This is a genomic window from Pseudomonas sp. GM33 (assembly GCF_000282295.1).
GTDB lineage: Bacteria > Pseudomonadota > Gammaproteobacteria > Pseudomonadales > Pseudomonadaceae > Aquipseudomonas > Aquipseudomonas laurylsulfatiphila.
On record NZ_AKJO01000073.1, the window covers coordinates 57,672 to 112,408 of the forward strand.

Below are 54,737 nucleotides of genomic sequence, written 5' to 3' on the forward strand. Positions count from 1 at the left end.
CTCGCAAGGTGCCATCGCCGCCACCGGCAATGATCTGTCGATAACCGGCCGCCAACGCTTCGCCCACCAGTCTCTGCGCATCACCGGCTTCCCAGGTCAATCGAACAGCCAGTTCCCAGCCTTGCTCACGCCGGCTTTCGACAGCGGCGCGAACCGCCTCGTTGAGTGCCTGTTTGCCATGCAGAATCAACAGTGCCTTGCGATCGCTCATTGCTTCACTCCCCGGTTTGGATGGCATCTGGGAGATGTTGACCGCGCAGGCGCCGTTAAAGGTCGCCGGAAAACCAATTATTTCCAGTCAGGCAACTTTATTCCCCCAACGCAGGATTTTTCTTACAAAACATGAGGAATCTGCTCAATTGACCGGAAATCCGAATTGGTAGACCTTGGGGCTTGCGCAGGACACCACTGGGACGTGCCATGCAAGGCCAAACCCTGGATTACCGGCCAGCACAAAAGCCACGGGAGAAAATGATATGGAACCTCGCGTCACCGAGCTGGAAACACACCTCAAGCACATACGCAGGGACCTGGACGACATCCGCGGTGACGTCAAATCCATCAAGCACAGGCTCGCCTACTCCGCCTGCGGAACGGTCGTGATCCTCGGTCTCCTTGGCTGGATCGCCAATAGCCGTTTCGAGCAGGTCATTTCATTGTTCCTGGCACATTGAATGGCCATCAAGCAAAAACCCGGTTCAATCAACCGGGCTCTTGTTTGGCTAATCCGCCGAAGCGGTCAGCTCAGGACTTCGCTCAACGGAATGAAGAAAACGCTATCGCCCTGAACCAGCGTGCGACCTTCCAGGACTTCTACCAGTCCATCAGCCCAGGCAGCGCTGCGCAGTACGCCGGAGCTCTGGTTTTTGTAAATCGTCGCCCTGCCGTTTTCCAGCCGTCCACGCAAATACTCCCGCCGATTGCCAGGTTGTGGCCAGTCAAACCCTGCCGGCACCTGCACCTTCAGCGGCTCGACTTCCTTTACACCCTGACGACGCAGGAGATAGGGCCTGGTCAACAAGGCAAAGGTCACCAGGGTCGATGCCGGATTGCCCGGCAAGCCAATCACGGGTACACCGCGGAAATGCCCGAACGTCAGCGGTTTACCGGGCTTGATGGCGAGTTTCCACAGCGTCAACTCGCCCTCTTCGCGCAAGGCGATACCCAGAAAATCGGCTTCTCCCACCGATACGCCACCGGTCGAGAGGATCAGGTCGACATCCTTCAACTCACCCAATCGGGAACGAGTGGTTTGCAGATCGTCCGGAAGAATGCCCGCGTCGACAACCTCACAGCCCAGACGCTGCAACCAGCCGCACAACAACACCCGGTTACTGTTGTAGATCTGTCCCGGACCCAGTGGCTGGCCCGGCTCAATCAATTCGTCGCCGGTCGACAGCACCGCCACACGGACCTTGCGAACCACCTCCAGCCCGGCGCAGCCCAATGAGGCAGCCAATCCCTGCTCGATCGGCCCCAGCCGCGTGCCTGCCGGCAGAACCAGCTCGCCGACGGTCGTTTCCTGGCCTTGCGGACGAATGTTCTGGCCCTGGGTCAAGGCTTGCGTGAAAGACACTCGCTCATCCGCCTGGACCTCGGCGTTTTCCTGCATCTCGACGCAATCGGCACCCGCGGGAACTGGCGCTCCGGTGAAAATGCGCGCACAGGTGCCTGGCTGCAACGGATCGGGAGCCTGGCCGGCAAACACCTTCTGGCTGACCACCAACGGCTCTCCCGTCCAGTCAGCCAGGCGCAAGGCATACCCGTCCATGGCACTGTTGGGCCAGGGCGGCAGATCAAGGGTCGACAGCAGATCTTCAGCCAGTACACGCCCCTGCACCTGCGCCAACGGCAAGCGTTCACGCTCGACAATCCTCGAGGCCTCGGCCATTTCAAGCAAGCGTGCCAACGCCTCCTCGACAGGCATCAGGCTGCCGGTCTTGCCCGGCTTACCCACGGGATTCACAAGGCGCTGCCTGTTTCAGGTGAGGCACGAAATTGCACGGGCGATGCCGCGAATCCAGCTGCTCGGCCAGAATGCCATCCCAACCCGTGCGCACGGCATTGGTCGAACCCGGCAAACAGCAAACCAGCGTGCCATTGGCCAGACCGGCCAACGTCCGGGACTGAACGGTCGAGGTACCGATATCGGCAACCGAGATCTGGCGGAACAGCTCACCGAACCCATCGACCTGCTTGTCCAGCAGGCAGCTGACAGCTTCCGGTGTGCTGTCACGCCCGGTAAAACCGGTTCCGCCGGTGATCAGCACCACCTGCACGACATCGTCGGCAATCCAGTTGGCGACTTGCGCACGAATTTTGTAGAGGTCATCTTTGAGCAACACCCGGGCTGCCAGGTAATGACCGGCAGCGGTCAAACGGTCGACAAAGAGCTGGCCCGAGGTGTCGGTGTCCAGCGTGCGGGTATCACTGACTGTCAGCACTGCAATGTTCAGCGGTGCGAAAGGTACATCAGCCTTGGCTTTCATAGGCTCGTCCAGTTGTAGGAGAAACAGCCCGGTGTTATATCACAGCGCTCCGTTTTTTCGCCGCTCCCATGGAGACCTGCCATGACCATGAATTCACAATTGCCACCCTGCTCCATTCTGCTCCTGGCGGGCGGTCGCGGCCAACGCATGGGGGGGCGGGACAAAGGGTTGCTGGACTGGCGCGGCGAACCGCTGATTGCTCACTTGCATCGCAAGACCCGCCCGCTGACCGATGACCTGATCATCTCCTGCAACCGCAACCTTGAGAAGTATGCGCCCTACGCCGACCAGTTGGTCCACGACGATGAAGGTGACTTCCCCGGCCCCCTGGCGGGAATTCGGGCGGGCCTGGAAGCCGCTCGCCATACTCATATGCTGGTCCTGCCCTGTGACGTTCCGGGCATCGATGCGGCGCTGATCGGCACCATGCGCGAGACCGCCAACCTGAATCCGGACAAGCCGCTGATGGTGCGGCACGATGACCACTGGGAGCCGTTGTTGTGTGTGATTCCGGTGCTGCACCGGGCAGCCTTTGAAAAGGCCTGGAACGAGGGTGAGCGCAGCCCTGGCCGGTTGATGCGCAAGCTCGGCGCGACCGCGCTGCAATGCCCCGACAAGGACCCTCGGCTGGCCAACCTCAATACGCCGGAACTATTAAGCGGTCATGTAAGCGGTCATGACACTGTGTCAGACTGACATTGATCAGGAACTTGCGCGGACGGTTCACGTCTCAAGTTCACTAACCAAAGAATTCTTATTCGGAGACACACTCATGATGCAACGGACCCTCGCCACTTTCATGCTCGCACTGGGCCTCGCCACCCTCGCCGGTTGCGCGTCGCCTACGGTGATCACCTTGAATGACGGTCGCGAAATCCAGGCCGTCGACACGCCAGAGTTCGACAAGGATTCCGGCTTCTACGAATTCGAACAGCTCGATGGCAAACAGACCCGCATCAACAAAGATCAGGTGCGTACCGTCAAGGAGCTGTAATCGGGTGCCGCCGGATACAGAAAAGCCCGCTTGATGCGGGCTTTTTCATGCCTGAAGAACAGCACTTCAGGGGCGCCGTTCAGGATCACCATTGCAGGGTGATTTCACTCTCGAACTCACGCGCCTGGCCCGTGACCGGGTCGATGAACCTCAACCCCTGAGCCAGCAGTTTCAAAGGATTGGCGTAGTCATCCTGCGCATCCTTGAGCACCTCGGGGTAAAACGGGTCGTTGCAGATAGCGGCGCCCAACGCCGCCATGTGTACCCGCAGCTGATGTTTCTTGCCCGTCACCGGGTAAAGAGCATACCGCCAGAGCTTCTCCTGCTTCTCCCTGACTTCGATCGCCGTCTCGGTGTTGCAGGCCCCAGGCCCTTCCTGCATGCGGAAGAACGGCTCGCCATCAACCAGCCGGCTTTTATGAACCCGCGGGAAAGCAAGTTCAGGCAATGCCGCTGCGATGGCCTCGTAGCGCTTTTCAATCTGCCGGGTTGGAAACAACGACTGATAAGCCGAACGACTCTGCGGATTGGCGGAAAACAGTACCAGCCCTGCGGTATGCCGGTCGATGCGATGCAATGGCACCAGATGCGGATTGTCCAGGCGACGGATCAAGCGCCTGAGCAGCGTCTGTTCGACGTATTCGCCAGCCGGCGTCACCGGCAGAAAGTGCGGTTTGTCGGCCACCACCAGATGCTCGTCCGCGTACAGAATCGACTCGATCACCGGGATCGGCTTTTCATCCGGCACTTCGCGAAAATAATGAATCCGCAAACCTTCCCGGTAGGCCAGATCGAGAGCAATCGGCTTGCCCTGCCCATCGAGGACCCGTCCACGGGCGATTCTGTCCAGCCATTGTTCACGACTGATGGCGCTGAAATGCTCGCACAGGCAATCGACAACGGTCTGCCACGGGCCAGGTGGCAAGTACAGCGTACTGGCCTGGCTGTGTGCCGCGGAAAAAGAAGAAGTGGACATACGAAAGCTCTTACCCTCAGTGCAGGGCGGCATTATCCAACAGCAGAGGGAATGAACCTAGGGGGCGTTCTCAATTAGTTTTCCCGTCGCGTTGTCGCCTTAAAGCGGGCCAGGCAAGGCGCAGGCCGCTGGAAATGGTTGTTCCCTTTCCAAGGCCTGCAACGCAGCCTGGCCCGTTTTAAGGCACAACCCGAAGGGCCGGGCCTGCTGTTGTGCAGGGCTGCGTTGCTCGAAGCTTATTTGGAATGACCAAACCACGCTTCTCGCGCCTTGCCCTGCACAACAGCAGGCCCGGCGCGGCGTGAAAACTAATTGAGAACGCCCCCTAAGATTCCTCAAGCCGGGATCTGCGTGCGCGCCGCCGCTTCGGTGTATTCCTTGAGCCAGCGCAATACATCGACCGCCTCCCAGCGAGCGGGGTCATAGAGGGCGTACAACAACCCCTGATAACCCACGACATCGAGTTGCCGGTGATACCCCGCGCGTTGAAACAAGGCTTCGATTTCTGCGAAACAGGTATTGAAATGCGTTTTGTTGAAGGGTGTCTTGCCCTCGGTCACCAGTCCATCCAGACGCAACTCAAGAACGGCTTCACTCACGACGTCTGCAGACATCCGGTTCACGCTGTTCTTCAACTGTTCGACATTGACCACGATTCATCCCTCTCACGCCCGGGCTTGTCTGCTCGCTGCCGAAAATCAGCAGCGGCAATGCAGGCACCACGAATAACTGTATGCGCATACAGTATCCGATCGGTACCGGATAAGCCAAGGGGATCAATCGCAAAGTTCGACAGGCGGGAAGCAACATCGGCGCAAAAGCCACTTAACGCAAGAACGCCACCACCTCATCGGCACTGAACGGCCAGCCCAGTTCAGCGCCGGTGTCGACCCGCCGCAACACCGGAATACGCAGGCTGTAGGCGGCGAACCAGGTTTCATCGTCGGCGATATCCACCAGTTCCACCAGCAGACCGCGCTCGACAAACTCCATCAACATGGCTTCGGCTACTTCACAGAGATGGCATCCAAGGGTGCCGAACAGCTGACATTCGGGAAGCATGAGCGCTCAACCAGAAAATGAAGTGACCATTCTAGGCCTGCTCCGAAAAACCGTCGAGCCATTGAGTCTCCTGCCTGATGCCACCGACGATGATGAGACCTGTGTCAGTCCTGGCTCACGGCGCCGATCTTGTGGATCGACAGGTCTGCGCCGTAATACTCCTGCTCCTGACTCAGGCGCAATCCATGCAGAGCCTTGATCACGCCATACACGGCGAACCCGCCGGCCAGTGCCACGGTGACGCCCAGTGCCGTGCCGATCAACTGGCTGATCAGGCTGACCCCACCCAGCCCGCCCAAAGCGCTCTGGCCGAAAATGCCGCAGGCAATACCGCCCCACACGCCGCACAAGCCGTGCAGCGGCCAGACACCCAATACATCATCGATTCGCCATTTGACCTGAGCGGCGGTAAAGCACCAGACAAACAACGCCCCCGCGACGGCGCCGGTCACCAGCGCCCCTACCGGGTGCATCAGGTCGGAACCGGCGCAGATCGCCACCAGTCCTGCCAACGGGCCGTTGTGCAGAAAGCCGGGGTCGTTGCGCCCGACGATCAGCGCGGCCACCGTACCGCCCACCATGGCCATCAATGAGTTCACCGCCACCAGTCCACTGACACCTTGCAGGGTTTGCGCACTCATGACGTTGAAGCCGAACCAGCCAACAATCAGGATCCACGAGCCCAACGCCAGAAAAGGGATGCTCGAAGGCGCGAACGCCACCAGCCGACCTTCGCGATAGCGGCCATTTCGCGGCCCGAGCAACAGCACCGCCGCCAGTGCCAGCCAACCGCCCATGGCATGCACCACCACCGAACCTGCGAAATCATGGAAACCGGCGCCAAAGCGTTCCAGCAGCCAGGCTTGCAAACCCAGGTTGCCATTCCAGACCATGCCTTCGAAGAACGGATAGATGAACGCGACAATCAACGCGGTTGCACACAGCTGCGGGACAAACCGGGCGCGTTCGGCGATTCCTCCGGAAATGATCGCGGGGATAGCCGCGGCAAAGGTCAGCAGGAAGAAAAACTTCACCAGTCCATAACCATGGTCGGCATTGAGCACGGCCGCCGGTTGCATGAACGTCACGCCATAAGAAATCCAATAGCCTATAAAGAAGTAGGCCAGTGTCGATACGGCGAAGTCGCTGAGGATTTTCGACAAGGCGTTGACCTGGTTTTTCTGTCGCACGGTTCCGACTTCGAGAAAGGCAAAACCGGCGTGCATGGCCAGTACCATGACCGCACCGATCAGAATGAACAGCGTGTTGGAGCTATGGACCAGGGTGTCCACGGCGCTTTGCAGATTTTCCATGGGATGGGCAGACCTTATGGCAGAAAAAAGCACCAAAGCAGTTCGCGATCACCACCCACGCACCAAGTTGCAGCTTCGAAGCATCAGAGAACTGATCTCGTTGAACCGCCTTGGTGCACAGGCACCGTCCGGGAAAAACGTGACCCGGACGTTTGCGCGAGTTTTTGATTGTTGGTCCTACGGTTTTACTGAAATCATGCCCGGCTATAGCGCAATGGTGCGGACCGGCGCACCACGACACAGCAAAAGTTGTACCAGTCATTTGTACTGAACCTTCACCGAAGGCTCATACTCGAACGCATCAGAAAGCCACTTATGGAGATCCACCATGGCCCGCATCCAGGCAAAGACTGCTCAAGAAATCCTGATGAACGATTTTCAGACACTGGTCAGTGACACCGAACGGTTGCTGGAGCACACCGCGACCCTGGCCGGCGACCAGGCCGACGAGTTGCGCGAGCAGATTCACGACAGTCTCCTGCGTGCCCGTGAAACCCTGAAGCTGACCGAAGACTCCCTGCGCGAACGCGGCAAGGCTGCTGTCACCGCCACCGAAGACTATGTCCAGGCCAACCCTTGGCAATCGGTCGGGATCGCGGCCGGCGTGGGTTTCCTGATCGGCCTGCTGGCCAGCCGGCGCTGATATGTCGATCGGTGAATCCGACCCGTCTGCGACGGGAACAAGCTCCTCATCGCGGCGCCTGGGTGCTGCGTTCCTGGGGTTGCTGCACAGCCATGTCGAACTGTTCGGCATCGAGTTGCAGGAACAGAAAGCCCGCACCGTCAGCCTGTTGCTGTTTGCCGGTCTGGCGCTGGTGTTTGCGTTGCTGCTGCTGGTAGGGCTGTCGACGCTGGTGCTGATCGTGTTCTGGGACACCTATCGCCTGACCGCCATCATCGGGCTCTGCGTGTTCTACACCCTCGCCGCCCTATTCTGCGCGATGCGTTTGAGGGCAGCGATTTTCGATGAGTCCTCGCCCTTCCACGGTACGCTGGAAGAGCTGGCCAACGATCGGGAGCGCCTGCTGCCATGAACCTGCCTGAATTGCCACACAACAGCTCACGCACGGAAATGCGCAAGGCCCTGATTCGCCTGCGCATGGAAATGCACCGCCAGGAAATCCGCCACGAATCCGCGCAACTGCTGCAACCGTTGCGGCGCGTGCGCGGAATGACGCAGAACCTGCAGGACGGTTTCGGCATCAAACACGCTCCACTCTGGGGCGTGGCCGCCGTCACCTTGCTGGGCTTTCTGACTGGCAAGGGCGCAAAGAACGGTGGCGGCCTTAGCAGCTTGACCCGGCTGATCCGTCTCGGCACCACACTGGGGCCGCTGATCAAACTGATCATGCAGGGCTCTTCGCGCAAAGACTGATCAGTTTCCTTCTGGCTACGCTCTGCAGTGTCGACGGGATGCCCCCTCTCTATCGAGGGGGCGCGCGATCCTGTGCGCCAGCCCGGTCAATTGCCCCCTGCGAAAAAAGTTCTTGCAAGGTGACCTCGATATCGACGCCGCCGGGTTGTAGTTCCGCTTGCAGGTCATGACGCGAAACGGGAAGCTAGGCCATCAGTCACCTGACGGAGAGTCCCGCCTTGGATTGGCACACCCTGCTTACCCGCGAACGCCTCGGAAAGCCTCTGCACAGCCCTGAAGAACTCGGCCGCAGCCCTTTTCACAAAGACCACGACCGCATCATTTTCTCGGGGGCTTTCCGCCGCCTCGGGCGCAAGACCCAGGTCCATCCGGTGTCCAGCAATGATCACATTCATACGCGCCTGACCCACTCGCTGGAAGTCAGTTGCGTGGGGCGCTCGCTGGGCATGCGGGTCGGCGAAACCATCCGCAACGCCCTACCCGACTGGTGCGAACCCAGCGACCTGGGAATGGTGGTGCAATCGGCCTGCCTGGCACACGACATCGGCAACCCGCCTTTCGGCCATTCCGGTGAAGATGCGATCCGGCACTGGTTCCAGCAAGCCGCCGGCCGCGGCTGGCTGGATGCGATGAGTGAAGCCGAGCGCAATGACTTCCTGAATTTCGAAGGCAACGCCCAGGGCTTTCGGGTACTCACGCAACTGGAATATCACCAGTTCGACGGCGGCACCCGACTGACCTATGCAACCTTGGGCACCTACCTGAAGTATCCATGGACGGCCAGGCACGCCGATTCGCTGGGCTACAAGAAACACAAGTTCGGCTGTTATCAGAGCGAGCTGTCACTATTGGAGCAGATCGCCCATAAACTCGGCCTGCCGCAACTTGAAGAACAACGCTGGGCGCGGCATCCGCTGGTGTACCTGATGGAGGCCGCCGACGACATCTGCTATGCGCTGATCGACCTGGAAGACGGCCTGGAAATGGAGTTGCTGGAATACGCCGAAGTCGAGTCCCTGCTGCTGGACCTGGTGGGCGACGACTTGCCGGAAACCTACCGCCAGCTCGGTCCCGGCGATTCGCGCCGTCGCAAACTGGCGATCCTGCGCGGCAAGGCCATCGAACACTTGACCAATGCCGCGGCCCGCGCCTTCGTCGAACAACAGGACGCACTGCTGGCCGGCACATTGCCCGGTGACCTGGTGGAGCACATGCACGGGCCCGCCAAGCGTTGCGTGCTGAACGCCAAGGACATGGCCCGCAAGAAAATCTTCCAGGACAAGCGCAAGACCCTGCACGAGATCGGCGCCTACACCACGCTGGAAATCCTCCTCAACGCCTTTTGCGGCGCAGCACTGGAGCAGCACAACGGTCGGACCCCGTCATTCAAAAGCCGCCGCATCCTTGATCTGCTGGGTAACAATGCACCCGATCCTCAGGGCCCGTTGCACACGTCGTTTTTGCGCATGATTGATTTTATCGCCGGCATGACGGACAGCTATGCCAGTGACATGGCCCTGGAAATGACCGGCCGTGCCAGCCACTGAGATGCTTCGTTTGATCAGCCATTACGGCGTTCGTTTTGGCTGATCCCCCTTCAACCTCCAACAGCACTCAAGTCTCGTCGAATCGCCCTACAACACATGGCGAGCGAACTGATCGCCTGCCCGACACTCTCGCGAAACAATCGCCCTCCCTCTGTTCGACAGATGAAGTACGCACCATGGCCGAAGACGATCTACGAATCCTCGTGGTGGAGGACCACCCCTTCCAACTGATAGCCACTCAATGCCTGCTGGAAAGTTATGGCTTCACCCGACTGACTACCGCCGACAGCGCCAGAAGCGCCATGCAGCAGATGCTCGGGGTCGAACAGCCATTCGATATCCTTTTATGCGATCAATGCCTGCCCGATCTCACAGGACTCGATCTGGTCCGGTTCGCCAGTCAGCGAGGGCTGATCAGGCAGGCGATCATACTGAGCAGCCTGACGACGTCTGAACTGGATGAACTTGTAAAAACGGCCTACGAACACGGGCTGCCATTATTGGGTTACTTGATAAAACCGTTGAAACAATCTGAATTTATAGACCTGTTGAGCCTGGCACCAACATAAACAAAAAGCACATATAAAAAACCGACAAATGCACAGCGTAAAACCTACAAACAACCTCCTTGAAAAGTGCACAAAACCGCCGGACCTCCCCGGACTTCCTAACAAGAAACCTAGTTAATACGTAGTCCCATTCCTCTTAATTTGTAGGATTTCTCCTATATTGCTGCTACAGCCCGGTCCGTTCATGCGTCCCTTCAAGTAACTGAGCTAAGGTGCGCGCTTTATTTGAGCTCGCATGGGACTTGATTATGAACTCCGTTTTTATTGTCGACGATCACCCGGTTATCCGCCTTGCCGTTCGAATGTTGCTGGAACACGAAGGTTACAAAGTCGTCGGCGAAACTGACAATGGGGTCGACGCCATGCAAATGGTTCGCGAATGCATGCCGGACCTGGTCATTCTCGATATCAGCATTCCAAAACTGGATGGCCTGGAAGTGCTGTCCCGGTTCAACGCAATGAGCAATCCTCCTAAAACACTGGTACTGACCGCACAATGCCCGACACTCTTCGGTATTCGTTGCATGCAATCCGGAGCCTCGGGTTATGTCTGCAAACAAGAGGACATCAGTGAACTGGTGAGTTCTATAAAAGCGGTATTTTCAGGTTACAACTATTTCCCGAGTGAGGCCTTGAATCCCATCCACGGAGATGAAACACGTTGTATCGAATTGGAACTGTTCAAGTCCGTAAACGATCGGGAACTAATGGTCCTTCAACTTTTTGCCCAAGGTCGCACAAACAAGGAAATCGCCAAGGGCATGTTTCTGAGCAACAAGACCGTGAGCACCTACAAAAAGCGCCTCATGCAGAAACTCAAAGCCAAATCCCTGGTTGAATTGATCGAGATGGCAAAACGTAACGCACTCGTGTGAGAACCTGGATGCCCAGCCGTTTGAAGGTCTATCTGATTCAAGTGACCGCAGGTCTATGTGTGAGCACCTCGTTGTTCGGAGCACCGGGCAATGAACTCTACACGCTGCTCAGTCGCTCGAAGATCGGCGCGTTGGAGATTCGACTGGATGAATCCCAGCAACAATGGATAAACAACAAAAATCAACTGACGCTCGGCACGTCGGCCCCGGACTACCCCCCTTTCGACCTGACCACCAGTGGTCAGGACTATGAAGGCTTTACCGCCGACTACGCTGGTCTTCTGGAAAAAGCAACCGGGTTGCCGGTCAAGGTTCAGCGCTTCGAATCCCGAGGGGCAGCGATTGCTGCGCTGCAGAACGGCGATGTCGATCTGCTTGGAACCGCCAATGGATTCGAGGCTGGCATTGCCGGGATTGCGCTGTCCATACCCTATGCCGTCGACCAACCCGTATTGGTGACCCGCGAAGGGGAAACCCGATCTCTGACCGATGGCCTGGCCGGACTGCGCCTGAGCATGGTGTATCACTATTTGCCGCTGGCGGAAGTCAAGGCGTTGTACCCAAAGGCGATCATCACGTCCTATCCGTCCTACCAGAATGCGATCAATGCCGTTGCCTTCGATCAGGCGGATGTGTTTCTCGGTGACACGATTTCAACTCACTACATGATCAACAAGGGGTACTTGAACAACATCCGGATGGCCAACTTCGGCAAACATGAAGCCCATGGTTTCAGCTTTGCCGTCAACAGGAACACCCCCGAACTGCTCGGCATCATCAACAGGATGATCAAGGCCATCCCCTCCAGTGAGCGAGAAAACATCGCCAAACGCTGGAGCGCCGGCAGCGACATTCTGCTGACCGATCAAAAGCTGCAACTCACTGACAGGGAAGAACGCTGGCTGGCAAATCACCCGATAGTGCGCGTCGTCGTCAACGAAGCCTTTGCGCCACTGACGTTTTTCGATAGCAATGGCAACTTTCGCGGGGTCAGCGCGGATTTGCTTGAGCTGATCAGGCTGCGCACCGGCTTGCGCTTTGACATCCAGCGCAGTCGAAACGATGACGAGATGATCAAACAGATCAAAAACAACCAGGCCGATGTGATCGCCGCGTTGCTCCCCAGCGCCAAACGTCAGTCCCAGCTGAACTTTACCCGCCCCTTTCTGGAAAATTCCTACGTCCTGCTGACCCGTAAAGCCGCCGACAGTCCGACCAACCTCGAGCAGTTGCAGGACAAGCGCCTGGCCATTGCCCGCGGCAATCCACTCAGGGATTACCTGCGCAGAGAGTTTCCCCGGATCAAGCTGATCGAAACCCCGGACACTTTCAGCGCCGTAGAGATGCTCGCCGAAGGTCAGGCCGAAGGCGTGGTGAACTCACTGGTCATTGCCAACTACTTCATTTCGTCGCGGTTGTTCGAACACACATTGCAAATCAGCACCACCATCGGCACCGAGCAGGCAGCGTTCTCCCTTGCCACTGCACGGGACGCCAAAGAGCTGAACGCCATTCTGAACAAGGCGCTGCTGAGCATCTCGCCGGAGGAACTGGGCATCATCAACAGTCGATGGCGCGGTTATTCGGCGTCCTCGCAAAGCACCTGGCGCAACTATCAAAGACTGTTCTACCAAATCGCCATCGGTGCCGGTGCGCTATTGCTGATTTCCATTGCGTGGAACGACTACATGCGACGCCAGATCAAGCAGCGCAAGGCCGCCGAGCGCGCATTGAACGATCAGTTCGAGTTCATGCGATCGCTGGTCAATGGCACGCCCCATCCGATCTATGTACGTGATCGCCAGGGGCTACTGCAAAGTTGCAACGACAGTTACCTGCAAGCGTTCTGCGCCAGGCGTGAAGATGTCATCGGCAAAAGCGTCATGCAGGGGTCGATGAGCAATGTGTTCGAAGCCCGGGAGTACCAGGCTGACTACCAGCGCGTGGTGACCGAGGGCAGACCGTTGATCGTCGATCGCGAACTGCACATTGGTGGCCGGCGGCTGACGATCTATCACTGGATTCTCCCCTACCGCGATTCCAGCGCGAAAGTGCAAGGCATTATCGGTGGCTGGATCGACATCAGCGAACGTCGGCAACTGCTCGATGATCTGCGCTGCGCGAAAGAACACGCCGATAACGCCAACCGGGCCAAAAGCACGTTTCTGGCCACGATGAGCCATGAGATCCGCACGCCGATGAATGCAATCATCGGCATGCTTGAACTGACACTCAAGCGTCTTGAGCATCGGCACCCGGAACGTCCGGCCATCGATGTCGCGTACAACTCGGCGAAAGGGTTGCTGGAACTGATTGGCGACATCCTCGACATTGCCAGAATCGAATCCGGGCGCTTGAGCCTTAGCCCGGAGCGCGTTAATCCGGGTGAACTGGTGGCCTCGGTCGTACGGATTTTCGATGGTCTTGCCCGCCAGAAGGAACTCGAACTGAAGCTGGAGTTTTCTTCGGCCAACCCGACTTTCGATGTGTTGCTGGACCCTTTGCGCTTCAAGCAGGTGCTGTCCAACCTGATCAGCAATGCCATCAAGTTTACCGAGCAAGGCCAGGTCCGGGTCTTTGTCGACCTGCAGCCAGCAATGCAGCCTGATCGTGTGCAAATGCGGGTGCAGGTTCACGACAGTGGCATCGGGATCAGCGAACAGGATCAATACCGGCTGTTCGAACCCTTCGCCCAGGCCGACAACGCCATTCAATCGGCCAGGGGGGGCGCAGGGCTGGGGCTGGTCATCAGCCGCAATCTCTGCGAGATGATGGGCGGAAGTCTGCAATTGCGCAGCGAGCCGGGGGTCGGCACTCAAGTGGAGGTATTGCTGCACCTGGAAGCGTTGCCGCTGCAACAATCTGCCCAGCTGGCCGAGACGCAAATTGTCGTCGCCACAACCCCATTGAATGTTCTGGTGGTCGACGATCACTCGGCCAATCGTTTGCTCACCTGCCAGCAACTGGAATTTCTAGGCCATCGATTTACTGTCGCGGCCGATGGCCAGGAGGGATTGGAGGCATGGAAAGACCAACCGTTTGATCTGGTGATCGCCGATTGCAACATGCCGGTCATGAACGGTTACGAACTGGCCCGTGCCATTCGCCGGCATGAAGGTCAAAATCATCGCCCTCCCTGCACCGTGCTCGGGTTCACCGCCAACGCCCAACCGGAAGAAATACAACGCTGCAAACAGGCCGGAATGGATGACTGTCTGTTCAAACCCCTTAGCCTCGGAGCCTTGAGCCAGTGGATGGAAAACATTGAGCCCACCCATGCAGCCCCGGCGTTCAGCCTGCACGGGCTGAAACTGCTGACCGGGGGCAACCCCATATTGAACCGCAGATTGCTCAACGAGTTGGTCAACAGCAACCGCCAGGATCTGCAAACGCTGATATCGCTATCCAGCTCCGGGGATACGCAGGCGCTGCAGGACATTGCCCACAAAATCAAAGGCGCAGCCCGAATAGTGCAAGCTTCACCTCTGATCGACCGCTGCGTGGCGCTTGAAGCCGCCTGCCATGAGGATTTCGATCGCGAAAAAGTGGCCGGATGCTGCCAATCCATGGAGCGCACCATGCTTGAGCTGGAGGACGCGTTACTACGTCAGATCAAGCATTACGACGAAGGCAAAATGACAGAGCCTTAACTATGCTTGGACCCTCGGCAGTGTGTTGACCCTCATGGAGAAACCCGCAATGCCTGACCCACTGCGCACGGATCCACGCCGGTTTCCACTGCATGTCCATATCAGTGTGATGTTCACCTTTCTGTTGTTGCTGACCGGAGTGCTGCTGGGTCTTTTCAACTACCGGCAAACGACCCAGATCATACTGTCCAGCAGTGAAAAACTCTTCAACCGTATCGAGCAGGATGTCCGGCTGGACCTGCACGCCACCTATGAACCCATTCGCCACCTGTTGAGCCTGCTGGCACTCAATCCGGCGGGCCAGTCCGCTGATCTGGAACACCGCCTGGCACTGCTCGAACCGTTCAGCCAGTCACTCGAGGACAACCCCAATCTGGCGTCGCTGTACCTGGGCTACGACAACGGCGACTTTTTCATGGTCCGCCCGCTGCATACCCCAGAAATCAAAGCCCTGGTCAAGGCTCCGGACATGGCGGCTTTCCAGGTCTGGAGCATTGAGCACGACAGCAGCGGCCAGGCTCGTTCCCAGTCTTTGTTTTTCGACCGTAACCTGGCCCTCGTCAGTCGCCAGGACAACCTGAACGACACCTACGACCCTCGCAGCCGTGCCTGGTTTACCAGCGCCCGTAGCGACAATGAACAGATTACGACCGAACCCTACATCTTTTTTTCCACCCATGACATTGGCACGACGCTGGCACGACGCAGTGGCGACAAGGCAATCCTGGCCGCCGACCTGACCCTGGCCGAACTCAGCGCGACCCTGGCCAAGCACGTCGTGACCCCTCATACCGAAATCGTGCTGTTCGATGCCGAAGGCAATGCCATTGCCTACCCCGACAGCCGCAGACTGATCATCGATGATCAGACATCCCGGCTGATCAAGGCCGCGGACCTGAGCCCCAGTCTGGGTGCGTTGCTCAACAACTCCTCTGAAGGCAATCGCCTGGATGCCAACGGCCGGCAGTGGATCGTGGCCCGCAGCAGCATGCAGGAAGGCGGCCCCCAAGGCCTGCAACTGGCGCTGCTGGTTCCGGAAGACGAGCTGCTCGTCGATGCTTACCGGATGCGCTGGCAAGGTGCGCTCATTACCCTGGCAACGCTGCTGTTATGCGTGCCGCTGGGTTGGCTGACCTCCAGAGTGCTGGTCAAACCCTTGCGCGCCCTGGTGCAGGAGGCCGATGCGATTCGCAGTTTCGATTTCAATTTTCCGCTTTCCCGTCGCTCGCCGGTGCTCGAAGTCGACCAACTGAGCGTGTCGATGGCACGGATGAAAGAGACGCTGGCGAGCTTCTTCCAGATCACTGACAGCCTCAGCGCCGAAACCCGTTTCGCCCCCCTGCTGGAACGCGTGTTGTTTGAAACCGTGAAAATCGGTCAGGCCCAGGCCGGCCTGATCTATCTGCGCGAAGGTGATGGCGGGCATATGGGACCCCACGGACTGGTCATCAATGACACCACCGAAAACCTGCAATCCTTCGACATCCGCGGACATTCACTGGAAAACCCGCTAAGCCCCCCATGGCTGCAGCAGCTGGCAAACGTCGACAACGTCGTCAGTAACCTGGGGTTCGAGCAAGCGGGCGATCTACAGAAAGTCTTGCTCGCGCTGGAAAGTCCCCGGGTCCATCTGATCGGAATCCGCCTGCATAATCGTCACAACGAAACCGTGGGCCTGCTGGTGTTGCTATTGGCCGACAGCGGCGAGCAAAGCGATCTGGACAAACTGCGGCCGGACCGCATTGCGTTTCTCCAGGCGGTGTCCGGCGCGGCGGCCGTGTGCATCGAAAGCCAGCGTCTGCAAGCCCGACAAAAACAGCTGCTGGACGCCTTCATTCAACTGCTGGCCGGTGCCATCGACGCCAAAAGTCCCTATACCGGCGGCCATTGCCAGCGCGTGCCGGAACTGACCCTGATGCTTGCCCGGGCGGCAGCGGCCAGCCAGGACCCCGCCTTCAGCGCCTATCGGCCGACCGAAGATGAATGGGAGGCACTGCACATCGCTGCCTGGCTGCACGATTGCGGCAAGATCACCACCCCGGAATACGTCGTCGACAAAGCCACGAAGCTGGAAACCCTGACCGATCGCATCCACGAAATCCGCACTCGCTTCGAGGTACTCAAGCGCGATGCCTGGATCAGCTACTGGCAGGCCATTGCCCTGGGCGGTGACGAGCAAGCGCTGGCAGAACTGCGTGATGCCAGCCTCGCCGGGCTGGATGATGATTTCGCCTTCATTGCCCGTTGCAATCTGGGTGGCGAAGCCATGGCCGACGCTGATCTGCAACGCCTGCGCAGCGTGGCTGAACGCACCTGGACCCGGACTCTGGATGACCGGCTGGGCGTGTCTTGGGAAGAGAACCGGCGTCAGGCCCGAACGCCCGCCCCCACCCTGCCCGTCAGCGAACCCTTACTGGCGGACAAACCCGAGCACCTGTTCGAACGCAGCGAAAACGAAGTGATACCGCACGACAACCCCCTGGGCTTCAAACTCGACGTTCCTCCCCACAAATACAATCGCGGTGAGCTGTACAACCTGAGCATTGTCCGGGGCACCCTGACGAGCGAGGAGCGTTATGTCATCAATAACCATATCGTTCAGACGATTCAGATGCTCAACCATCTGCCGTTCCCCGGGCACCTGCGCAGCGTCGCGGAAATAGCCGGCGGGCATCACGAAAAAATGGACGGCAGTGGTTATCCGAAACGCTTGAAGCGAGAAGACATGAGCCTGCCGGCGCGAATGATGGCGATTGCCGATATTTTCGAAGCGCTGACGGCCGCCGACCGCCCCTACAAAAAAGCCAAGACCCTGAGCGAGGCGCTGGGCATCATGGCGTTCATGTGCCGTGATGCCCACATCGACCCGGAACTGTTCGGGCTGTTCATCAGGGCACAGATCTATTTGCAGTACGCCAGGCGCTTCCTTGACCCTGCGCAGATCGATGCAGTGGACGCATCGGGCCTGCTGGTCAAGGCGGGCCTGGCGTCTTGATCAGCAGTCGGTCAGGCGCAGGAAAATCGCCGCCAGTTGCTCGATCCCGGTCTGGTCCTGCGGGGTGAAGCGCGCCAGTTTCGGGCTGTCGAGGTCGAGCACGCCGATCAATCGGCCGTCCTTGATCAGCGGCACCACCAGTTCGCTGTTCGAGGCGCTGTCACAGGCAATGTGACCGGGGAACGCGTGCACATCTTCGACCAACTGGGTCTGCAAGGTAGCGACTGCCGTTCCGCAGACGCCACGCCCGAACGGAATCCGCACGCAAGCGATCTGCCCCTGAAACGGGCCCAGCACCAGTTCCTCATTGCGGTTGAGGTAGAAACCGGCCCAGTTCAGGTCATCGAGCTGATTGAACAGAAACGCCGAGAACTGCGCGGCATTGGCGATGAAGTCCCGCTCGTCCGCCAGCAAGGACTCGAGCTGCGCGTGCAGCATGCCGTAGCCTTCGAGGCCCTGGCCGCTCTTTTGTAAATCGATCATGCCTTGTGCTCCAACAGTTTCAGCCCGACCCAGTAACGGGCAAATTGATAAGCGCAACGTCCATTGCGATTGCCTCTGCCGGTGGCCCAGCGTACCGCCAGGATGTCCAGCTCTTCGCTGCGCTGCCATGCCAGTCCGGCCTTGCCGGCCAACTGGCCGATCCAGTGCTCGACGACGTTGAGGAAGTGTTCCTGGGTAAACGGATAGAACGATAGCCACAGGCCGAAGCGGTCCGACAGCGCGATCTTGTCTTCCACCGCCTCGCTCGGATGCAGTTCGCCGTCGACCCGCTTCCAGTTCTCGTTGTCACTTTCCTTTTCCGGCACCAGGTGGCGACGGTTCGACGTGGCGTACAGCAAGACGTTGTCCGGCGCCTGTTCCAGCGAGCCATCCAGTACGCTTTTGAGCACTCGGTAATCACCCTCACCCGACTCGAACGAGAGGTCATCGCAAAACAGTACGAAACGCTGGGGCAGTTTGCCGATCTGTTCGACCACCCGCGGCAGGTCTGCCAGGTGATCGCGTTCAATCTCGATCAGACGCAACCCGGCTTGAGCGTGCTCGGCCAACAAGGCGCGCACCAGCGACGACTTGCCGGTGCCGCGCGAGCCCCAGAGCAAGGCGTGGTTGGCGGGCATGCCATCGAGGAACTGTTGGGTGTTGCGCCCAAGCTGCTCAACTTGCCGGTCGACGCCGATCAGGTCCGACAGGCGCATGTCGAGGCTGACCTGCAGCGGCATCAGATAACCGCCGCGAGACTCACGCTGCCAGCGCGCCGCCAGGCATTGCGTCCAGTCGATGGCTGGCCGGGGTGCCGGCAGCAACGGCTCGATACGGGCCAGAACGGCATCGGCGCGTTCAAGAAAAGCATTCAATCGGGAATCCACGACTTCTCCTCGGGCACGTTCACAGTAATGATGGTGATATAGCGACGAAACACAGCGTCACACAAGCGGCTGCCCCCGCGGTACAGGCCTCGCGAGAACATCAACAGGCAGGCATGATCGACTATGCTTGAGCAGCGAAAGGAAACGGAAGTGGTTCACCCCCCCATGGACATCAAATTCACCAACCGGCTGTCATTCAAGCAAGCCCGGCTTACCGTGCTGGTCGGTTTCATTCTGGGCACGCTGCTCAGCCTGCTGCAAATAGGCATCGATTATGCCAGTGAAGACGCCTCCATCAATCGTGAAATCCTTTCATTACTGGAAATCAGCCACAACCCGGCCTCGCGAATCGCCTACAACATCGACGCCGAACTCGCCAAGGAGCTGACCCAGGGCCTGCTGCGCTCGCCGGCGATCATCGGCGCGAAACTGACCGACAACAACGGCACCGTGCTGGCCAACGCCAAGCGACCCGAGGTGCAAAACGGCTACCGGATGCTCAGTGACTTCCTGTTCGGTGCCAGCCGACAGTTCGAAGACCGGCTTTACCTGGATCATTTACCCAACGAATCCCTGGGTACGCTGCGGCTGAAGGTCGATACCTACGCCTTCGGCAATCGGTTCCTGCGCCGGGCCGAAGTGACCCTGATCAATGGCTTCGCCCGCAGCCTGCTGCTGTCCGGCATCCTGCTGGCGTTGTTCTATGTGATGCTGACCAAACCCCTGGTGCGGGTGATCCGTGAGCTCAGCGGTCGCGACCCGGGCAACACCGAACCGACGTCGCTGGAGTGTCCCGTCGGGCACGCCAACGATGAGATCGGTGTACTGGTCAAGGTTGCCAACCAGCAATTCAAAAACATCGCCACCGAAATCCGGCAGCGGCGCAACGCGGAAAACCGCCTGACCGAATATCTTGGCCAACTGGAAAACATCGTCTCGGCCCGCACCGCCGAACTCAAGGCGATCAACGCCCGGCTGAGCCAATCCAACGAGGAACTGGAAGCCGCGCGCAGTACCGCCCTCGACATGGCCGAAGCCCGCTCGGTGTTCCTGGCCAACATGAGCCATGAAATCCGCACGCCCCTCAATGGTTTGCTCGGGATGATCGCGCTGTCCCTCGACGGACCGCTGAATGCCGAACAACAGCAACAGCTGTCGATTGCCCACGACTCGGGCAAGGTACTGGTGGAACTGCTCAACGATATCCTCGATTTATCGAAATTCGATGCCGGTCAGCTCGAGCTCGAGCACATCCCCTTCGATCTCGGATCGCTGATCGAGGACACCGCCAACCTGCTGTCGCAGAACGCCGCCCCCAGCGTCGAACTGACCTGCCTGATCGATCCGCATTTCCCGGCACTGGTGCTCGGCGATCCGACCCGGGTGCGGCAGATCGTCAGTAACCTGCTGTCCAACGCCCTCAAGTTCACCCGATTCGGGCGTGTCGACGTGCGCCTGTCAACGTTCGGGGACGGCGTCAGAATCGAAGTGTGCGACACCGGCATCGGCATCCCTCAGGAAGCCCAGGCCAGGATCTTCCAGCCTTTCACCCAGGCCGGTGCCGGTATTACCCGCCAATTTGGCGGCACCGGGCTGGGCCTGGCGCTGACCTGCAACCTTTGCGAAGCCATGCAGGGGCGCCTGACGATCAGCTCCGAAGCGGGTTTTGGCAGTCAGTTCTGCGCCGATCTGCCATTACCCAGCCATACCCGCGCAATGCCTGCCGTTGCGCTCAATGGCAAAGTCGTCGCCATCACGGCCGCCAGCAGCGGGCTGGGCGAACTGCTGAACAGCCTGCTGCCTGGCTGGGGGCTGGATTATGAACGGCGCTCCATGGATGACTCACTGCTTGGCCTGGCAGCCGACGTGCTCATCACCGACTGCCCTGAATGTCTGTTCAATTTGCGCCCCGCCCTCAGCGCGCCGATCCTGTTGATCACCGCTTATGGCAATTTCATGCCCAGCGAAGAGGTAAACGCCCTCGCCCCCTTGCAACAACAGGCACGTCCCCTGGCCCGCAATACGCTGTATCGGAGCTTGCGACGGATCCTGCAACCGGAAATCCACCCGATCAACGATGTCCGGCTCGAAACGCAATGCCCGCTACGCCGCGGGCGCGTACTGCTGGTGGAAGATAATCCGGTGAACCAGCTGGTGGCCAAGGGCATGCTCGGCAAACTCGGCTGCGAGGTCACCACCGCGGCCCATGGTGCCGAGGCCCTGGATCAACTCGAACAACGGGAGTTCGACCTGGTGCTGATGGACTGCAACATGCCGGTGATGGACGGCTATGAAGCCAGCCGGCAGATCCGTCGCAGCGGACGCTGGCCCCAACTGCCCATCGTCGCGCTGACGGCCAACGCCATGTCGGAGGAGCGCGAACGCTGTCGCGCCGCGGGCATGAGCGACTACCTGGCCAAACCCTTCCGGCGCGAAGAACTGGCCGCCCTGCTGGACTTGTGGATCCCCGCTACGACAGCGCCCTGATCTGTCCCAACAGGTGGTCGAGACCATCGCGCAAGTCGTTGAGACGATTCAGGTCGACCCCGCTGTCGCACAACAACCGCGCCTTGAGTGGCCCGACCTGATCGCGCAAGGCCGTTCCGGCGGGCGACAGGCTCAAGTGCACTTCACGCTCATCGCGCGCCGAACGCTGACGCTGCACCAGTTGCAGTTGTTCGAGGCGCTTGAGCAAGGGGGTCAGCGTGCCGGAATCCAGGGCCAGACGCTCACCCAATGCCTTCACGGTCGGTTGCTCGGGAGCCGCTTCCTGCCACTCCCACAGCACCAGCATCGCCAGGTACTGAGGGTAAGTCAGGCCCAACTGATCGAGCATTGGCTTGTAGGCGCGAATGACCGCACGGGAAGCTGCGTACAGCTTGAAACACAGCTGGCTGTCGAGCTTCAGGGAATCGACGGACAAGGTGTTCATTTGAGCAGGGCTTCGATCTCGCGGGTCAGGTCCTGCGGCTTGGTCGCCGGGGCGAAGCGCTTGACCAATTTCCCATCCTTGCCGATCAGGAACTTGGTGAAGTTCCACTTGATGCCCTGGGAACCCAGTACACCCGGAGCGCGCTTTTTCAACTGCACGAACAGGGGATGGGCCCCGGCGCCGTTGACTTCGATCTTTTTGAACAGCGGGAAGCTGACACCGAAGTTCAGCTCGCAGAATTCGGAGATCGCCCCTTCATTGCCCGGCTCTTGCTTGCCGAACTGATTGCAGGGAAAACCGAGCACCACCAGGCCCTGGTCCTTGTAGGTCTGCCACAACTCCTCCAGGCCTTTGTATTGCGGAGTGAAACCGCACTTGCTGGCCGTGTTGACCACCAGCACGGCCTTGCCGGCGAAATCCGCCAGGGTCTTTTGCTCTCCCTTGATCGTGGTGCAAGGGATGCTCAGCAGGTTGTCGCTCATATTTGAGGTTCCGAGTGAATGCCAGAGCCAACAAAATAGCGAGCAATTGAATTGTGTGCAATTTAATTAATCAGCTCAGGCCAGCTGTCCGGCACGCAACCGTGCAGGAGCTGCCGCAGGCTGCGATCTTTTGATTTTGTTTTTTCCTGGTCGCAGAAGATCAAGATCAAAGGATCGCAGCCTGCGGCAGCTCCTACAGGTTCAGCGCATGGTCCGCTCGCTTCGGATCAGTCGCGGGGAACGAGGTCCAGGCACACCGAGTTGATGCAATAACGCAGGCCTGTCGGCGGCGGACCATCAGGGAAAACATGCCCCAGGTGCGCGTCGCATTTGGCGCAGACCACTTCGGTGCGGATCATGCCGTGGCTGACATCACGGATCTCGGTCATGGCGCTGTCGCCGATCGGCGCGTAGAAACTCGGCCAGCCGCAGCCGGAATCGAATTTGGTCCTGGAGTCGAACAGCGGTTCGCTACAGCAGATGCAGTGGTAGACACCGTCGGTTTTGGTGGCGTTGTATTTACCGGAAAACGGACGTTCGGTGCCTTTGAGGCGGCACACATTGTACTGCTCTGGATCGAGCATCGCCTTCCATTCTTCCAGGGTTTTTTCCAACTTTTCCATCATCACACCTCAGCGGCTGAAAAAGCCCGATCTGTACCTTTTCCACGGATCGGGCGGCACGTATGATTGCGCCTCGTCAAACGCCAGTCTGGCAGCCAGACCACGCGCATTCAAACGGAAATATGGGTGCTGCATCTCAAGGCGCCGGGCCTGTGTGAATACGCAGGATTCCCAGCACGGCTGTCCAAACGCCGTCTGGATCGTTCATTTTCGGGAACACATCGCCATGCAGGTCAGCAAATCGAACAAGCTCGCCAACGTCTGCTACGACATTCGCGGCCCGGTGCTCAAGCACGCCAAGCGCCTGGAAGAGGAAGGCCATCGCATCCTCAAGCTGAACATCGGCAACCCGGCGCCTTTTGGTTTCGAAGCGCCGGATGAGATCCTCCAGGACGTGATCCGCAACCTGCCGACCGCCCAGGGTTATAGCGACTCCAAGGGCCTGTTCAGTGCGCGCAAGGCCGTGATGCAGTATTACCAGCAAAAGCAGGTAGAAGGCGTCGGCATTGAAGACATCTACCTGGGCAACGGTGTTTCCGAACTGATCGTGATGTCGATGCAGGCCCTGCTCAACAATGGCGACGAAGTCCTGGTGCCTGCGCCAGACTACCCGCTATGGACCGCCGCCGTGAGCCTGTCCGGCGGCAATCCGGTGCATTACCTGTGCGACGAGCAAGCCAACTGGTGGCCGGACCTGGCCGACATCAAGGCCAAGATCACCCCGAACACCAAGGCCCTGGTGATCATCAACCCGAACAACCCGACTGGCGCCGTGTATTCGAAGGAAGTGCTGCTGGGCATGCTGGAACTGGCCCGCCAGCACAACCTGGTGGTGTTCTCCGACGAGATCTACGACAAGATCCTCTACGACGATGCCGTGCACATCTGCACCGCCTCCCTGGCGCCGGATCTGCTGTGCCTGACCTTCAACGGTCTGTCCAAGTCCTATCGCGTGGCCGGTTTCCGTTCCGGCTGGATCGCCATTTCCGGTCCGAAACACCACGCCCAGAGCTACATCGAAGGCATCGACATGCTGGCGAACATGCGCCTGTGCGCCAACGTACCGAGCCAGCATGCGATCCAGACCGCCCTGGGTGGCTACCAGAGCATCAATGACCTGGTGCTGCCGCAAGGTCGCCTGCTCGAACAGCGCAACCGCACCTGGGAACTGCTCAACGACATTCCGGGCGTGAGCTGCGTCAAGCCGATGGGCGCGCTATACGCTTTCCCGCGCATCGATCCGAAAGTCTGCCCGATCCACAACGACGAGAAATTCGTCCTCGACCTGCTGCTCTCCGAAAAGCTGCTGGTGGTTCAAGGCACTGCATTCAACTGGCCATGGCCAGACCACTTCCGCGTCGTGACCCTGCCACGTGTCGATGACCTGGAGATGGCCATCGGACGCATCGGCGGCTTCCTCAAGTCCTACCGCCAGTAAGCGAGCCGTCACCGTGCGACACGTCTGACCGTCGCACGGTGATTTGCATCCGGCAACATTTGTTTGCATTGCGTCACACGCAGTCGTCTTGCCCGCTGCCGGACAACGCCGTGCCTGCTCGCGCCTAACAAAGGCGGGGCCTTCGACATGAATTAACTGACAAACACTTCCTGCACTCGCGTCGGAAACGCCCTGCAAGCAGCTAGACTATTGCCGTAGGACACAGTTTGAAATAGTCACCCGGTTGAATACCCCGGTGCAGCACCTTATATACCCCGCAGTACGCTACATCTTTAGCATGAGGAGATTTCTACAACCATGATGCGCATCCTGCTGTTCTTGGCCACTAACCTGGCGGTCGTGCTGATTGCCAGCATCACCCTGAGCCTTTTCGGCTTCAACGGGTTCATGGCGGCCAATGGGGTTGACCTCAACCTCAATCAGCTGCTGATTTTCTGTGCGGTCTTTGGTTTCGCCGGTTCACTGTTCTCGCTGTTCATCTCCAAGTGGATGGCGAAGATGAGCACCAGCACCCAGATCATCACCCAGCCACGCACCCGTCACGAGCAATGGCTGCTGCAAACCGTCGAGCAACTGTCCCGCGAAGCCGGGATCAAGATGCCCGAAGTCGGTATTTTCCCCGCCTACGAGGCGAACGCCTTCGCCACCGGCTGGAACAAGAACGACGCACTGGTCGCCGTAAGCCAGGGCTTGCTCGAGCGCTTTTCACCCGATGAAGTGAAAGCCGTCCTGGCCCACGAAATCGGCCACGTGGCCAATGGCGACATGGTTACCCTGGCACTGATCCAGGGCGTGGTGAACACCTTCGTGATGTTCTTCGCCCGGATCATCGGCAATTTCGTCGACAAGGTGATCTTCAAGAACGAAGAAGGCCAGGGCATTGCCTACTACGTGGCGACCATCTTCGCCGAACTGGTTCTGGGCATCCTGGCCAGCGCCATCGTCATGTGGTTCTCGCGCAAGCGCGAATTCCGTGCCGACGAAGCCGGTGCAAACCTGGCCGGCACCGCCGCGATGATTGGCGCCCTGCAACGCCTGCGGGCGGAACAAGGCCTGCCGGTGCATATGCCCGACACCCTGAACGCCTTCGGCATCAATGGTGGCATCAAGCAAGGGTTCGCCCGCATGTTCATGAGCCACCCGCCACTGGAAGAGCGTATCGACGCCCTGGCTCGTCGCCGCGGCTAAGAGGTTCCACCGCAAATGAAAAGGCCCGCAGCGATGCGGGCCTTTTTTTTGTCTGTTCAAAATCTTCAGTGCTTTTCAGGGCCCTTTCGCGGGCAAGCCCGCTCCCACGCCACAGATCATTGTGGGAGCGGGCTTGCCCGCGAAGAGGCCTGGACTAACAACTAATTACTGACTGGAAACCCGATACACCCGCTCCTCAAGTCGCGTTACACCCGCCTCCAGGAACTTCCCGCTCTCACTCAGTACATCCTGATCCTCCAGCACCTTCAGCGACCATGACCCGCCCAACAATCGCTGCACCTCATCATCGAGCACGGCAAACGGCGGTCCGTCCATCTGTACCTGGTCATAGTCGAGCGTAATCAACAACCCGCGACACTCTTTCGGCAGAATCCGATTCAGGTGCGCGGCATATTGCTCACGCATCTTCGGCGGCAACGCAATCAACGCGGCGCGATCATAGAGCGCGGAGCAATCAGCCGTGTCACCGGCCGTCAGCTCAAAGAAATTGCCGCACCAAAGCTCAATGGAGCCTGCCCGATAGACCTTGAACGGCCCCTGCTCACTGACGGCCGGATCAAAGCCATGCTCGCTGAAAAACTCCTCGATGGCTTTTTCCGACAATTCGACTCCCAGGACCTCATGGCCTTGATGGGCGAGCCAAAGCAAATCCAGGCTTTTTCCACATAACGGCACCAACACGCGTGCCCCCTCTTCAAGGCTTAACGCTGGCCAGAACCGTTTCAGATGAGGGTTCACCTGCGGCAGGTGAAAGCCGATCTGATTCGCCGCCCATTTCTTGTGCCAAAACTCCGGCTGCATAAATAACCCCGAAAATTCGATCAAAACACCCTAAAACTTATATTAGATTTAGATTAATGATCTGACTGAAGATGTTGCATCTTAACTCTCAGGAGCTCATTCATGTTCCCCAGCCTGTACATATCCCACGGCTCCCCCATGCTCGCCCTGGAACCCGGTGCCAGCGGACCGGCACTCGCCCGCCTGGCCGCCGAGATCCCCAGGCCCACAGCCATCGTGATTGTGTCTGCACATTGGGAAAGCAATGAGCTGCTGGTCAGCGGCAATCCGCAGCCTGAAACCTGGCATGACTTCGGTGGTTTTCCCAAAGCCCTGTTCGAAGTCCAGTACCCGGCACCCGGCGACCCACGACTCGCCGCAGAGGTTACCGAGCTACTGAAAACCGCCGGCTTTCCTGCGCGAATCGACAGCAATCGACCTTTTGATCATGGCGTCTGGGTGCCTTTATCGCTGATGTACCCGCAAGCAGACATCCCGATTGTCCAGGTTTCGCTGCCCACCCGCTCCGGCCCTGCTCTGCAGACCCGCGTTGGCCATGCGCTGGCCAGCCTGCGCGAGCACGGCGTCCTGCTGATCGGCTCCGGCAGCATCACTCACAACCTGCGGGAGCTGGACTGGCACGCCGGCCCCGAGAGCGTTGAGCCCTGGGCACTGGCGTTTCGCGACTGGATGATCGAGAAGCTCGAAGCGAACGACGAAGCCGCATTGCATGACTATCGCTCGCAGGCACCGCATGCCGTGCGCAACCACCCCAGCGACGAACACCTGTTGCCGCTGTACTTCGCCCGCGCCGCCGGCGGGCCGTTCAGCATTGCCCACCAGGGGTTCACCATGGGTGCACTGGGCATGGATATCTATCGCTTCGGCTGACGGCCAGACCGAGTCGCGGCCTTCGCGAGCAAGTCGAATGAACCACCGCCACTCTCCAGCCAGGCCTGAACAACAGGCAAAAAAAATCCCCGAACCAGTCGGGGATTTTTCATGTTCGATCAATCAGCCCGAGAGCGGATCAATCTTCGCGGTAGCGACGCAGCTTCAACTGCTTGCCGGCAACGCGAGTGTCCTTCAGCTTGGTCAGCAACTTCTCCAGACCATCTTCCGGCAGCTCGACGAGGCTGAAGCTATCACGCACCTGGATGCGACCGATCGCTTCACGCGCCAGGCCACCTTCGTTGAGGATGGCACCCAGCAGGTTCTTGGCAGCGATACCGTCACGCGCGCCCAGCGCGGTACGGCAACGTGCACGGCCTTCGCCCAGTGGCATCGGAGCGCGACGCTCGCGGTCGCCACGCTCAGGACGATCACCGGAACGCTCTGGACGATCGCCACGCGGTGCATTGTTCGGCACCAGTGGACGCTCTTTCTCGATAGCGGCCAGGTTCAGCGCTTGACCGTTGGTTGCCTTGCGCAGCAGGGCTGCGGCCAGGGCACGCGGGCTGCAACCGATGTCGGCGGTCAGGCGATCGAGCAAATCACCGTGGGTCGATTCGGCCTCGGCCACCAGCGGCGACAGGCTGTTGGTCAGTTTCTTGATGCGCGCATCCAGAACGGCTTGAGCGTCCGGCAGGCGAACTTCAGCAACCTTCTGACCGGTTACACGCTCGATCACTTGCAGCATGCGGCGCTCACGCGGAGTCACCAGCAGCAGTGCACGACCTTCGCGACCGGCACGGCCGGTACGGCCGATACGGTGAACGTAGGACTCCGGATCGTACGGCATGTCAACGTTGAACACGTGAGTGATGCGCGGAACGTCCAGGCCACGAGCAGCAACGTCGGTCGCCACAACGATGTCCAGGCGGCCATCCTTGAGGGAGTCGATCACGCGCTCACGCTGGTTCTGGGCGATGTCACCGTTCAGCGCAGCGGCTTTGTAGCCTTTGGCTTCCAGGGCACTGGCCAGGTCCAGGGTCGCTTGCTTGGTGCGCACGAACATGATCAGGGCGTCGAAATCTTCCACTTCCAGCAAGCTGAGAACGGCCGAAGTCTTCTGGTCAGCATGAACCAGCAGGTGAGCCTGCTCGATCGCGGTAACGGTCTGGGTCTTGCTCTGAATCTTGACGTGCTTCGGATCACGCAGGTGGCGTTCGGCGATGGCACGGATCGACTGAGGCAGGGTTGCCGAGAACAGTACGGTCTGACGGGTTTCCGGCATGGCCTTGAAGATGACTTCCAGGTCGTCCATGAAGCCCAGCTTGAGCATTTCGTCGGCTTCGTCGAGAACCAGGTGGTTCACGGTCGCCAGTACTTTTTCGTCGCGACGCAGGTGGTCGCACAGACGGCCCGGAGTGGCGACAACGATTTGTGCGCCATTACGGATTGCTTTCAGTTGTGGGCCCATCGGCGCGCCGCCGTAGACAGCCACAACAGTCACGCCCGGCATTTGCTTGGCGTAGGTTTCGAAAGCGGTTGCAACTTGTAGCGCCAACTCACGAGTTGGGGCCAGGATCAGAGCTTGCGGCTCGCGCTTGGACGGATCAATGCGGTGCAGAATTGGCAGGGCAAAGGCAGCGGTTTTACCGGTACCGGTTTGCGCCTGACCAATCATATCGTGACCGGCGAGAATGATCGGGATCGACTGCTGCTGAATGGCCGAAGGCTCTTCATAGCCGGTAGCGACTACTGCAGCGACAATATTTGGATGAAGTTCAAGAGCGGCGAAGCCGCCGATTTCCTGGGTCATGGGTCTGCCTCTAAGTGCATCCGCAAAGACCCATGCTCCAAAGCTGCACATGCCGTGTTGAGACTCAAGAGTCGCCCTGGCAGCTTTGTCGGCGGGGATTTGCGAAAACGAATGAATGAAAAGAATCGTCAAGGAAGAGTCCGCTGGGCGGACGTGCAGCCGAAGCTGGCTTCGGGGAATTGCGCTACCTAAACGCGGCCCGGTTAAAGGCCGGCGCGCACTATACCGGAATTCGTCAAAAAAGGGAGCTTTTTTTATCGGAAATCCGCCGGATACACCGTTGTGTAACAGGCTTTGCGAATAATCGGTCAGCCGTCTATTTTTCAAAGGCCCGGCCTTGCGGGTGATGGCGCTAAAACGGTTCACCCTTTACCGTGCAGACCGCAGGTCCCCGCACGCCTTTCCCACCCCCGAGGACCGCTCCATGAATCAGCCCTGCTCCAGTCGAGTCAGCCGCGAACAGTGCGGCCATGTGTTCCTGATCGGTCTGGATCGGGTGGCCAAGCGCAACGCCTTCGATCTCGATCTGCTCAACGCGCTGAGCCTGGCCTATGGCGAATTCGAGGCCGACAGCGAGGCGCGCGTAGCGGTGGTGTTTGCTCATGGCGAGCACTTTACCGCCGGGCTCGATCTGGTCAATGCCAGCGTCACACTGGCAGATGGCTGGCAGGTTCCACCCGGCGGCTGTGATCCGTGGGCGGTGTTCGCCGGTCCCAGGGTCAGCAAACCGGTGATTGTCGCCGCCCAGGGTTATTGCCTGACCATCGGCATCGAGCTGATGCTGGCCGCCGACATCAACCTGTGCGCCAGCAACACCCGGTTCGCGCAGATGGAAGTTCAGCGCGGGATCTTCCCGTTCGGCGGTGCCACCCTGCGCCTGCATCAGGTGGCCGGCTGGGGCAATGCCATGCGCTGGCTGTTGACCGGGGATGAATTCGACGCCCGTGACGCCTTGCACCTGGGCCTGGTGCAGGAGGTCATGGCCAGCGAGGACTTGCTGCCCCGGGCGATTGAACTGGCCGAGCGGATCGCCCGCCAGGCGCCGCTCGGCGTTCAAGCGACACTGATGTCTGCGCGACAGGCCCGCTATGAAGGGGAAACCGCAGCGGCACAGGCGTTGCCCGCACTGGTGAAGAAGTTGATGGCGAGTGAGGACGTCAAGGAAGGTGTGCGGTCGATGGTGGAGCGGCGGCCTGGGGTCTTCAAAGGGCTTTGATTTTTACATTGGCTTTGATGGCCCTTTCGCGGGCAAGCCCGCTCCCACAGAGTCCGGTGAGTTCCAAAGATCCACTGTGGGAGCGGGCTTGCCCGCGAAGGGGCCCGTCCAGACAATTAATTAATCAGGTCGCCGGGCGAATCGCCTTGATCAACGACTGCAACGAATACCCCAGACGCGGCGCCAGCGCTTCGGCGCGGTTGATCAGGCCGTCCATGTCCAGCGCCTGATCCAGCTCCGAAGGCACGATCAGGATCACGTTGCCCTCCTTCACCGGCAGTTCCCAATAGTGGCGGTGATACAAACCGCGCAACAAGGCGGCGCCCAGGGGTTTGCCATCGTCGGTAGCCCACTGATTGATGACCAGCCAGCCACCCGGATTCAATCGCTTCTGGCAGTTTTCCAGAAAGCTCCAGGCCAGGTGCCCGACACCGGGGCCGACATCGGTATAAAGGTCGACGAAAATCAGGTCCGCCGATTCGGCGGTATCCAGCAATTCCAGAGCATCGCCAACGCGGATGTACAGGCGCGGATCGTCATCCAGCCCCAGATATTCAATAGCCAGGCGCGGCACGTCCGGGCGCAGCTCGATGGCTTCGACATCTTCCAGCGGCAGGAACTTGAGGCAGGCCTGGGTCAACGTACCGGCGCCGAGACCGAGAAACAGTGCGCTTTCGGGTAGTTCATGGCACAGCGCGCCGATCAGCATCGCCCGGGTATAGTCGTACTCGAGCCAGCTCGGATCGGCGGTGAACACGCAGCTTTGCTCGATGGCATCACCGAATTCTAGAAAACGGTAATCGGCCACTTCCAGCACACGAATCACACCGAACTCGTCCTGTACCTCGGCGAGCAGATGCTCGACGCGTTCCTCAGTCATTTCATCTCCTGACCGTCACCGGGGCCGGCAACGCAATAACACCGCGTGTAGAGAGCGGCAAAGGCGAGATTGTCAGCGATGCGACGGGAACAGGTCACGCACTAATTTGCTGATAACATGGACGTCCGAGCGAAAACACTAGAGACCGTGATGAGCCAACCCTGGAGCCCTGACAGCTGGCGCGCCCTGCCGATCCAGCAACAACCCCGATACCCCGACGCCGCGCATTTGCAGCAGGTCGAGCAGACCCTGGCCAGCTATCCGCCACTGGTGTTTGCCGGTGAAGCCCGTGAGTTGCGCCGTCAGTTTGCCGAGGTGACCCAGGGCCGCGCGTTTCTGTTGCAGGGTGGCGACTGCGCCGAAAGCTTCGCCGAATTCTCCGCGGCAAAAATCCGCGACACCTTCAAGGTGTTGCTGCAGATGGCCATCGTGATGACTTTTGCCGCCGGCTGCCCGGTGGTCAAGGTCGGGCGCATGGCCGGGCAGTTCGCCAAGCCGCGCTCGGCCAACGACGAAACCATTGATGGCGTGACGCTGCCCGCCTACCGTGGCGACATCGTCAATGGCATCGGTTTCGACGAAAAAAGCCGCGTGCCGGACCCCGAGCGCCTGTTGCAGTCCTATCACCAGTCCACCGCCACCCTGAACCTGCTGCGCGCGTTCGCCCAGGGCGGTTTTGCCGATCTGCATCAGGTGCACAAGTGGAACCTGGACTTCATCGCCAACTCGGCGCTGGCGGAAAAATACAGCCACCTGGCCGATCGCATCGATGAAACCCTGGCGTTCATGCGCGCCTGCGGCATGGACAGTTCGCCGCAGCTGCGCGAAACCAGTTTCTTCACCGCCCACGAGGCGCTGCTGCTGAACTACGAAGAAGCTTTCGTGCGTCGCGACAGCCTGACCAACGATTACTACGATTGCTCGGCGCACATGCTGTGGATCGGCGACCGCACCCGCCAACTCGACGGCGCCCACGTCGAATTCCTGCGCGGGGTGAACAACCCGATCGGGGTCAAGGTCGGCCCGAGCATGAACCCCGACGACCTGATTCGCCTGATCGACGTGCTCAACCCGGACAACGATCCGGGCCGCCTGAACCTGATCGCACGGATGGGCGCGAACAAGGTCGGCGATCACTTGCCGCAACTGATCCGTGCCGTCCAGCGTGAAGGCAAGCAGGTGCTGTGGAGTTCCGACCCAATGCACGGCAACACCATCAAGGCCAGCAGCGGCTACAAGACCCGCGACTTCGCGCAGATCCTTGGCGAGGTGAAGCAGTTCTTCCAGGTGCACGAAGCCGAAGGCAGTTATGCCGGCGGTATCCATATCGAAATGACCGGGCAGAACGTTACCGAGTGCATCGGTGGTGCGCGGCCCATTACCGAGGACGGTTTGTCGGATCGCTACCACACCCATTGCGACCCGCGGATGAATGCCGATCAGTCGCTGGAACTGGCGTTTTTGATTGCTGAAACACTGAAGCAGGTTCGGCGATAGTTATTGGCTGCCTGACAAGACGCCTTCGCGAGCAAGCCCGCTCCCACACTTGATTTGTGAACAACACAGAACCAATGTGGGAGCGGGCTTGCTCGCGAAGGGGCCAGTTCAGTCACCCTCAATCTGTGTCAATGCCACCCGCAACCGCGCCGCACTCGCCCGCAGGCAGTTCAACTGAACCTGCGCCAGCCCCAGCCAATCCGCCATCTGCCGCAGATTGACCGCCAACGCCAGCATCCCCTCCTCATCCAGCCCCGTTTCCTCTTCATGCACCGCATGCACAGCCAAACGACCCGCCGCCCGCTCGGCACGCAGATCGATCCGTGCGGCAATCCGTTCGTTGTGCAGAAACGGCAGCACGTAATAGCCGTAAACGCGCTTGTCCTGCGGAGTGTAGATTTCCAGCCGATAACGGAAATCAAACAGCCGCTCCGTACGGCTGCGCTCCCAGATCAGCGAATCGAACGGCGAAAGCAAGGCACTGGCCGCGACTTTGCGCGGTACCTTCGGCTCGGGCAGACAATAGGCCGCTTGTCGCCAGCCCTGGACATCGCAGGTCAGCAATTCACCGGCCTCGACCAACTCGGCCAAACGTGGACGACTGTCCGCAGGGTTCAGGCGGAAATAGTCACGCAAGTCCTTCTCCGTACCGACACCCAAGGCCTTTGCCGCATGCCGTAACAGGCCGCGCTGGGCGTCAGCTTCATCAAGGACGGGCTGCGCAAGCACCGCCGAGGGAATCACCCGCTCGGGCAAATCGTAGAGCCTTTCAAACCCGCGCCGTCCGGCAACGGTCACTTCACCGGCAGCGAACAACCATTCCAGCGCATGCTTTTCCGCACTCCAGTCCCACCAGGGCCCGGCACGCTCCTGACGGGTCGACAGGCTTCCGGCACCCAGCGCGCCCTGCTGCTCGACCGATGCCAGCACGCGACGAATCGTGTCTTGCTGCTCACGCCCAAAACGCGCCAATTGCTGATAGATGTCTTCGCCACGGCTCGCTCGCTGCATGCGCCAACGCATCAGCGGGTATAGGGAAAGCGGTAACAACGAGGCTTCATGGCCCCAATATTCAAAGAGTGTTCGTCGCCGGCCCTGGCTCCAGGCAGCCTGGTCGAGCAAGTCGGAGGAGTAATGGCCAAGGCGGGAAAACAGCGGAAGGTAGTGCGAACGCACCACTGCATTGACCGAATCGATCTGCAAAATGCCCAGCCGTTCGATCAGTCGGTTGAGCGCAACAGCCTTGATCGCCGCTGGCGACTGCCGCCCGTTGAACCCTTGGGCGGCCAGCGCCAGACGCCGAGCCTGTTTGAGGGTAAAGGACAATGTTGCGGGCATGGGCATCTCCTTGTCTGCTCGCAACCTACCTCACCGGTAAGGGGTTTGTGTAGCGTGGGATTCATCATTTATTGATCGGATCATTTATGCATCGGGTCGCTCCAGAACGGCTTGATCGACTCGTTCTCCACATCCGCACGACTCATGCCGATGTCCTTGAGTGCTTCGTCGCTCAAGCTCGCCAGCAATTCGCGCTCGCGATGCAGTTCGTACCAGCGGCCGACCTTGTGCAGCAGATCGGATATCAGGTGAATGGAGTGTTTTTCCGCACCGTGGAACTCATGTTGACCTTTCATCTTGTTGCCCTCCGTTTGGATGGCTCCAGTCTCGCGCCGGGTCTAAGATCAATCCAACGAATGTTTCTGATGTCACATATCTCGGAGATTGATGAATGTCGGCCTACCCGAGTATCGATACCGAAGTGCTGCGCACCTTCGTCGCCATCGCCGACCAGGGCGGCTTTACCCGCGCCGGCGAAATGGTCAACCGCACCCAGTCAGCCGTCAGCATGCAGATGAAACGACTGGAAGAAGATGTGCTGCAGCGTCAGTTGTTCCAGCGCGACGGACGGCAGGTGCGACTGACGGCCGAAGGCCAGGTGCTGCTGGGCTATGCGCGGCGGATCCTCAAGCTGCACAGCGAGGTCTTCAATACCCTGCGTGAACCCGACATGGTCGGCATGGTGCGCATCGGTACGCCGGACGATTATGTGATGCGATTTCTCCCGGGGATTCTGCGCCGGTTTGCCCAGTCCTATCCGCTGATCCAGATCGAAGTGCACTGCGAATCATCGAAACAGCTGCTGATGCGCCAGGACCTGGACCTTTCCATCGTGACCCGCGAGCCGGGCAGCGAAATCGGCCAGTTGTTGCGCAAGGAACGTTTTGTCTGGGCCGAGGCGCAATGCTACAGCGCCCACGAACAGACGCCGCTGCCGCTGGCGATGTTCAACAGCGATTGCTTCTGCCGCCAGTGGGCCTGCAATGCCCTGGATGCCCGGGGGCGCGACTACCGGGTGGCGTACAACAGCGACAGCCTGTCGGCGATCATGGCCGTGGTCAGCGCCGGCCTGGCAGTGACCGCACAGCTTGAAAGCCTGATCACCGCGGACATGCGAATTCTGGGTGAAGCCGAGGATCTGCCGTTGCTGCCCGAGGCCAGCATCATGCTCGTGCGCAACCTGCATAACCCGTCACCGATCACCGAGTGCCTGGCCGACCACATCATTGATGGCTTCAAACTTTGAAGACGAGCATCACCGCACAGAACACCAGGAACCCGCAAAACAGCCCGCGCAGCAACCGCTCCGGCAAGGCGTGGGCAACCTTCACGCCCCAACTGATGCTCATCAGCCCCCCGACAGCCAAGGGTAAGCCGATTCCCCAGTTGACCTGATGGTGGACGGCATAAGTCACCAGCGTCACCCCCGTGCTCGGCAAGGCCAGCGCCAACGACAGCCCCTGCGCAACCACCTGACTGGTGCCGAACAGACTGGTCAGCACCGGCGTCGCCACCACCGCGCCACCCACGCCGAACAACCCGCCCATCGTGCCGGATGCAGCACCAAGCACGCCCAGCCAGGGCCAGGAGTAGTTCATCTGTGACGCCGCCGTGGTGCGTGCGGCGAACATGCGAACGAGGTTGTACGCCGACAGTGCGATCAGAAACGCGACAAAGCCTATGCGCATCGTTCGCGCATCGATGCCCACCGCCCAGATCGACCCGAGCCAGGCGAAGCAGAACCCCATGAGGGCCAACGGCAGCGCGTGTTGCCGCTCGATCCGGTTGCGCTGATGGTAGCGCCACAGCGCCAGCATCACGTTCGGCACGACCATCACCAATGCCGTGCCTTGGGCAATCTGCTGATCGAGCCCGAACAGCACGCCCAACAGCGGAATGGCAATCAGGCCACCGCCGATGCCGAACAAACCGCCGAACGTGCCCAGGGCGGCACCGAACATCAGGTACATCAGAAACTCACTCACGGCCGATTTCTCCTCACATCACGCCATTGATCCTACGCAGTTGCTTATGGCACGGAAACGCACAGCGACGCACAATGGCTGTGCCAAATTCGCACAAGCGCAGACTTGCCATGAACCCCAACCAACTGACCGACCAACTGGCTTTATTCCTCGACGTTCTGGAAACCGGCAGTTTTTCCGCCACCTCGCGCCGTCATCCAATGACCCCTTCGGCCGTGGCACGGCGTATCGACAGCCTGGAAAACGCGGTCGGCAGTCAGCTGTTCATCCGCAGCACGCATGCGGTGCGCGCTACCCCGGCAGGATTGGCCTTCGCCGAGCGAGCACGGCGGATCGTCGCCGAGTTGCGCCTGGCCCGGGCCGAGGCCGTGTCCTTGAGCAGCGCGCCGGAAGGCCTGATTCGTATCGATGCGCCAGCAGCCTTTGGGCGCCGGCACCTGGCACCGGTGATTGCCGATTTCCTCATGCTCTATCCGGGACTCGATGTGCAACTGCACCTGATCGACAGTTTTGTCGACATGCAGGGCCAGAACCTCGGCAAGGTCGATCTGGTGCTGCGCGCCGGGCAATTGGCCGACACCCGGCTGGTGGCCACGCCACTGGCGAGCATGGTGCGCATTGCCTGTGCCAGTCCTGACTATTTGCGCCGACGCGGCGTGCCGACCGATCCGTCGCAGCTGATTGAACACGACGGAGTCGATTGGGATGGCCTCGCTCCGCCCTTCGCCTGGCGTTTCGAACGGGACGGGCAAATGCAGTTGCATCGGCCGGCGCGGGTGCGCATGAGCGCCAACAATGCCGAGGCGCTGGTATGCGGCGCATTGGCCGGATTGGGTATCGCGCACCTGCCGACCTGGCTGGCCAGCGAGTACCTGTTGCGGGGTGAGTTGCTGCCGCTGTTCTGCGACAGCGACCTGCCAAAACCGGAAAACGCCGGCATCTATGCCTTGCGCCTGGAACAACAACCCAACTCCCGAAGCCGCTTGTTGCTGGAGTACCTGAAAACCCGCTTCAGCCCGGTGCCGCCCTGGGATCTGCTATTGCAAACCCATTTGCAACGGCACTGATCAAAATTATCTGGCGCATTAAAGATTCGCCCGCTAGATTCCAAGGATCACAGATCAAGGCTTCGACATGAGCACCGAGCGCAACACCCCGGACAACTGCGACAACCTGCTGCTGGATAACCAGGCCTGCTTCGCCCTGCACTCCACTTCGCTGATGATGACCAAGGTCTACAAGCCCTTGCTGCAAGCGCTGGGCCTGACCTACCCGCAATACCTGGCGATGATGGTGTTGTGGGAAAAGGACGGTTTGACGGTAGGCGAAATCAGCACGCGATTGCTGACCGACCCCGGATCCTTGACGCCGCTGCTCAAGCGCCTGGAGGCCGAAGGCCTGCTCAGCCGAACCCGCAGCCGCGAAGATGAACGCGTGGTGATCGTCGAGCTCACCGAACAGGGCCGGGCGTTGCGCGACAAGGCGCGTGATATTCCCCAATGCATCCTCGGCGCCAGCGGGATGACACTGGAGCGCCTGCAAAACCTGCAAGCGGAGCTGCAAGCGCTGCGTCGCCACCTGCAAGACAGCCTGTAATTTCAAGACCACCACAAATCCCCTGTGGGAGCGGGCTTGCTCGCGAAGGCGGTGTGTCAGTCGACGTAAATTTCGAATGACACACCGCTTTCGCGAGCAAGCCCGCTCCCACAATTGCTTTGTGCGATGCCATGGCACCCGATTCCCCGCCATAAAAAGTCGCCTTTAAAACCTACACCCGCTCTAACTCAATAGTTTCAGCCAACCCCATTAAACCGTTCGTCGGTCCTGGCAAATTTATTCCATTTTTTATCTTGCGCACTAAACATCAGCGCGATACATTTATTTCGCACTTACTTAGCGCACAAACATTTAGCGCAAACAAATAAAACCCTGAACGAGGCTTTCACCATGCAAACTCTCTACACCGCAATCGCAACTTCCACCGGTGGCCGTGACGGTCGTGCGGTGTCCAGCGACAACATCCTCGACGTCAAACTCGCCACGCCGAAAGAACTCGGCGGTGCCGGCGGTGCAGCCACCAACCCCGAGCAACTGTTCGCCGCCGGCTACTCCGCCTGCTTCATCGGCGCCCTGAAATTCGTCGCCAGCCAGACCAAGCGCAGCATCCCGAGCGACGCTTCGATCACCGCCCATGTCGGCATCGGCCAGATCCCTGGCGGTTTCGGCCTGGACATTGACCTGCACATCAGCCTGCCGGGTCTTGAACAAGCCGATGCGCAGGCACTGGTCGACGCCGCCCACCAGGTCTGCCCGTACTCCAATGCCACCCGTGGCAACGTCGATGTGCGCCTGCACGTAACCGTCTAAACGCTGACTACCCAGGCCCGAACAGGAAACGAACATGAACACTTTCAGCAAAGTCTTGACCGGAACCCTTCTCGCTCTGTCGATCAACGGTGCGTTCGCAAGTGACGGGGTTGAACACAATACCCAGGCGTTCCTCGATGTGCTGAATGCCGGTACCGGCAAGCCGCTTGAACAACTCAGCCCAAAAGACGCCCGCGCCGTGCTGACGGGCGCGCAGGCCGGGGTGAAACTGACTCTGCCAAAAGCCGATGTCAGCCAGAAGACCATTCAAGTCGACGGCCAACCGCTGAACCTGACCATCGTCCGGCCGGCCGGGGTCAAGGGTGAGCTGCCCGTGTTCATGTTCTTCCACGGCGGCGGCTGGGTACTGGGGGACTTCCCGACCCACGAGCGGCTGGTGCGTGACCTGGTGACGGGTTCGGGGCAGCGGCCGTGTTCGTGAACTACACGCCGTCGCCGGAAGCCCATTACCCAGTGGCGATCAACCAGGCTTACGCCGCGACAAAATGGGTGGCCGAGCACGGTAAGGAGATCAACGTCGATGGCAAGCGCCTGGCGGTAGCCGGCAACAGTGTCGGCGGCAACATGGCGGCCGTGGTTGCGCTGATGGCCAAGGACAAGGGAACACCGGAGATCAAGTTCCAGGTATTGCTGTGGCCGGTGACGGATGCCAACTTCGAAACCGCGTCCTACAACCAGTTTGCCGAAGGGTACTTCCTCAGCAAAAATGCGATGAAGTGGTTCTGGGACAACTACACCACCGACGCCAACCAGCGTAACGAGATCTACGCCTCACCTCTACGCGCCACCACTGCCCAGTTGAAAGGGTTGCCGCCAGCCTTGGTACAGACCGCCGGTGCCGACGTGTTGCGCGACGAAGGCGAAGCCTACGCCCGCAAACTCGATGAAGCCGGAGTGCCGGTGACCTCGGTGCGCTACAACGGCATGATTCACGACTACGGTCTGCTCAACGTGGTGAGCCAGGTGCCAGCGGTGCGTTCGGCGATGTTGCAGGCGTCTGAAGAGCTCAAGCAACACCTGAAATAAAAATTGTGGGAGCGAGCTTGCTCGCGATAGCGGACTGTCAGGCAACACCTTTGTTGAATGGTCGGACGCCATCGTCGGAGCGCCGCCCGGAGCAAGCTCGCTCCCACAGTTTTTTTGGTTGAACCCGAAATCGCAGGCACAAAAAAGCCCGACTCAATGGTCGGGCTTTTTCATTCCTCAAGCAGTGCTTATTTGGCACGGCCTTTGTAGGAACCGCCTTCGCGGGTATCGATCTCGATCATGTCGCCGATTTCGATGAAGTCAGCAACCGACAGCTCGGTACCGTTCTTCAGTTTGGCAGGCTTCATCACCTTGCCGGAAGTGTCGCCGCGAGCGGAACCTTCGGTGTAGTCAACCTGACGCACGATGGTGGTCGGCAGCTCTACGGAAACCAGACGGCCTTCGAAGAACACGGCTTCGCAAACGTCGGTCATGCCTTCTTCCACGAATGGCAGAACGCTTTCGATGTCTTCGGCGTTCAGCTCGTACATGGTGTAGTCGGTGGTGTCCATGAACGTGTAGGAGTCGCCGCTGATGAAGGACAGGGTCGCTTCCTTGCGGTCGAGGATCACGTCGTCCAGCTTGTCGTCCGCACCGTATACGGTTTCGGTCTTGTAGCCGGTCAGCAGGTTCTTCAGCTTGGTCTTCATGATCGCGCTGTTACGACCGGACTTGGTGAATTCAGCTTTCTGAACCAGCCAAGGATCGTTGTCGATACGGATCACGGTACCGGGTTTGAGTTCTTTACCAGTTTTCATTGCGAATATCCGAATTTGGATGGGATTTACAAAAATCTAGGCCGCGTATCATATCCAATTTCCATAAAACTGTACCAGCGCCGTGGCAAGATCGGCCTGCAAGGCCTGTTCCAGACACCACGCCTCGGCGTGTTTTTCCAGCTCTGGCCAGTGTTTACGGGTGGATTGCCAGTGGTCGGGCATTTTTTCACCGGCGTTCCAGGCCCGCCAGAGACCGCTGATCGCCTCCCGCGCAGGGTCCGATAGCCCCTTCACATAGAGTTCGAGGAAGGCTTCGAGCTTGTCCAGATGGATATCTTCTTCCTGCCGGTAGATGTGCCAGAGAAATGGGCGGCCCGCCCATTGAGCCCGTACAAAGGAATCTTCGCCACGCACGGCATTGAAATCGCAGCACCACAGCAACCCGTCGTATTGGTCCTGGCGGACGAATGGCAGCACCTGCACGGTCAAGGCGCCACGCACATGCACGGCACCGGCCGCCAAGCCCTGCACACCGAGCCAACGCTCGACGTCGCCAAGAATCCGCCCTTCCGGCACCAGCAGATGAGTGGCCGTCGAATCGCCAGCCATCGCATCGAGCCAACTGGCCAGCCCGGAGTTTTCGTAGGCAAACAATGAGATCAACTGAGCGCCGGGCGCAGGATCAATCCCTAAACCGTGCAGGAATTCTCTTTGAGCTTGCGGGTCCTGCTGAAATTGCCGACGACGCTCAAGCAACCCGCGCTCACGCAACAATCCGCCAGTGCCCTTCTGGAAACCCGGGAAGAAAAAGAACTTCTGTACGTGCTTGTACTTCACCGAGGGCAAACCGTGACAGCCGATCACCCAGTCCTCGGCACTCAGGTAGTCGAGGTTCATCCACAGCGGAGTCTTTTCCCGTTCGACCATGGCATCCATATAGGCGCTCGGCAATTGGCAGGCGAATGCAGCAATCACCACATCGGCGGCTTCGGTCCGTTGCCACTCGGCTGGCCATTGGCGCACTTCGACGCCTTGCTGCCATTGCTGCACAGCGTGGATGTCGATTTGCGGACACAGGCGCTCGAACGCTCGCAGATCATCGACCCATAGACGCACCGCCAGTGCATGTTCGGCCACCAGTTGCCGGGCCAGTCGCCAGGTCACGCCGATGTCGCCGAAGTTGTCGACCACGGTGCAAAAAATATCCCAGCGGGTTTTCAGTTCAGGCATTCCAGGCTCCCGTTGGCAAAGGCGCCGATTGTCCGCATAAATTACCCCGTGCAGAAGGGCCGACGACGATTATTCTTCATGCGACAATCGCCACTCGCCAGTGACCTTTCGCCAGGAAGCAACCATGCCCCACCGCCCCGCTCCGCGCCGATCCTTCCCGATCAGCCTCAATGCCCTGCAACTGACCGGCAGCATCGCCCTCGGCATGTGGCTGGGATTCATCGCCATTGTGCTGACCTGCTGGCTCGCTTCACGCCTGCTTTTCAGCGAACAATTGGCACCTGTAGCAGCAGCTGTGGAGCAATTGGCCAAGCCACCGGTGGTGACTCAACCGGTGCCGGACATCCCGCCACAAAGCCCGCTGTTCGAGCAATATGAAGAAAACCTGCGCAAGAGCGAGCAGGCACAACGGCTCGATCAGGCACGCGGCAGCACTCGCAACCTGGCCAACCCGAACTGTCAGTTCTGGCTGCAACAGGACCGGACTGCACCCAGCGAGAAAAGTCGCGCCAACGTCCTGCAATTCTGCGATTGATCATGAATAAGCACACCGTCCACCAACTGATTCTCGACAAGCTGCAGATCGATCTCGACATCGCCGAACGGGCGGCGCAAACCGCCTACGAAACGGCGACTCATGAAGAAAACATCGCCGAGAACAAATACGACACCCTGGGGCTCGAGGCATCCTATCTCGCGGCCGGGCAAGCCAGGAGGGTCGAGGAAATCCGCCAGTCACTGAGCCTCTGCCAGAACCTGGCCCTGCGTCCGTATGACGAACAGCGGGGCATCGAAGTAGGTGCGCTGCTCGGGCTGGAAGACGAAAAAGGGCGCGAACAATGGCTGTTCCTCGCCCCTGATGCAGCCGGCTTGAAAGTCGACCTGGTGGGGCAACTGATCACCGTCATCACCCCGCGCTCACCGCTGGGCAAAAGCCTGCTGGGCAAGTTCGAGGGTGACGAGGTGGAAATTACGGTGGCGGGCGCCCGGCAACAGTTCGCTGTCACCGAGGTCGTTTAAACGGGCTTAATGGACTGGCAGTTCGACACCTTCGAACAGCTCTTCCAGTTCCTGTTTGTTGTGGCATTGAATGGCCTTGGCCATGACTTCGCGGGTCAGGTGCGGCGCGAACTTCTCGATGAAGTCGCACATGAAGCCACGCAGGAAGGTGCCGCGACGGAAGCCGATCTTGGTGATGCTGGACTCGAACAGTTCGCTGGCATCGAGTACGACCAGGTCGCTGTCGAGTTTGCTGTCGACGGCCATTTTCGCCACGATGCCCACGCCCAACCCCAGGCGGACATAGGTCTTGATCACGTCGGCGTCGGCGGCGGTGAACACCACTTTCGGCGTCAGGCCTCGATGGCTGAACGCTTCGTCGAGTTTCGAACGGCCGGTAAAACCGAACACGTAAGTGACGATCGGGTATTCGGCCAGCGCTTCGAGGGTCAGTTTCGACAGTTTGGTCAGCGGGTGGCCCTGCGGCACGACCACGCAGCGGTTCCAGCGATAGCACGGCATCATCACCAGATCACCGAACAGTTCGAGCGCTTCGGTGGCAATGGCGAAATCCACGGTGCCGTCAGCGGCCATTTCGGCGATTTGCATCGGCGATCCCTGGTGCATATGCAGAGCAACGTCCGGGTATTGCTTGATGAAATTGCTGATCACTGGTGGCAACGCATAACGCGCCTGGGTGTGAGTGGTGGCAATCGACAGGGTGCCTTTCTTCTCGTTGGAGAATTCCTGGGCGATCTGCTTGATGCTTTCAACCTTGCGCAGGATCTCGCCGGCGGTGGTGATGATGCGCTCACCGGCCGGGGTGACCCGGGTCAAGTGCTTGCCGCTGCGGGCAAAGACTTCGACGCCCAGTTCATCTTCCAGCAGGCGGATCTGTTTGCTGATGCCCGGTTGAGAGGTGTAGAGGCTTTGGGCTGTAGCGGAAACGTTGAGGTCGTGGTGCGCCACTTCCCAGATGTAGCGCAATTGTTGAAGCTTCATATGAATCCCTCAAAGCAGGTAGACGCCACGGGCATCAGCGACGATATATAACTATATTAATGGTTCGAAGAATAAATCTAGAACTTTTTTATCAGATTGCCATTATTCGTGTCCTAGCGGTCCCCTTGACGACGACGTTGCACCAGCGGCACCAGATAGACCGGCACCTTGGACAGTTGCAACACACGGGCGGCGGTCCGGCCCAAAGGCGTTTCCGCACCCGCACCGTGGCTGTGACTTCCTACGATCAACAAATCCACGGAGAGTTTCTGCGCCTGGTCCAGAATCACCTGCGAGGGGTCGCCCTGCAGCACCCTGACTGCCTGAATCCGTTCCAGGTCGTGCTCCCCTTCGTCCCCCAGTTCCTCACGAAAACTGTCGAGCACCCGCTGCTCGATACTGGCAATCACTGTATTCAGGCCCTGGCTGTGAAATTCGTTCAGCGCTTGTTCATCGAGATAACTTTGCAGCACCGATTCGGCAAACAACCCCATGGGCTCAACCGCATGCACGACGTACAAATTGGCATTGAAGGTCCGGGCCAGCTCCAGGGCATGCTGCATCACCACGGGCGCGTACAGGCCAAGGTCAGTGGCGTACAGCATCGAACGAATCATATGACCTCCTCGACTGCCAACATGGCGGACATTTGATTCAGCTTAGCAGTGCCTTGGCGACTACGACGTCCGGCGCAACACATTGAACGGCGGGCTTAAACCTTTTGCTCGTTGCTTATGCCGTGGGGCACATGACCGGTGGCGACGACTTCACGGGCCAATTCGCAGTGGCCGGCCTGATCATCGAAAAACACGTCGGCCGCGAAGGCTTCGAGAAAGGCGGACTTGGTCAGGCCGCCAAGGAACAGCGATTCGTCGAGACGGATGTCCCACTCGCGCAACGTGCGAATCACCCGCTCATGGGCGGGCGCCGATCGCGCCGTGACCAGCGCGGTACGAATCGGACAGGCGTCCTCCGGGAACTCACGCTGCAGCAGGTTCAGGGCCGCGAGAAAGCCCTTGAACGGCCCACCACGCAACGGCTCGCGAGCGGCCTCACGCTCACTGGCCTGGAACGCCTCCAGACCACCGGCCTGATAAATGCGCTCCGACTCATCGGAAAACAGCACCGCGTCTCCGTCGAAGGCAATGCGCAGCTCGTCGCTGGCCGCACGGCTGGCACCGCCGGACAGGATGGTCGCCGCGGCAAATCCGGCGTCCAGGGCATTGCGTACGTCTTCGGCGTGGGTCGAGAGAAACAGATCGCAGCCAAAGGCCTTGAGGTAGGGATACGGACTGCGCCCGCCGACGAATGCCGCACGGGAAATCGCCAGTCCGTAATGGTCGATCGAATTGAATACCCGCAGCCCGGTGTCGGCGCTATTGCGCGACACCAGAATCACCTCGACCCGGGCGCGGCCCAGGCTATTGTTGAGGTTCAAGAGTTTCTGCACCAACGGAAAAGCATCGCCGGGCTGAAGGATTTCGTCTTCGTGTTCGATCTGATACTGCCGGTAGGCTTCGACGCCGCTCGACAGATAGACTTTGTGGCTTTCGCTCAAATCAAACAGTGCCCGCGAAGAAATCGCCAGCACCAGCTTGTCGTCAATTGCCTTTGGCATGCCTTTCCCCCTCAGGTCGGTCGACTCAGGTGTTGCGTCGATCAATGAAACTCAAGCTGCGATACAAAGCCTCGATGCGTGGCATTTCACATCCCGCGGCCCTGGCGGCCGCCAGTGGTCGGGCGTAGATCGCCGCCAGTTCCAGCGGCCGCTTGTGCAGGAAATCGTGGTACATGCTCGGCCAGTAGTCGGGCATTTTTTCGGTCACCATGAACAGGTGCTCGGCATACCCTGGCGGTACGTCGTGCCCGCAGGCAATTGCGCCTTGCACCACTTCAGCCATCAGCGCCTTGATCAGTTCGCGACTGTCGGCATCGGCCATCAACGGTGTGGTACTCGCCCCGAGCAAAACCGAGAGACCGTTGTAAGGGATATTCCAGACCAGTTTTTGCCAGCGCGCCTGATGCAAATTCGCCATGGCCTGGGAATCGAGGCCTGCGCTGCGGAACAGGCCGACACCCTCCTCGACTATCGCCGTGCGTGTCGGCCCATCGGCAGGACCGCTGTGATAACCCACGTGCACCGCACCCAGCGCCTGATGGGTGATGACGCCAGGCGCCTCGCGATGGACGCAGATGTAGCAGAGTCCGCCGAGCACATGCAGCGAATCGGGGAGCAACTCGCGCAGGCTGTCTTCGACGTCCAGGCCATTTTGCAACAGCAGCACTTTGGCATCCGGTGCCGCCGCCTGCAGGATGGCCGGTGCCAGATCTGCGTTGCTGGTGGTTTTCGCGCCCACCAGCAGCCAATCGCAGGGCGGCATGTCTTCAGCCTTTGAGTAAGCCTGCACCGGGTTCAGTTTCAGCGCACCGTGGGGCGCGCTATCGACTTGCAAACCGTGCTCGGCCACGGCGGAAAACTCGCTGCGCAGCAGAAAATGCACATCAAAACCGGCACGCGCCAGCATCACCCCGTAGAACCCACCGATTGCGCCGGTCCCGATAATGCCGATTGTCGGCCTGGCAACTGTCCCCATCATGGCAACTCCTCTGCTGTTCGACTCAACGCCTGGCGCACGGCTCGATTGAGTTCTGTGTCGGTCAGGCGCGATTTCAATGTTCCGAAGAATTCGCCGTCGCGAACGACAAACAGCGCCGGCAAATGAAAGACCTGATAACGCTCGACCAGCCCGCCGTTATTGCCGGCATCGATCCAGCACAGTCGATCGACGGCCAGATCGAGTGTCGGTAATTGTTCGCGGGCAAAACGGCAGCTGGCGCAGCCGACACTGGTGAAAATGACCAGCGAAACACCGCTCATCGCCAGTAGCCGTTGGTCGGCGTCAAAATCGGTCAGTTCCAATTCGACCACTATACTGGGGAGAACAATGTCAGATGGCCGACACATGGAGTCTGTGTTCATGGGACGATTCATTCCTCACCCTGACGATGTGCCTGTCGAATTAACCTTGCTCAAACCTGAGTGTATTTCGCGACGGCAGCTGCACACTATCAGCCTCGGGGGCATGGCTTGCAATTATCACCGCGCGTGGCGCTACGGCACGGCACTGGAAGTACGCATGCCGACCGTGAACCCGGACATGCGCTATCTGGGTTATGTCGCCTGGTGCCTGCGGCGCAAACGCGGTTATCTGGTGGGCATCGCCTTCGTTGACGAACAAACGCTGTTCAGCGCCCGAATGGGTGAGCAGGTGTGCCAGATCGAACGCTACTGCCGCCTGCATGAGTCCCACGAAGACTTGCAGGATGTTCAGGCCCTGGCGCTCGAATGGGTCCAGGAGCATGCCGACGAGTTCTCCCACGAATCGGTGCGCAAGGCTTTTGCGCAGCCGGTGCCGGAATAGGGGCGTACTTGATCGGTTTGGCCCTCACGGCAGGGAAACTGACTGCGAAAGCCCACCAAACCGGCGTCTGCCCATTGTCGAGCCACGGTGTAACGCGCTAAGGTTCGGCTCCCCGACGCGCTTAATTTGCTGTGCTCCGCCGCGCGGGTTCGCTGGCGGCCGGCACCCGTGACCTGACGAGTAAACGATGGCTGATTTACCGATCAACGACCTAAACGTCGCCTCCAACGAGACGCTGATCACTCCTGACCAGCTCAAGCGCGATATTCCCCTGAGCGACGCCGCACTGCGCACCGTCACCAAGGGCCGCGAAGTCATTCGCAACATTCTGGATGGCACCGACCACCGCCTGTTCGTCGTCATCGGGCCTTGCTCGATCCACGACATCAAGGCCGCCCACGAATATGCCGAGCGCCTGAAGGTTCTCGCTGCCGAAGTGTCCGATACCCTGTATCTGGTCATGCGCGTGTATTTCGAGAAGCCGCGTACCACCGTCGGCTGGAAAGGCTTGATCAACGACCCTTACCTGGACGACTCGTTCAAGATCCAGGATGGCTTGCACATCGGTCGCCAGTTGCTGCTGGACCTGGCCGAAAAAGGCCTGCCGACCGCCACCGAAGCCCTCGACCCGATCTCCCCGCAGTACCTGCAGGACCTGATCAGCTGGTCGGCCATCGGCGCGCGCACCACCGAATCCCAGACTCACCGTGAAATGGCGTCCGGCCTGTCCTCGGCCGTCGGCTTCAAGAACGGTACCGATGGCGGCCTGACCGTGGCGATCAACGCCCTGCAGTCGGTCTCCAGCCCGCACCGCTTCCTGGGCATCAACCAGGAAGGTGGCGTCTCCATCGTGACGACCAAGGGCAATGCCTACGGTCACGTAGTGCTGCGCGGCGGCAACGGCAAGCCGAACTACGACTCGGTCAGCGTTGCGCTTTGCGAGCAGGCGCTGAACAAGGCTAAGATCAAGCCGAACATCATGGTCGACTGCAGCCACGCCAACTCCAACAAGGATCCGGCCCTGCAACCGCTGGTGATGGAAAACGTCGCCAACCAGATCCTCGAAGGCAACAAGTCGATCATCGGCCTGATGGTTGAAAGCCACCTGAACTGGGGCGCCCAGGCAATCCCGAAAGACCTCGCCGACCTGCAATACGGCGTGTCGATCACCGACGCCTGCATCGACTGGACCGCGACCGAAAACACCTTGCGCAGCATGCATGCCAAGCTCAAGGATGTGCTGCCTAAACGCGATCGCAGCTGATCGCCTGACGGCCTGTTCAAAAAGCGCACAAAAAAACGCCGGGTAGAACCCGGCGTTTTTTTTAGCATTCGTTTGACTGAAAGTCACTGACTCAGCTTGGCCGCATGCCGCTGGTGACGCTCCATGTAGCGCTCGACGTAAGAGCACGATGGAATGACGGTGTAGCCCATTTCGTCAGCGTACTCCAGCGCCTTCTCGGTCAAGGCTGCCGCAATACCTCGACCACGCAATGCGTTGGGCACGAAGGTGCGATAGATATCCAGGGTCTGTTTCCCCAGATCCATATAGGTCAGATAGGCACGATGACCGTCCACATTGGTCTCGAACTGATGACCAGCCTGGTCATGGTGGATGGACAACGCCTCGCTCATCACTACTCCTCGCGGGTCTGGAATTCCGACCCCTACCTTACCGATGTTTTTCCGGCGAAGGAACATCTACGCCACCCCGTGCCTGAATGGACACCGAGAAGAGCTGCACCGATCTCGCGCTACCGAGCACGTACAAATAGTAGGCACCATTGACAGAAATGCTCAAGGTACGCTCGTCATCATGCCCGTTGGCGGGTGCTGCTCCGTAATCACGCAGGAATGGCTCGACCGAAGGTCACTCCGGGTCGATAGCCTGAACATTGCCGGATGTTGAGACTTAAGACGAGCGCCCGTTGTTAAAGTCACCTGAACATCGAGAAAGATAGTGAGAGGCGCCACGCAAAAGCCGAACAAAAGTGTAGACGAATCCATATAGGCGGACTTTAGCCAGCCGGGGAAAAAGAGCGCTGTGCCGAAGGAACTTTTTCTCGGCAGTTCGCTCAGCCACGGGCCTTGCAGCTGGATATTTTTTAAACAATTCAGTTAAAAGTTGCTCGAAAAAGAATCAACGCCTACAATTTTTTTTGCTTCTTGCTTCACGTCAGTTTTACTTACTACAAGTAATGGGTAGTATGTACGCCGGCTATTTCCTCAATCGGAGGAGATAGCTACTTAATAGAAAGTCCTTGAAGGGGAACACGATGAACAACGTTCTGAAATTCTCTGCTCTGGCTCTGGCCGCAGTTCTGGCTACCGGTTGCAGCAGCGCATCGAAAGAAACCGAAGCACGTCTGACCGCTACTGAAGACGCAGCTGCTCGCTCCCAGGCTCGTGCAGACGAAGCTTACCGTAAAGCTGATGAAGCTCTGGCTGCTGCTCAAAAAGCACAACAGACTGCTGACGAAGCTAACGAGCGTGCTCTGCGCATGCTGGACAAAGCTAGCCGCAAGTAATAATCCCTCGGGATTGTTATCAAGCCGACCCATTTTTTGGGTCGGCTTTTTTATTGCCCGGCGTTTCTCCAGGCAATAAAAAACCCGTCGACGCGGCCTGCGTCGACGGGCTCTTTGCAAGCGTTACTGCAGCGGATCGATCGGCGTGCTCGACACCATCGGCGCGACGCCGTTGCCCGGCACTGCGATCTCTACCGGCAGACCGTCTTCAGCGGCCACCACATCCCGCACCACATCCCAGTTCATGCGCAGGTTGTTGGTGATGTCTTCACGCTTGAGCATCGCATTGATGACCGCAGTGTGCTTGTCGACCACCGACGGGTTGCCCTTGTCGTCCAGCGGCGTGTGCGCCTCCAGATAGACCTTGCCGCCACTCATGCCGAACTTGTACGGGTCGTTGATGATCCGTACCGACGTACCGACCGGCACCATGCCTGCCATTTCCAGCACGTTGTTGTTGAACATGCGGAAGCAACCGTGGCTGGTGCGCATGCCGATACCGAACTTCTTGTTCGAACCGTGGATCAGGTAGCCCGGAGTGCCCAAAGTGAACTTGAACGGGCCCAGCGGGTTGTCTGGGCCTGCCGGCACGACGTTGGGCAGCGGATCACCGTCTGCCGCGTGCTCGGCCTTGATCGACGCCGGAGGCGTCCAGGTCGGGTTAGGCGTCTTGGCGGTGATGCTGGTGTGGGCAATCGGCGAGCCCCAGCCTTCACGACCGATACCCAGCGGGAACGTGTACACCACGTTCTTGCCTTTCGGGTAGTAGTAGAGGCGATATTCAGCCAGGTTGATCACGATGCCTTCACGCGGGCCTGGTGGCAGGATGAAGCGGGTCGGCAGAATGATTTCCGTGCCGGCGCCTGGCAACCATGCATCGACACCCGGGTTGGCCGCGACCATTTCCGTGTAGCCCAGGTCATAGGCAGTACCAAGGTCGGCGAAGGTGTCTTCGTACTTGGCCTTGATCACCTGCACCTGGCCGATGATGTCCTCACCGGGCGGTGGCAGGGGAAACTCCAATGCTGCAACAGGACCGGCCACAAAAAGGGCGGCAAGGGTCAGGCAGCGGGTGACGGCAGGAAAGCGCGGCAACATCCGGAAAATCCTTCGCATGATCAACTGAGGGTATAAGGACGCGATTGTACACTGCCGCCCGTTATTTCGGGGAGATGGCCCGATTGCAGGCAGTGCAAGGCGGTAATGGCCACTCGGAACGCCGCCTCACAAGGGGGGCCTGGACCTGATGCATGCGCGTTTCCCTGTAGGAGTTGCCGCAGGCTGCGATCTTTTGATTTTGATTTTTGACAATGTCGAAGGGGCGCAAGATCAAGATCAAAAGATCGCAGCCTTCGGCAGCTCCTACAGTGGGTCGGCGCTTGCCAAAAGTGACCCGCAGCAAGGGTGAAACCATAATCCGCCGTTACCTCAACAACGGATATGTACACAAAATAACGGGGCTGGTGCGCGACGACAGACTAAAGCTCAAACCGCAATTCAGGCCAGATCGGCGACGTCCCCCGCTTCTGCGACTCAAGAATGGCCCGGCACAACGAACACAGCCGCTGATCCTGAAACACCCGGCGATCAACACTCGACCAGCGCGGTTGCGCCGGCAACAGACTGCCGCAAAGAGTCCGGTCCGCCGAGCCGCCCAACTCCAGCTGACGGGTCACCAGATGCACCCGCACTTCCTGGCAGGCGAACAGATCCAGCTGTTCGTCAGGCTCGATCAGTTGATAGGCAAATAGTGACCAGGCGGGACGCGGCATCGGGGGCTCCAAATCGGGGGCGCCACCTTAGCCGAAAGCCTGCCTCTAGAAAAGTGTCATAACAGCGGTTTTAGAGTAGGCCAGACATTTTCCAGCAACTTGTCCTGGGCCCCGGCGGCCGGGTGTATGCCGTCGGCCTGCATCAACTCCGGATGACCACCCACACCGTCGAGGAAAAACGGCACCAACGGGATCTTTTTCTCATCGGCCAGGTTGCTGTAGACCTCGGCGAACGCCTTGGTGTAACGCGCACCGTAATTGGGTGGCAATTGCATGCCGAGCAACAGCACCTTGGCACCGCTGGCCCGGGAGCTGTCGATCATCGAGGCAAGATTTTGTTGCAATTGAGTTGGCAGCAAACCGCGCAGGCCGTCATTACCCCCCAACTCGAGGATCACCAGTTCCGGTTTATGCTCTGCAAGCAGCGCAGGCAGGCGCGCCTGGCCTCCGGCACTGGTGTCGCCACTGATGGACGCATTGATCACTTTGTCGTCGAAACCTTCGCGCCTGAGCCGCTGTTCAAGCAGCGACACCCACCCCAGCCGGGTATCCAGCCCGAAACCGGCGCTGATACTATCGCCAACGATCAGGACTGTACCCGCCGCTGCGTTTTGGGCCATGCACATCAAGGCCAGGCCAGCACTCAAAAACCAGACACGCATCGGACTCTCCATGGGCGCAAGCATTCTCATCGCGAAGGACCTTAGCAAAGTGGTTCCCAGCGCGGAAGGTGAACTGACCATCCTGCACGAACTCAGCCTGGAACTGAACAAGGGCGACAGCCTGGCCATCGTCGGCGCTTCCGGTTCCGGCAAATCCACCCTGCTGGGCCTGCTCGCCGGTCTCGACCTGCCGAGCAGTGGCGAAGTCACCCTCGCCGGGCAGGGTCTGAGCAACCTCGATGAAGACCAGCGTGCGCGCATCCGCGCCGAGCACGTGGGTTTTGTCTTTCAATCGTTTCAGCTGCTCGACAGCCTCAATGCCCTGGAAAACGTCATGCTGCCGCTGGAGCTCGATGGCCGCAAAGACGCCCGCGAACGCGCCACCGAGTTACTCCAGCGTGTAGGACTCGGCCAGCGCCTGACGCATTCGCCGCGCCAGCTCTCCGGGGGCGAGCAACAACGCGTGGCGATTGCCCGCGCGTTTGCCGCCGAACCCGATGTGCTGTTCGCCGACGAACCGACCGGCAACCTCGACAGCCACACCGGTGAGCGCATCAGCGACCTGCTGTTCGAACTCAACAAGGAACGCGGCACGACCCTGGTGCTGGTGACCCACGATGAACGCCTGGCCCATCGGTGCCGGCGCCTGATCCGTCTTGAAGCCGGCCTGCTGGTCGACCCTGTGGAGCCTTGATGGCACGCCTGCCGCTGTTGCGCCTGTTCAGTCTCGCCATCCGCCAATTGCTGCGCGACGCCCGCGCCGGTGAATTGCGCGTATTGTTTTTTGCCTTGCTGGTGGCCGTGGCCGCGAGTACTGCCATTGGCTATTTCGGCGCCCGCCTGAATGGCGCCATGATGCTGCGCGCCACTGAGTTTCTCGGTGCCGACCTGCTCCTCGAAGGCAGTTCGCCCGCGCGCCCCGAACAGATAAGAAGCGGCACAGACCTGGGACTGCAACATGCGCAGGTGGTGGAGTTTTCCAGCGTCATCGCCACAGACAACGGCATCCAGTTGTCCAGCATCAAGGCGGCCGATGACACCTACCCGCTACGCGGCGAACTGAAAAGCGCGCCCGCCCCGTTCGCCACGCAAAGCGCCGGTGGCGGACCGCAACCCGGTGAAGCCTGGGTCGAGGCACGCCTGCTGACCGCCCTGGACCTGAAGATCGGCGACAGCATAGATGTCGGCATGAAAACCCTGAAACTGGCGCGGGTGCTGACGTACGAACCCGACCGCGCCGGCAATTTCTACAGCCTGACGCCGCGGGTGCTGATCAATCTCGATGATCTTGCGGCAACCGGCGTGGTGCAACCCGGCAGCCGGGTCAGCTATCGCGAATTATGGCGAGGCAATGCCCAGGCACTCGAGTCGTACCGACAACTGATCAAACCGGGGCTCGCCGCCAACCAACGCTTGCAGGACGCCCGGGATGGCAACCGGCAGATCGGCGGCGCCCTGGGCAAGGCCGAACGCTACCTGAACATGGCCAGTCTGGTGGCGGTGTTGCTGTCCGGCGTGGCGGTGGCGTTGTCGGCGACCCGCTTCGCCACCCGTCGCTTCGATGCCAGTGCCTTGCTGCGCTGCCTCGGACTGTCGCGCCGGGAAACCCTGGTGTTGTTCAGCCTGCAACTGACCGTGCTCGGGCTGCTGGCCAGCATCAGCGGTGCCCTCCTCGGCTGGCTCGCACAACTGGGGTTGTTTGCCCTGCTGCACGACTTGCTGCCGACCGACGTACCTCCGGGCGGACTGTTTCCGGCCGTCGCCGGGATCGGCACCGGACTGGTGGCCCTGGCCGGTTTCGCCTTGCCGCCACTGGCGGCTCTGGGCCGGGTTCCGCCATTGCGCGTGCTGCGCCGGGACATGCTGCCGATCCCTTCCAGCACCTGGATGGTCTACGGTGCAGCGCTGGGCGCCCTCGCCCTGATCATGTGGCGCCTGAGCCTGGACCTGGTGCTGACCTTTGCCCTGCTCGGCGGCGGCGTGATTGCAGCGCTGGTGCTGGGCGGTTTGTTGCTGCTGCTGTTGAAGAGCCTGCGGCGCTTGCTCGCGCGTGCGTCCTTGCCCTGGCGCCTGGGACTCGGGCAATTGCTGCGTCATCCGCTCGCTGCCGCAGGCCAGTCCCTGGCGTTCGGCCTGATCCTGCTGTCGATGGCGCTGATTGCGCTGCTGCGCGGCGAATTGCTGGATACCTGGCAGAACCAGTTGCCGAAAAACGCCCCCAATTACTTCGCCCTGAACATCCTGCCTGCGGATAAACAGGCCTTCACCGATCACCTGATCGCCGTGTCGGCAAAATCGGCCCCCTTGTACCCGGTGGTGCCGGGGCGCTTGATCAGCATCAACGGCGAACCGGTGCAGCAGATCGTCACCAAAGAATCGGCCGGTGATCGGGCAATCCAGCGCGACCTGAGCCTGACCTGGGCGGCGGACCTGCCGGCGGGCAACAAGCTCACGGCCGGCAGCTGGTGGAATGAACAGGCACCCGATGATATTCCCGGCGTGTCGGTAGAAGGCAAGGTCGCTGAAAGCCTGAAAATCAAGCTCGGCGATCATCTGGTTTTCAGCGTGGGCGGGGTCAATCGCGAGGCGAAGGTCACCAGCCTGCGGGAGATCAACTGGGACAACTTCCAGCCGAACTTTTTCATGATCTTCCAGCCCGGCACCCTCAA

Annotated in this window: 57 protein-coding genes and 2 pseudogenes (2 of these 59 cut by a window edge); 30 read left to right on the forward strand and 29 right to left on the reverse strand. The window is 59.6% G+C overall.

Annotated features, from left to right (window positions below):
* Positions 1–211: the beginning of a lipid kinase YegS gene (gene yegS, locus PMI26_RS18540; protein ID WP_007973469.1), read on the reverse strand. The gene continues 707 nt to the left of window position 1, outside the view; the window shows 211 of its 918 coding nt (coding positions 1–211); its start codon is at positions 209–211; the stop codon falls past the left edge of the window.
* Between the two features lie 238 nt (positions 212–449).
* Between yegS and PMI26_RS18535 the strand changes: the two are divergent.
* Positions 450–674, forward strand: a pseudogene (locus tag PMI26_RS18535) (hypothetical protein); the annotation flags it as partial.
* 65 nt (positions 675–739) lie between these two features.
* Here PMI26_RS18535 and PMI26_RS18530 read toward each other — a convergent pair.
* Together PMI26_RS18530 and moaB are read right to left on the reverse strand one after the other, a co-directional pair.
* Complete coding sequence (locus PMI26_RS18530; RefSeq protein WP_162130279.1) at positions 740–1,927, reverse strand: molybdopterin molybdotransferase MoeA; 1,188 nt, start codon at positions 1,925–1,927, stop codon at positions 740–742.
* Positions 1,928–1,949: 22 nt separating this feature from the next.
* Positions 1,950–2,489 (reverse strand): molybdenum cofactor biosynthesis protein B, encoded by a 540-nt coding sequence (gene moaB, locus PMI26_RS18525; protein ID WP_007973474.1) that lies wholly within the window; start codon positions 2,487–2,489, stop codon positions 1,950–1,952.
* Positions 2,490–2,570: 81 nt separating this feature from the next.
* Here moaB and mobA point away from each other — a divergent pair, with 81 nt between their 5' ends.
* Entirely contained in the window at positions 2,571–3,185 is a 615-nt protein-coding gene (gene mobA / locus PMI26_RS18520) for a molybdenum cofactor guanylyltransferase MobA (RefSeq protein ID WP_007973477.1), read from the forward strand.
* A gap of 76 nt (positions 3,186–3,261) precedes the next feature.
* Positions 3,262–3,483 (forward strand): YgdI/YgdR family lipoprotein, encoded by a 222-nt coding sequence (locus tag PMI26_RS18515; protein WP_007973479.1) that lies wholly within the window; start codon positions 3,262–3,264, stop codon positions 3,481–3,483.
* A gap of 85 nt (positions 3,484–3,568) precedes the next feature.
* On the opposite strand, the gene PMI26_RS18510 is transcribed toward PMI26_RS18515, so the two are convergent.
* The 4 genes from PMI26_RS18510 to PMI26_RS18495 form a co-directional block, all read right to left on the reverse strand.
* Positions 3,569–4,459, reverse strand: coding sequence for a pseudouridine synthase (locus PMI26_RS18510; protein ID WP_007973481.1), 891 nt, complete (start codon positions 4,457–4,459; stop codon positions 3,569–3,571).
* Between the two features lie 335 nt (positions 4,460–4,794).
* Positions 4,795–5,112: a hypothetical protein gene (locus PMI26_RS18505; RefSeq protein WP_007973482.1), complete on the reverse strand. Its 318-nt coding sequence runs from the start codon at positions 5,110–5,112 to the stop codon at positions 4,795–4,797.
* Positions 5,113–5,284: 172 nt separating this feature from the next.
* Positions 5,285–5,521: a glutaredoxin family protein gene (locus tag PMI26_RS18500; protein ID WP_007973483.1), complete on the reverse strand. Its 237-nt coding sequence runs from the start codon at positions 5,519–5,521 to the stop codon at positions 5,285–5,287.
* Positions 5,522–5,625: 104 nt separating this feature from the next.
* Positions 5,626–6,834 (reverse strand): ammonium transporter, encoded by a 1,209-nt coding sequence (locus tag PMI26_RS18495; protein WP_007973484.1) that lies wholly within the window; start codon positions 6,832–6,834, stop codon positions 5,626–5,628.
* Between the two features lie 328 nt (positions 6,835–7,162).
* Here PMI26_RS18495 and PMI26_RS18490 point away from each other — a divergent pair, with 328 nt between their 5' ends.
* From PMI26_RS18490 to PMI26_RS18455, 8 genes are all read left to right on the forward strand, one after another.
* Positions 7,163–7,477: a DUF883 family protein gene (locus tag PMI26_RS18490; RefSeq protein WP_007973485.1), complete on the forward strand. Its 315-nt coding sequence runs from the start codon at positions 7,163–7,165 to the stop codon at positions 7,475–7,477.
* A 1-nt stretch (position 7,478) separates the two neighbouring features.
* A complete protein-coding gene (locus PMI26_RS18485; RefSeq protein WP_007973486.1) occupies positions 7,479–7,868 on the forward strand; it encodes a phage holin family protein in 390 nt (129 codons plus the stop codon).
* The gene (locus PMI26_RS18480) at positions 7,865–8,209 is read left to right on the forward strand and encodes a hypothetical protein (RefSeq protein ID WP_007973487.1); all 345 of its coding nucleotides are present in this window, start codon (positions 7,865–7,867) and stop codon (positions 8,207–8,209) included. The genes PMI26_RS18485 and PMI26_RS18480 overlap by 4 nt, the downstream gene beginning before the upstream one ends.
* Positions 8,210–8,427: 218 nt before the next feature.
* Positions 8,428–9,756, forward strand: coding sequence for a deoxyguanosinetriphosphate triphosphohydrolase (locus PMI26_RS18475; protein WP_007973489.1), 1,329 nt, complete (start codon positions 8,428–8,430; stop codon positions 9,754–9,756).
* Between the two features lie 176 nt (positions 9,757–9,932).
* A complete protein-coding gene (locus tag PMI26_RS18470; RefSeq protein WP_007973492.1) occupies positions 9,933–10,325 on the forward strand; it encodes a response regulator in 393 nt (130 codons plus the stop codon).
* Positions 10,326–10,573: 248 nt separating this feature from the next.
* Positions 10,574–11,200 carry a response regulator transcription factor gene (locus PMI26_RS18465; RefSeq protein ID WP_007973494.1) on the forward strand — a complete coding sequence of 209 codons (627 nt, stop codon included), beginning with the start codon at positions 10,574–10,576 and terminating at the stop codon, positions 11,198–11,200.
* A gap of 8 nt (positions 11,201–11,208) precedes the next feature.
* Entirely contained in the window at positions 11,209–14,850 is a 3,642-nt protein-coding gene (locus PMI26_RS18460) for a transporter substrate-binding domain-containing protein (RefSeq protein ID WP_007973498.1), read from the forward strand.
* A 49-nt stretch (positions 14,851–14,899) separates the two neighbouring features.
* On the forward strand, positions 14,900–17,845 hold the full coding sequence (locus tag PMI26_RS18455; protein WP_007973500.1) for an HD domain-containing phosphohydrolase: 2,946 nt from the start codon (positions 14,900–14,902) through the stop codon (positions 17,843–17,845).
* Here the strand turns inward: PMI26_RS18455 and PMI26_RS18450 are convergent, their stop codons facing one another.
* Positions 17,846–18,328: a GAF domain-containing protein gene (locus PMI26_RS18450; protein ID WP_007973502.1), complete on the reverse strand. Its 483-nt coding sequence runs from the start codon at positions 18,326–18,328 to the stop codon at positions 17,846–17,848.
* Positions 18,325–19,215 carry an ATP-binding protein gene (locus PMI26_RS18445; protein WP_007973504.1) on the reverse strand — a complete coding sequence of 297 codons (891 nt, stop codon included), beginning with the start codon at positions 19,213–19,215 and terminating at the stop codon, positions 18,325–18,327. Before PMI26_RS18445 ends, PMI26_RS18450 begins: the two co-directional genes overlap by 4 nt.
* A 165-nt stretch (positions 19,216–19,380) precedes the next feature.
* On the opposite strand from PMI26_RS18445, the gene PMI26_RS18440 reads away from it, so the two are divergent.
* A complete protein-coding gene (locus tag PMI26_RS18440) occupies positions 19,381–21,702 on the forward strand; it encodes a hybrid sensor histidine kinase/response regulator (protein WP_033047728.1) in 2,322 nt (773 codons plus the stop codon).
* Here the strand turns inward: PMI26_RS18440 and PMI26_RS18435 are convergent.
* The 3 genes from PMI26_RS18435 to msrB form a co-directional block, all read right to left on the reverse strand.
* Positions 21,686–22,147: a MarR family winged helix-turn-helix transcriptional regulator gene (locus PMI26_RS18435; protein ID WP_007973507.1), complete on the reverse strand. Its 462-nt coding sequence runs from the start codon at positions 22,145–22,147 to the stop codon at positions 21,686–21,688. The genes PMI26_RS18440 and PMI26_RS18435 overlap by 17 nt on opposite strands.
* Complete coding sequence (locus PMI26_RS18430; protein ID WP_007973509.1) at positions 22,144–22,629, reverse strand: glutathione peroxidase; 486 nt, start codon at positions 22,627–22,629, stop codon at positions 22,144–22,146. Before PMI26_RS18430 ends, PMI26_RS18435 begins: the two co-directional genes overlap by 4 nt.
* Before the next feature lie 227 nt (positions 22,630–22,856).
* Positions 22,857–23,252, reverse strand: coding sequence for a peptide-methionine (R)-S-oxide reductase MsrB (msrB, locus tag PMI26_RS18425; protein ID WP_007973511.1), 396 nt, complete (start codon positions 23,250–23,252; stop codon positions 22,857–22,859).
* 226 nt (positions 23,253–23,478) lie between these two features.
* Between msrB and PMI26_RS18420 the strand changes: the two genes are divergently transcribed.
* Both PMI26_RS18420 and htpX read left to right on the forward strand, forming a co-directional pair.
* The gene (locus PMI26_RS18420; protein WP_007973513.1) at positions 23,479–24,690 is read left to right on the forward strand and encodes a pyridoxal phosphate-dependent aminotransferase; all 1,212 of its coding nucleotides are present in this window, start codon (positions 23,479–23,481) and stop codon (positions 24,688–24,690) included.
* A gap of 318 nt (positions 24,691–25,008) precedes the next feature.
* A complete protein-coding gene (gene htpX, locus PMI26_RS18415) occupies positions 25,009–25,899 on the forward strand; it encodes a protease HtpX (protein WP_007973520.1) in 891 nt (296 codons plus the stop codon).
* Positions 25,900–26,064: 165 nt separating this feature from the next.
* Here the strand turns inward: htpX and PMI26_RS18410 are convergent, their stop codons facing one another.
* Complete coding sequence (locus tag PMI26_RS18410) at positions 26,065–26,721, reverse strand: thiopurine S-methyltransferase (protein WP_033047730.1); 657 nt, start codon at positions 26,719–26,721, stop codon at positions 26,065–26,067.
* Between the two features lie 102 nt (positions 26,722–26,823).
* Here PMI26_RS18410 and PMI26_RS18405 point away from each other — a divergent pair, with 102 nt between their 5' ends.
* A complete protein-coding gene (locus PMI26_RS18405; RefSeq protein ID WP_007973524.1) occupies positions 26,824–27,591 on the forward strand; it encodes a DODA-type extradiol aromatic ring-opening family dioxygenase in 768 nt (255 codons plus the stop codon).
* Positions 27,592–27,730: 139 nt separating this feature from the next.
* Here the strand turns inward: PMI26_RS18405 and PMI26_RS18400 are convergent, their stop codons facing one another.
* Positions 27,731–29,404 carry a DEAD/DEAH box helicase gene (locus PMI26_RS18400; RefSeq protein ID WP_007973525.1) on the reverse strand — a complete coding sequence of 558 codons (1,674 nt, stop codon included), beginning with the start codon at positions 29,402–29,404 and terminating at the stop codon, positions 27,731–27,733.
* A 424-nt stretch (positions 29,405–29,828) separates the two neighbouring features.
* On the opposite strand from PMI26_RS18400, the gene PMI26_RS18395 reads away from it, so the two are divergent.
* Positions 29,829–30,620, forward strand: a complete 792-nt coding sequence (locus PMI26_RS18395; RefSeq protein ID WP_007973528.1) for a crotonase/enoyl-CoA hydratase family protein — start codon at positions 29,829–29,831, stop codon at positions 30,618–30,620.
* Positions 30,621–30,744: 124 nt separating this feature from the next.
* Here the strand turns inward: PMI26_RS18395 and PMI26_RS18390 are convergent, their stop codons facing one another.
* Complete coding sequence (locus PMI26_RS18390) at positions 30,745–31,500, reverse strand: spermidine synthase (protein ID WP_007973529.1); 756 nt, start codon at positions 31,498–31,500, stop codon at positions 30,745–30,747.
* 150 nt (positions 31,501–31,650) lie between these two features.
* Here PMI26_RS18390 and PMI26_RS18385 point away from each other — a divergent pair, with 150 nt between their 5' ends.
* On the forward strand, positions 31,651–32,997 hold the full coding sequence (locus tag PMI26_RS18385) for a class II 3-deoxy-7-phosphoheptulonate synthase (RefSeq protein ID WP_007973530.1): 1,347 nt from the start codon (positions 31,651–31,653) through the stop codon (positions 32,995–32,997).
* A 108-nt stretch (positions 32,998–33,105) separates the two neighbouring features.
* On the opposite strand, the gene PMI26_RS18380 is transcribed toward PMI26_RS18385, so the two are convergent.
* On the reverse strand, positions 33,106–34,335 hold the full coding sequence (locus PMI26_RS18380) for a winged helix-turn-helix domain-containing protein (protein WP_007973531.1): 1,230 nt from the start codon (positions 34,333–34,335) through the stop codon (positions 33,106–33,108).
* A gap of 80 nt (positions 34,336–34,415) precedes the next feature.
* The gene (locus PMI26_RS18375; RefSeq protein WP_007973532.1) at positions 34,416–34,631 is read right to left on the reverse strand and encodes a DUF1127 domain-containing protein; all 216 of its coding nucleotides are present in this window, start codon (positions 34,629–34,631) and stop codon (positions 34,416–34,418) included.
* 95 nt (positions 34,632–34,726) lie between these two features.
* Between PMI26_RS18375 and PMI26_RS18370 the strand changes: the two genes are divergently transcribed.
* Positions 34,727–35,581: a LysR substrate-binding domain-containing protein gene (locus tag PMI26_RS18370; RefSeq protein WP_007973533.1), complete on the forward strand. Its 855-nt coding sequence runs from the start codon at positions 34,727–34,729 to the stop codon at positions 35,579–35,581.
* Here PMI26_RS18370 and PMI26_RS18365 read toward each other — a convergent pair.
* Positions 35,571–36,305 carry a sulfite exporter TauE/SafE family protein gene (locus PMI26_RS18365; RefSeq protein WP_033047732.1) on the reverse strand — a complete coding sequence of 245 codons (735 nt, stop codon included), beginning with the start codon at positions 36,303–36,305 and terminating at the stop codon, positions 35,571–35,573. The two genes, PMI26_RS18370 and PMI26_RS18365, sit on opposite strands and share 11 nt — an antisense overlap.
* Positions 36,306–36,430: 125 nt before the next feature.
* Between PMI26_RS18365 and PMI26_RS18360 the strand changes: the two genes are divergently transcribed.
* The 4 genes and pseudogenes from PMI26_RS18360 to PMI26_RS0129535 all read left to right on the forward strand — a co-directional run bounded on the left by PMI26_RS18360 (position 36,431) and on the right by PMI26_RS0129535 (position 39,734).
* Positions 36,431–37,387 carry a LysR family transcriptional regulator gene (locus tag PMI26_RS18360; protein ID WP_007973535.1) on the forward strand — a complete coding sequence of 319 codons (957 nt, stop codon included), beginning with the start codon at positions 36,431–36,433 and terminating at the stop codon, positions 37,385–37,387.
* 67 nt (positions 37,388–37,454) lie between these two features.
* Entirely contained in the window at positions 37,455–37,916 is a 462-nt protein-coding gene (locus PMI26_RS18355) for a MarR family winged helix-turn-helix transcriptional regulator (RefSeq protein ID WP_007973537.1), read from the forward strand.
* 351 nt (positions 37,917–38,267) lie between these two features.
* On the forward strand, positions 38,268–38,687 hold the full coding sequence (locus PMI26_RS18350) for an organic hydroperoxide resistance protein (RefSeq protein WP_007973539.1): 420 nt from the start codon (positions 38,268–38,270) through the stop codon (positions 38,685–38,687).
* Positions 38,688–38,721: 34 nt separating this feature from the next.
* Positions 38,722–39,734, forward strand: a pseudogene (locus PMI26_RS0129535) (alpha/beta hydrolase).
* A 188-nt stretch (positions 39,735–39,922) separates the two neighbouring features.
* Here the strand turns inward: PMI26_RS0129535 and PMI26_RS18345 are convergent.
* Both PMI26_RS18345 and earP read right to left on the reverse strand, forming a co-directional pair.
* Positions 39,923–40,492 carry an elongation factor P gene (locus PMI26_RS18345; protein WP_007955690.1) on the reverse strand — a complete coding sequence of 190 codons (570 nt, stop codon included), beginning with the start codon at positions 40,490–40,492 and terminating at the stop codon, positions 39,923–39,925.
* A gap of 48 nt (positions 40,493–40,540) precedes the next feature.
* Complete coding sequence (earP, locus tag PMI26_RS18340; RefSeq protein ID WP_007973543.1) at positions 40,541–41,683, reverse strand: elongation factor P maturation arginine rhamnosyltransferase EarP; 1,143 nt, start codon at positions 41,681–41,683, stop codon at positions 40,541–40,543.
* A 124-nt stretch (positions 41,684–41,807) separates the two neighbouring features.
* On the opposite strand from earP, the gene PMI26_RS18335 reads away from it, so the two are divergent.
* Both PMI26_RS18335 and PMI26_RS18330 read left to right on the forward strand, forming a co-directional pair.
* Positions 41,808–42,218 (forward strand): hypothetical protein, encoded by a 411-nt coding sequence (locus PMI26_RS18335; protein ID WP_007973545.1) that lies wholly within the window; start codon positions 41,808–41,810, stop codon positions 42,216–42,218.
* 2 nt (positions 42,219–42,220) lie between these two features.
* Complete coding sequence (locus PMI26_RS18330; protein ID WP_007973548.1) at positions 42,221–42,703, forward strand: GreA/GreB family elongation factor; 483 nt, start codon at positions 42,221–42,223, stop codon at positions 42,701–42,703.
* A gap of 6 nt (positions 42,704–42,709) precedes the next feature.
* On the opposite strand, the gene cysB is transcribed toward PMI26_RS18330, so the two are convergent.
* From cysB to PMI26_RS18305, 5 genes are all read right to left on the reverse strand, one after another.
* Positions 42,710–43,684, reverse strand: a complete 975-nt coding sequence (gene cysB / locus PMI26_RS18325; RefSeq protein WP_007973550.1) for an HTH-type transcriptional regulator CysB — start codon at positions 43,682–43,684, stop codon at positions 42,710–42,712.
* Between the two features lie 113 nt (positions 43,685–43,797).
* Positions 43,798–44,301, reverse strand: a complete 504-nt coding sequence (locus tag PMI26_RS18320) for a universal stress protein (protein ID WP_007973551.1) — start codon at positions 44,299–44,301, stop codon at positions 43,798–43,800.
* 95 nt (positions 44,302–44,396) lie between these two features.
* The gene (locus tag PMI26_RS18315) at positions 44,397–45,302 is read right to left on the reverse strand and encodes a 5'-nucleotidase (RefSeq protein ID WP_007973554.1); all 906 of its coding nucleotides are present in this window, start codon (positions 45,300–45,302) and stop codon (positions 44,397–44,399) included.
* Positions 45,303–45,327: 25 nt separating this feature from the next.
* Positions 45,328–46,281 (reverse strand): putative 2-dehydropantoate 2-reductase, encoded by a 954-nt coding sequence (locus PMI26_RS18310; protein ID WP_007973556.1) that lies wholly within the window; start codon positions 46,279–46,281, stop codon positions 45,328–45,330.
* Positions 46,278–46,664: a thioredoxin family protein gene (locus tag PMI26_RS18305; protein WP_033047734.1), complete on the reverse strand. Its 387-nt coding sequence runs from the start codon at positions 46,662–46,664 to the stop codon at positions 46,278–46,280. The genes PMI26_RS18310 and PMI26_RS18305 overlap by 4 nt, the downstream gene beginning before the upstream one ends.
* On the opposite strand from PMI26_RS18305, the gene PMI26_RS30545 reads away from it, so the two are divergent.
* Entirely contained in the window at positions 46,663–47,106 is a 444-nt protein-coding gene (locus tag PMI26_RS30545; RefSeq protein ID WP_007973560.1) for a PilZ domain-containing protein, read from the forward strand. The genes PMI26_RS18305 and PMI26_RS30545 overlap by 2 nt on opposite strands.
* Before the next feature lie 187 nt (positions 47,107–47,293).
* Positions 47,294–48,370 (forward strand): 3-deoxy-7-phosphoheptulonate synthase, encoded by a 1,077-nt coding sequence (locus tag PMI26_RS18300; RefSeq protein ID WP_007973561.1) that lies wholly within the window; start codon positions 47,294–47,296, stop codon positions 48,368–48,370.
* Positions 48,371–48,453: 83 nt separating this feature from the next.
* Here the strand turns inward: PMI26_RS18300 and PMI26_RS18295 are convergent, their stop codons facing one another.
* Positions 48,454–48,741 carry a GNAT family N-acetyltransferase gene (locus tag PMI26_RS18295; RefSeq protein WP_007973562.1) on the reverse strand — a complete coding sequence of 96 codons (288 nt, stop codon included), beginning with the start codon at positions 48,739–48,741 and terminating at the stop codon, positions 48,454–48,456.
* Between the two features lie 641 nt (positions 48,742–49,382).
* On the opposite strand from PMI26_RS18295, the gene oprI reads away from it, so the two are divergent.
* A complete protein-coding gene (oprI, locus tag PMI26_RS18290) occupies positions 49,383–49,634 on the forward strand; it encodes an outer membrane lipoprotei OprI (protein ID WP_003199355.1) in 252 nt (83 codons plus the stop codon).
* Between the two features lie 123 nt (positions 49,635–49,757).
* Here oprI and PMI26_RS18285 read toward each other — a convergent pair whose 3' ends face one another.
* The gene (locus tag PMI26_RS18285) at positions 49,758–50,732 is read right to left on the reverse strand and encodes a L,D-transpeptidase family protein (protein ID WP_007973563.1); all 975 of its coding nucleotides are present in this window, start codon (positions 50,730–50,732) and stop codon (positions 49,758–49,760) included.
* A 148-nt stretch (positions 50,733–50,880) separates the two neighbouring features.
* Here PMI26_RS18285 and PMI26_RS31360 point away from each other — a divergent pair, with 148 nt between their 5' ends.
* A complete protein-coding gene (locus PMI26_RS31360; protein ID WP_157222262.1) occupies positions 50,881–51,042 on the forward strand; it encodes a hypothetical protein in 162 nt (53 codons plus the stop codon).
* A 70-nt stretch (positions 51,043–51,112) separates the two neighbouring features.
* Here PMI26_RS31360 and PMI26_RS18280 read toward each other — a convergent pair whose 3' ends face one another.
* Positions 51,113–51,406: a hypothetical protein gene (locus PMI26_RS18280; RefSeq protein WP_003226812.1), complete on the reverse strand. Its 294-nt coding sequence runs from the start codon at positions 51,404–51,406 to the stop codon at positions 51,113–51,115.
* A gap of 56 nt (positions 51,407–51,462) precedes the next feature.
* On the reverse strand, positions 51,463–52,068 hold the full coding sequence (locus PMI26_RS18275; RefSeq protein WP_007973565.1) for an arylesterase: 606 nt from the start codon (positions 52,066–52,068) through the stop codon (positions 51,463–51,465).
* Positions 52,069–52,078: 10 nt separating this feature from the next.
* Here PMI26_RS18275 and PMI26_RS18270 point away from each other — a divergent pair, with 10 nt between their 5' ends.
* Positions 52,079–52,762 (forward strand): ABC transporter ATP-binding protein, encoded by a 684-nt coding sequence (locus PMI26_RS18270; protein WP_007973567.1) that lies wholly within the window; start codon positions 52,079–52,081, stop codon positions 52,760–52,762.
* Positions 52,762–54,737 carry the 5' portion of an ABC transporter permease gene (locus PMI26_RS18265; RefSeq protein WP_007973568.1) on the forward strand. Its footprint extends 529 nt past the window's final position, so only the first 1,976 of its 2,505 coding nucleotides appear in the window; its start codon is at positions 52,762–52,764; the stop codon falls past the right edge of the window. Before PMI26_RS18270 ends, PMI26_RS18265 begins: the two co-directional genes overlap by 1 nt.

What these genes read in the sequence shown, in the direction of transcription:
- moaB (WP_007973474.1), bottom strand. Translation starts at nt 2,489, where the DNA reads ATGAAAGCCAAGGCTGATGTACCTTTCGCACCGCTGAACATTGCAGTG.
- PMI26_RS18420 (WP_007973513.1), top strand. Translation starts at nt 23,479, where the DNA reads ATGCAGGTCAGCAAATCGAACAAGCTCGCCAACGTCTGCTACGACATT.
- PMI26_RS18370 (WP_007973533.1), top strand. Translation starts at nt 34,727, where the DNA reads ATGTCGGCCTACCCGAGTATCGATACCGAAGTGCTGCGCACCTTCGTC.
- cysB (WP_007973550.1), bottom strand. Translation starts at nt 43,684, where the DNA reads ATGAAGCTTCAACAATTGCGCTACATCTGGGAAGTGGCGCACCACGAC.
- PMI26_RS18320 (WP_007973551.1), bottom strand. Translation starts at nt 44,301, where the DNA reads ATGATTCGTTCGATGCTGTACGCCACTGACCTTGGCCTGTACGCGCCC.
- PMI26_RS18430 (WP_007973509.1), bottom strand. Translation starts at nt 22,629, where the DNA reads ATGAGCGACAACCTGCTGAGCATCCCTTGCACCACGATCAAGGGAGAG.
- oprI (WP_003199355.1), top strand. Translation starts at nt 49,383, where the DNA reads ATGAACAACGTTCTGAAATTCTCTGCTCTGGCTCTGGCCGCAGTTCTG.
- PMI26_RS18330 (WP_007973548.1), top strand. Translation starts at nt 42,221, where the DNA reads ATGAATAAGCACACCGTCCACCAACTGATTCTCGACAAGCTGCAGATC.
- PMI26_RS18355 (WP_007973537.1), top strand. Translation starts at nt 37,455, where the DNA reads ATGAGCACCGAGCGCAACACCCCGGACAACTGCGACAACCTGCTGCTG.
- htpX (WP_007973520.1), top strand. Translation starts at nt 25,009, where the DNA reads ATGATGCGCATCCTGCTGTTCTTGGCCACTAACCTGGCGGTCGTGCTG.
- PMI26_RS18455 (WP_007973500.1), top strand. Translation starts at nt 14,900, where the DNA reads ATGCCTGACCCACTGCGCACGGATCCACGCCGGTTTCCACTGCATGTC.
- PMI26_RS18350 (WP_007973539.1), top strand. Translation starts at nt 38,268, where the DNA reads ATGCAAACTCTCTACACCGCAATCGCAACTTCCACCGGTGGCCGTGAC.
- PMI26_RS31360 (WP_157222262.1), top strand. Translation starts at nt 50,881, where the DNA reads ATGCATGCGCGTTTCCCTGTAGGAGTTGCCGCAGGCTGCGATCTTTTG.
- PMI26_RS30545 (WP_007973560.1), top strand. Translation starts at nt 46,663, where the DNA reads ATGGGACGATTCATTCCTCACCCTGACGATGTGCCTGTCGAATTAACC.
- PMI26_RS18300 (WP_007973561.1), top strand. Translation starts at nt 47,294, where the DNA reads ATGGCTGATTTACCGATCAACGACCTAAACGTCGCCTCCAACGAGACG.
- PMI26_RS18270 (WP_007973567.1), top strand. Translation starts at nt 52,079, where the DNA reads ATGGGCGCAAGCATTCTCATCGCGAAGGACCTTAGCAAAGTGGTTCCC.
- PMI26_RS18335 (WP_007973545.1), top strand. Translation starts at nt 41,808, where the DNA reads ATGCCCCACCGCCCCGCTCCGCGCCGATCCTTCCCGATCAGCCTCAAT.
- PMI26_RS18530 (WP_162130279.1), bottom strand. Translation starts at nt 1,927, where the DNA reads ATGCCTGTCGAGGAGGCGTTGGCACGCTTGCTTGAAATGGCCGAGGCC.
- PMI26_RS18390 (WP_007973529.1), bottom strand. Translation starts at nt 31,500, where the DNA reads ATGACTGAGGAACGCGTCGAGCATCTGCTCGCCGAGGTACAGGACGAG.
- PMI26_RS18490 (WP_007973485.1), top strand. Translation starts at nt 7,163, where the DNA reads ATGGCCCGCATCCAGGCAAAGACTGCTCAAGAAATCCTGATGAACGAT.
- PMI26_RS18310 (WP_007973556.1), bottom strand. Translation starts at nt 46,281, where the DNA reads ATGATGGGGACAGTTGCCAGGCCGACAATCGGCATTATCGGGACCGGC.
- PMI26_RS18440 (WP_033047728.1), top strand. Translation starts at nt 19,381, where the DNA reads ATGGACATCAAATTCACCAACCGGCTGTCATTCAAGCAAGCCCGGCTT.
- PMI26_RS18515 (WP_007973479.1), top strand. Translation starts at nt 3,262, where the DNA reads ATGATGCAACGGACCCTCGCCACTTTCATGCTCGCACTGGGCCTCGCC.
- PMI26_RS18405 (WP_007973524.1), top strand. Translation starts at nt 26,824, where the DNA reads ATGTTCCCCAGCCTGTACATATCCCACGGCTCCCCCATGCTCGCCCTG.
- msrB (WP_007973511.1), bottom strand. Translation starts at nt 23,252, where the DNA reads ATGGAAAAGTTGGAAAAAACCCTGGAAGAATGGAAGGCGATGCTCGAT.
- PMI26_RS18380 (WP_007973531.1), bottom strand. Translation starts at nt 34,335, where the DNA reads ATGCCCGCAACATTGTCCTTTACCCTCAAACAGGCTCGGCGTCTGGCG.
- PMI26_RS18435 (WP_007973507.1), bottom strand. Translation starts at nt 22,147, where the DNA reads ATGAACACCTTGTCCGTCGATTCCCTGAAGCTCGACAGCCAGCTGTGT.
- PMI26_RS18400 (WP_007973525.1), bottom strand. Translation starts at nt 29,404, where the DNA reads ATGACCCAGGAAATCGGCGGCTTCGCCGCTCTTGAACTTCATCCAAAT.
- PMI26_RS18470 (WP_007973492.1), top strand. Translation starts at nt 9,933, where the DNA reads ATGGCCGAAGACGATCTACGAATCCTCGTGGTGGAGGACCACCCCTTC.
- PMI26_RS18510 (WP_007973481.1), bottom strand. Translation starts at nt 4,459, where the DNA reads ATGTCCACTTCTTCTTTTTCCGCGGCACACAGCCAGGCCAGTACGCTG.
- PMI26_RS18315 (WP_007973554.1), bottom strand. Translation starts at nt 45,302, where the DNA reads ATGCCAAAGGCAATTGACGACAAGCTGGTGCTGGCGATTTCTTCGCGG.
- PMI26_RS18275 (WP_007973565.1), bottom strand. Translation starts at nt 52,068, where the DNA reads ATGCGTGTCTGGTTTTTGAGTGCTGGCCTGGCCTTGATGTGCATGGCC.
- PMI26_RS18280 (WP_003226812.1), bottom strand. Translation starts at nt 51,406, where the DNA reads ATGCCGCGTCCCGCCTGGTCACTATTTGCCTATCAACTGATCGAGCCT.
- PMI26_RS18375 (WP_007973532.1), bottom strand. Translation starts at nt 34,631, where the DNA reads ATGAAAGGTCAACATGAGTTCCACGGTGCGGAAAAACACTCCATTCAC.
- PMI26_RS18385 (WP_007973530.1), top strand. Translation starts at nt 31,651, where the DNA reads ATGAGCCAACCCTGGAGCCCTGACAGCTGGCGCGCCCTGCCGATCCAG.
- PMI26_RS18360 (WP_007973535.1), top strand. Translation starts at nt 36,431, where the DNA reads ATGAACCCCAACCAACTGACCGACCAACTGGCTTTATTCCTCGACGTT.
- PMI26_RS18495 (WP_007973484.1), bottom strand. Translation starts at nt 6,834, where the DNA reads ATGGAAAATCTGCAAAGCGCCGTGGACACCCTGGTCCATAGCTCCAAC.
- PMI26_RS18465 (WP_007973494.1), top strand. Translation starts at nt 10,574, where the DNA reads ATGAACTCCGTTTTTATTGTCGACGATCACCCGGTTATCCGCCTTGCC.
- PMI26_RS18485 (WP_007973486.1), top strand. Translation starts at nt 7,479, where the DNA reads ATGTCGATCGGTGAATCCGACCCGTCTGCGACGGGAACAAGCTCCTCA.
- PMI26_RS18500 (WP_007973483.1), bottom strand. Translation starts at nt 5,521, where the DNA reads ATGCTTCCCGAATGTCAGCTGTTCGGCACCCTTGGATGCCATCTCTGT.
- PMI26_RS18450 (WP_007973502.1), bottom strand. Translation starts at nt 18,328, where the DNA reads ATGATCGATTTACAAAAGAGCGGCCAGGGCCTCGAAGGCTACGGCATG.
- PMI26_RS18285 (WP_007973563.1), bottom strand. Translation starts at nt 50,732, where the DNA reads ATGTTGCCGCGCTTTCCTGCCGTCACCCGCTGCCTGACCCTTGCCGCC.
- PMI26_RS18480 (WP_007973487.1), top strand. Translation starts at nt 7,865, where the DNA reads ATGAACCTGCCTGAATTGCCACACAACAGCTCACGCACGGAAATGCGC.
- PMI26_RS18460 (WP_007973498.1), top strand. Translation starts at nt 11,209, where the DNA reads ATGCCCAGCCGTTTGAAGGTCTATCTGATTCAAGTGACCGCAGGTCTA.
- PMI26_RS18305 (WP_033047734.1), bottom strand. Translation starts at nt 46,664, where the DNA reads ATGAACACAGACTCCATGTGTCGGCCATCTGACATTGTTCTCCCCAGT.
- PMI26_RS18395 (WP_007973528.1), top strand. Translation starts at nt 29,829, where the DNA reads ATGAATCAGCCCTGCTCCAGTCGAGTCAGCCGCGAACAGTGCGGCCAT.
- PMI26_RS18365 (WP_033047732.1), bottom strand. Translation starts at nt 36,305, where the DNA reads ATGTACCTGATGTTCGGTGCCGCCCTGGGCACGTTCGGCGGTTTGTTC.
- mobA (WP_007973477.1), top strand. Translation starts at nt 2,571, where the DNA reads ATGACCATGAATTCACAATTGCCACCCTGCTCCATTCTGCTCCTGGCG.
- PMI26_RS18410 (WP_033047730.1), bottom strand. Translation starts at nt 26,721, where the DNA reads ATGCAGCCGGAGTTTTGGCACAAGAAATGGGCGGCGAATCAGATCGGC.
- PMI26_RS18295 (WP_007973562.1), bottom strand. Translation starts at nt 48,741, where the DNA reads ATGAGCGAGGCGTTGTCCATCCACCATGACCAGGCTGGTCATCAGTTC.
- PMI26_RS18345 (WP_007955690.1), bottom strand. Translation starts at nt 40,492, where the DNA reads ATGAAAACTGGTAAAGAACTCAAACCCGGTACCGTGATCCGTATCGAC.
- earP (WP_007973543.1), bottom strand. Translation starts at nt 41,683, where the DNA reads ATGCCTGAACTGAAAACCCGCTGGGATATTTTTTGCACCGTGGTCGAC.